Here is a 55,764-nt window from a genome sequence, read left to right as displayed (position 1 = left end):
GGTTCCTTCACTCATGACGCTTGTGGTTCCTGCCGTCGGATCGGGTCCGAGGGGCCACGGTACGCGGTGAGGATGCTGTGCGGTCCAGCTTCGAAGGCCTTGTGCGCAGGAGTGAGGGGTGTGTGCAGAGCGCTCAGCCGGACAGCGACCCGGCCAGCTGGGAGGCCAGTTTCCGGGCGTTGTCCTGCATTTCCTTGCTGTCCGGCGTGACGCCGACCGTCGTCGGCTGCTCCTCGTACTCGATGGTCACGATCACGTTGGACGTGCGGAACGCCACAGTCACCTTGCGCTGCTGGGCCGTCGAACCCGAGCTGCCCAACGCGTCGTCCAGGAACGCCTCGTCACCCAGATCGTCCAGGACACGGGGCTGGAGATCGGACGGGGGCACCGAAGCCGAACCGCCCGGACTCGCGGAACCGCTCGCCGTGGCCGTGGGAGAGGACGTGGGACTCGCGGTGCCGCTCTCCGCCACGTCCGAGGTGACGCTCGCCGTCGCCACCACCGGCAGATCGGCCTTCTCCTCGGCCTGCGCGAAGAGCTGCTGCGCCTGACTGTCGTCGCTGACCGCGTTGTCGTACGACACCACGCGCTCGAAGTCGATCGACAGGTACTCGGTGGCGTCCGGGGCCTCCACCTTCCAATGGCAGCCGACCTTGCGGTCGGTGTCGTAGGTGAGCGTGGCGTCGCCCTCGTACGCCCTGGCGCGCTGATCCGCGTCGGCGATCTGCTGGATGCCGGGCAGGAGCGTGTCGAGGGTGCTCTGCCCGACCGCACCGCAGGCCTCGGGGAGGGTGCGGTACTTGCCGGGCTGGGCGGCGACGGAGGCGGTGCCGGCGTCGTCGGGGTTGGCGTCATCCGTCGTGCCGCCGCCGGAGCTGCCGGTGCAGCCGGCCAGCAGCGCCGCGAGGAGGGCGGCGACGCCGGGTACGTAGGCCTTCCGCTGCACGGTGGGGCTCCTCTCGGAATGTCTCCGACTCGTGGGGATCTCAGTGTCCCCGCAGGTTATTCGCTTGCCGCACGGGGGCGTCCCCAGCAGACAATGTGTATCGCACGCACTGCCGTGAACGCCGGTCCGTCATCCCATAAGTCGACCTTGGCACCGGTTTTGCGTTTTGAGACTTCTGTTTGTTTTCCGGGGGAATGAGGACGATATGTCGTACGTGGAGATGCCGGGCGCCAAGGTCCCGATCCGTATGTGGACCGACCCGGCGACGGTGGAGGACGTGGCGCTCCAGCAGCTGCGGAACGTGGCCACCCTGCCGTGGATCAAGGGGCTGGCCGTCATGCCCGACGTCCACTACGGCAAGGGGGCGACGGTCGGGTCCGTCATCGCGATGCAGGGTGCGGTGTGCCCGGCGGCGGTGGGTGTGGACATCGGCTGCGGGATGTCGGCGGTGAGGACGTCCCTCACGGCGAACGACCTGCCGGGGGACCTGTCCCGGCTGCGGTCGAAGATCGAGCAGGCCATTCCGGTGGGGCGGGGGATGCATGACAGTCCCGTCGAGCCGGGGCGGTTCCATGGGATGGCGACCGGGGGGTGGGACGACTTCTGGGGGCGGTTCGAGGGGGTTGCGGAGGCGGTGAAGTTCCGGGGGGAGCGGGCGGTCAAGCAGATGGGGACGCTTGGCGGGGGCAACCACTATATCGAACTTTTGCTCGATTCTGAGAATGCGGTATGGCTCACTCTGCACTCCGGTTCCCGGAACATCGGCAAGGAGCTGGCGGAGTATCACATGGGGGTCGCCCAGAAACTGCCGCACAACCAGGGCCTGGTCGACCGCGATCTCGCCGTCTTCGTCTCGGACACTCCTCAGATGGCGGCTTACCGAAACGATCTGTACTGGGCCCAGGAGTACGCCAAGTACAACCGTGCGATCATGATGGCGCTCCTGAAAGACGTGGTTCGCAAGGAGTTCAAGAAGGCGAAGCCGACATTCGGGACGGAGATCTCCTGCCACCACAACTATGTGATGGAGGAGCGCTACGAGGGCATGGACCTCCTGGTCACTCGTAAGGGAGCGATTCGTGCAGGCTCGGGTGAGTACGGGATCATTCCCGGTTCCATGGGCACCAGCTCGTACATCGTGAAGGGCCTCGGCAACGAGAAGGCCTTCAACTCGGCCTCGCACGGCGCGGGTCGGCGTATGAGCCGCAACGCGGCCAAGCGGCGCTTCTCGACCAGGGACCTGGAGGAGCAGACGCGGGGCGTGGAGTGCCGCAAGGACTCCGGCGTCGTGGACGAGATCCCGGGCGCCTACAAGAACATCGACCAGGTGATGGGGCAGCAGCGCGATCTCGTCGAGGTCGTGGCGAAGCTGAAGCAGTTCATCTGCGTCAAGGGCTGACGCGAGAAGGCCCCCGGCGGGACCGGGGGCCTTCTCGCGTCATTCATCGGTTGGCATCAGCATCCGGCTGTTGCGCAGTCGCCATCGGCGCATCCGGCAGCTCTGCTCGCTGCGTCCGAGTTTCTCGGCCACTGCCACGACGTCGTCGGACTGGAGGAGCATCTGGTCTTCAGGCGCCGTCCAGCGCCTTGAGCGCACGATCCGCATGTCGTACGGGCGGGTCCAGGAGGCGGCTGCGTCTGCCTTCACCTGCTTGCGTCCAAGAGACAGACAGCCTGCGTAGTAGAGGTCGGCCGCCAGACTTTGGGCTGCCTCTTTCTCGTAGGTGAGGTTGTAGACCCCGTCGCGTGTGTTGCGGTTCGTCGTGCGCTCCACTCCGGTGATGTCCCTCGCGTAGGTGCACAGATGGGCAGCGATGGCCGTACTCGACGTGGTCAACGAGATGAACGGAACGCCCTGGCCCGTGCGGCCGATGGAGCCGTCGGCATCGATGAGTCCTCGCAAGTAGTCACGATGCGAGAAGGCCACGCTTGGTGGGGCGATCAGTCGGGACTTGCGGCCGTATGGCAGACCGAGGCTGTTTAGTTTCGTGCGTGCCTCAAGGGAGCACAGGGTCCACACCGCCGAAGTGTGATGTTCGGCGAAGTTTGTGGTCCGGGTGCGCTCGGTGACGCTGCTGTTGTAGGGAGTCAGATGTTTGAACCGGTACAGCAGATCGATGTCTCTGCTGTTGAGTTCGACGCTCAGGCGGCCTTTCTGGCCCGCACCTTGACAGAGATGCCCGTCCGCCTGCAAGAAGCCGAACATGTACGCGTACTCGGGGACCGTCAGGTCCATGAACTGGGGGGCGTTAGGCTCGCATTCAGCCACAGGGAAGCCTCTACTTCCTTGCTGGACAGGCCCTCGACTGGGCGGCATCCCGGTCGAGGGCCGTCGTGTTGATGTGGTGGCGTGAGCCTAGGTCGCCAGTTCAGGGGGTGTTCAGGTGATCGAAGAGGTTCATCCCTGTGGGTGATCCGCCGCGCTCACTTCGGAGCGTGCATCACCGCGTAGATCATGACGAACGCCACGATGTGGATGCCGAAGAGGAAGTAGGCGAGCCACCACCACATGTGGCGTTCGTCGTGGGGGTCTTTTCTGTCCTTCTCGGGTCCGGTCACAGGTCTCGGTGGACCTTTGTGTTGGAGGCCTGGGCGCGGGGGCGCAGGACCAGGAGGTCGACGTTGACGTGGCTGGGGCGGGTGACCGCCCAGGTGATGGTGTCGGCGATGTCGTCGGCGGTGAGGGGTTCGGCGACGCCCTCGTAGACCTTGGAGGCCTTCGTCTCGTCGCCGCCGAAGCGGGTCAGGGCGAACTCGTCGGTCTTGACCATGCCGGGGGCGATCTCGATCACGCGGACCGGGCGGCCGACGATCTCCAGGCGCAGGGTCTCGGCGAGGACGTGTTCACCGTGCTTGGCGGCGACATAGCCCGCGCCGCCCTCGTAGGTGCCGAGGCCCGCCGTCGAGGAGACCACGACGATCGTGCCGTCGCCGCTCGCGTCGAGCTTGGGGAGCAGGGCCTGGGTGACGTTCAGGGTGCCGATGACGTTCGTCTCGTACATCGTGCGCCAGTCGGCCGGGTCGCCGGTGGCCACCGGGTCGGCACCCAGGGCGCCGCCGGCGTTGTTGACGAGGACGCCGACCGTCTTGAAGGCGGTGGCGAACTCGTCGACGGCCGCGCGGTCCGTCACGTCCAGCTGGTAGGCCGTCGCCTGGTGGCCCGCCGCGTTGATCTCCTCCGCGAGCGCCTCGACGCGGTCCTTGCGGCGGGCGGTCAGGACGACGCGGTAGCCGGCCGCGGCGAGCTGCCGTGCGGTCGCCGCGCCGATGCCGCTGCTCGCCCCGGTGACGATCGCGATCCGGGACGCGGGGGACGGGGCGGCGGATGCCATGGCTGCTCCTGGGGCGTGCGGGGGTGCGGACTCCCGCCAGGATAGGTCGGCCGTGGTCCGACGCTCCGGGCGGTCCGTATCGCGGTCCGGTGAGAAAATGAGGTGGGTGATCCCCTGACACGCGGAGGTGGATCATGGGAGAAGCGCGCGAGGTCATGGACCGGCTCACCGAGGCGGTCACGCACCCGGATCTGAAGGCCATCGCCGAGCTCTACGCGGAGGACGCGGTCGCCGTCACGCCTGACGAGGGAGAGATCCGCGGGCGCGACAACATCGTCGAGTACTGGCGGCAGATGACGGAGACGGTCCCCGACGGCACGTTCGAGACGCTGCACGCGTACGAGAGCGGCGACACGGCCATCGACGAGGGCGTCTTCAGCGGACGGAACACCGGGCCGATCCAGCTGCCCACGGGCGAGACGCTGCCCGCGACCCAGAAGGAGGTCCGGATCCGTGGCGTGGACATCGCCACCGTGAAGGACGGGCGGATCGTCGACTACCGGCTCTACTTCGACGAGATGGAGTTCCTGGGGCAGCTGGGGCTGCTGCCCGACGAGACTCCTTGAGGACGGCCGCTCAGTCGCCCCGCGGGGCGTACATGATCACTGCCATGCCCGCGAGGCAGATCAGTGCGCCCGTGAGGTCCCAGCGGTCGGGGCGGTAGCCGTCGGCCGCCATGCCCCACAGGATCGAGCCGGCCACGAAGATGCCGCCGTACGCGGCGAGGATGCGGCCGAAGTGGGCGTCGGGCTGGAAGGTGGCGACGAAGCCGTAGGCGCCCAGGGCGAGGACGCCGCCCGCGGTCCACATCCAGCCGCGGTGCTCCCGTACGCCCTGCCAGACCAGCCAGGCGCCACCGATCTCGAAGAGGGCGGCCACGACGAAGAGGGCGACGGAGCGCACTACGAGCATGGGGTTCAGCTTCGCACGCCGGTTCGCCGGGGCCTGTGTCACCTGATGGAGGGCGCCTGTCGTTCGCCGTACGTGGGATACATCCCTGCGACCGCGGAGGTTCGGGCGGCTGGAGCGAGGAGTGGGTGGCATGCGGGGTCTGCGGGTGCGTGCGGTGGCGGGTGCGGTGGTCGCGATGGTGATGAGTGGCGGTACGGCGGTGGCCGGCGACGGGGCCGGGGCGCCCGGGCCCGAGGCGGATCTGGCGTATCACGGGGCCGCGTCCATGGCCGGGGGTCTGGTGGACGTGCGGTTCACGCCGCGCAATCACGGGCCCGCCGCGGTGCCGGACGCGACCGTACGGCTGCAGTGGTCCGAGCCGCTCGTGAACGAGCAGACGTTGCCGGCGGGGTGTGCGCGGTCGGCGGAGCGGGTGGTGCTGTGCCGGGTGGGGGCGCTGGCGGCGGACGGGATCGGGGAGCGGGTCACGATGCGGGTACGGCTGCGGGGGGCGCCGGCGGAGGTGCTGCTGGAGATCGACACGGTGTGGAACGGCGGGACGGTGGACCGGAACCGGGAGAACGACCGGCAGCGGGTGCTGGTGCTGGACAGCGGGGACCAGTACTACTTCTGACGGGCCGCGGGCCGCGGGCCGCGGGTCACGTCAGTCGGTCGAGGCGTCGTAGCGCTCTCTCGCCTCGTGGACTTCCTCGATGTGGGTCTCCGCCCAGCTCTTCACCGCGGTGAGCAGGCCGGCCAGGCTGCTGCCCAGGGGCGTGAGGGCGTAGTCGACGCGGACCGGGACGGAGGGGGTGACGGTGCGCGTCAGGATGCCGTCGCGTTCCAGGGAGCGCAGGGTCTGGGTGAGCATCTTGGGGCTGACGCCGGCGATCTTTCGGCTGAGGTCGCTGTAGCGCATGGGGCCGGTGGAGAGGGCCGAGACGACGAGGCTGACCCACTTGTCGCTGAGCCGGTCCAGGAGCTGGTTGGTGGGGCAGCCCTTGATGAACGCGTCGTACTCCACGCGGGCCTGCTCGCGCCGCTGGGCCGCCGTCGTGGTCGGCATGGCTCTCCTCCGGGGTAGGTAGGCACCTTCAGGTAACTACTTCCGAATAGATAGTAGCTCTTCCTAGGGTTGCAGCAGCGGCGGAGATACCGGCGCGAACAGTGACTCATGGGGAGAATTCAGTCATGCGTGCAGCGGTGGTGAGGACCTTCGGCGGGCCCGAGGCCGTGGAGGTGGTGGAGAGCGAACTGCCCGAGCCGGGGGCCCGGCAGGTGCGGATCAAGGTCGCCGGGGCCGCGCTGAACCCGGTGGACCTGGGTGTCAGGACCGGTTTCTTCGGCGGGGCGGGCAAGCAGGTCGGGTTCGGCTGGGATGTCGCGGGGACCGTGGACGCGGTGGGCGTCGGGACGGTGTGGAGCGTGGGGGACGAGGTGGTCGCGCTGCACAGTGGTGTGGCCAAGACGCTGGGCACGCACGCCGAGTACGTCGTCGTCGACACGGACGCGGTGGCCAAGGCGCCGGTCACGGTCGACGCGGTGCACGCGGCGACGCTGCCGCTGAACGCGCTGACCGCCGCACAGGCCCTGGATCTGCTGGAGTTGACCGAGGGGCAGTCGCTGCTGGTCACCGGGGCGGCGGGCGCGGTCGGCGGGTTCGCCGTCCAACTCGCCGCGCGCCAGGGGGTGTCGGTGACCGGGCTGGCCCGGGAGGGGGACGAGGAGTTCGTACGGTCCCTGGGTGCCGCGGAGTTCACGACCACCGTCGCTGCCGGGACCTTCGACGCCGTACTGGACGCGGCGGTGCTCGGTGAGGCGGTGCTGGAGCGGGTGCGGGACGGGGGCGCCTATGTCGGCGTACTGCCCGGGGCGCATCCGGGGTCGGTGCGCGGGGTGCGGACGGCGTCCGTCGCGGTGGGCGCGGACGGGGCGCGGCTCGCCGAGCTGGCGGGGCTGGTGGACGCGGGGGCGCTGACGCTGCGGGTGGCCGAGACGTACGCCCTGGACGCGGTGTCCAAGGCGCACGCCCGGCTGGAGGAGGGCGGGGTGCGGGGGCGGCTGGTGCTGGTGCCGTAAGGGTTGGCCCGGCGGACGGGTTCTGGGCGTTCGTCAGGCCAGGGCCAGGGCCGCGACCACCGGGGCCGCGTAGACCAGCGGGAACGGGATGTGGCTGTACCAGCGGGCGCGGGCCACGGTCACGGCGGCTCCGGTGAAGTAGAGGACCAGGCCGATGCCGGCGGCGAGGCCGACGTACGGCAGGAAGAGGCCGGCCAGGAGGCCCGCGGCGCCGGCGATCTTGGCCGCGCCGAGCAGGTTCCACCAGGTGCGGGGGACGCCGTAGTCGGTGAGGGCCTTGACGATCCAGTCGGCGCGGGTGAGGACGACAGTGCCGGAGTAGCCCGCCATGGCGGCGGCGAGCAGGGTGACGACGGTGTGGGCGACGGACATGAGTGGCTCCTTCGGGCTCCGGGTCATCGGTTTCACGGGGTTGACCCGGGGCGGCGGGGGAGTGTGACAGCCCGGCCGGACTTTTTTCGGAGCAGGGATCCCTGGTGGGCGTGGGTCGGGGGCGTGTTTCGGCTGCGGGCCGGTGAGGGCTGGTCGCGCAGTTCCCCGCGCCCCTGGGTGGGTCGGGGTGGGGCGGGGTGTGTGGATGAAGGGCGTTTCGGCGGTCGAGCTGCGGCTTGGTTGAGGTCGGGGGTCGGGTGCGGGTCGGTGGGGGCTGGTCGCGCAGTTCCCCGCGCCCCTGGGGGGCGAGCTGCGGCCTGGGTGGGGTGGGAATAGGTGGGGGGTGGGGGTCGTTCTCCGGGTACGCGGTTATAGTTGAACCGTCAACTATCTGGAGGGTGAGAGACCATGCAGTTCGGGATCTTCAGCGTCGGTGATGTCACGCCGGACCCGACGACCGGCCGTACGCCGACCGAGCGCGAGCGGATCAAGGCCATGGTCGCCATCGCGCTGAAGGCCGAGGAGGTCGGGCTCGACGTCTTCGCGACCGGTGAGCACCACAACCCGCCGTTCGTGCCGTCGTCGCCGACCACCATGCTCGGGTACATCGCGGCGCAGACCGAGAGGCTCATCCTCTCGACCTCGACCACGCTGATCACCACGAACGACCCGGTGAAGATCGCCGAGGACTTCGCGATGCTCCAGCACCTGGCCGACGGCCGGGTGGACCTCATGATGGGCCGCGGGAACACCGGGCCGGTCTACCCCTGGTTCGGCAAGGACATCCGCGAGGGCATCAACCTCGCCATCGAGAACTACGCCCTGCTGCGCCGGCTGTGGCGCGAGGACGTCGTGAACTGGGAGGGGAAGTTCCGTACGCCGCTCCAGGGGTTCACCTCCACGCCCCGGCCGCTGGACGGGGTCGCGCCGTTCGTCTGGCACGGGTCCATCCGGTCTCCCGAGATCGCCGAGCAGGCCGCCTACTACGGTGACGGCTTCTTCCACAACAACATCTTCTGGCCGGCCGACCACACCAAGCGCATGGTCGAGCTGTACCGGGCCCGGTACGCCCACTACGGGCACGGCACGCCCGAGCAGGCGATCGTGGGTCTCGGCGGCCAGGTGTTCATGCGCCGCAACTCGCAGGACGCGGTGAAGGAGTTCCGGCCGTACTTCGACGTCGCGCCGGTGTACGGGCACGGGCCCTCCCTGGAGGACTTCACCGAGCAGACCCCGCTGACCGTCGGCTCCCCGGAGCAGGTCATCGAGAAGACGCTGAAGTTCCGCGAGTACGCCGGGGACTACCAGCGCCAGCTGTTCCTGCTCGACCACGCCGGACTGCCCCTGAAGACGGTCCTGGAGCAGCTCGACCTGCTCGGCGAGGAGGTCGTACCGGTGCTCCGCAAGGAGTTCGCGGCGGGCCGCCCGGCCGACGTGCCGGAGGCTCCCACCCACGTGTCCCTGCTGGCCGCCCAGCAGAACGCCCAGCAGAACGCCCAGCAGAACAAGGAGGTCGTCGCATGAAGCTCGTCGTCGTGTCCGCGGGGCTGAGCGTCCCCTCGTCCACCCGCCTGCTGGGAGACCGGCTGGCCGCCGCCGTGGGGCGCGCGGCCGAGGTGCACACGCAGGTCGTGGAGTTGCGGGAACTCGCCGTGGAGATCGCGCAGAACTTCACCAACGGCTTCCCGGGCCGGGCCCTGGCCGCCGCGCAGGAGGCGGTGGCCGCGGCCGACGGGCTGATCGTCGTCACCCCGGTGTTCTCGGCGTCGTACAGCGGACTCTTCAAGTCGTTCTTCGACGTGCTCGACCCGGAGGCGCTGGCGGGCAAGCCGGTGCTGATCGCGGCGACCGGTGGCTCGGCCCGGCACTCGCTGGTGCTGGAACACGCGCTGCGGCCGCTCTTCGCCTACCTCAAGGCCGTCGTCGTCCCGACCGGGGTGTACGCCGCGTCGGAGGACTGGGGCGCCGAGGGGCTGGACGGGCGCATCGAGCGGGCGGCCGGAGAACTGACCGCGCTGATGGCCGGACTGTCGGGCGAGGTGTCGGTCGGGGGGTCGGTCGGGCGTGCGACGCCTGCGGCCCGGGGGGCCGACGCGTTCTCGGCCGTCGTGCCGTTCGAGGAGCAGCTCGCCGCGTTGCGTCCCACGGGGTGAGAGGGCAGTAAGAAGGGCGGGCGGTGAGCAGCTCATCACACGTACGACTCGGTGGGCACGGCACACTGAGGGTGTGCCCCAAAATGTGCTGCTCGCCGAAGACGACCGCGCCATCCGCCACGCCCTGGAGCGCGCCCTGACCCTGGAGGGCTACCAGGTCACCGCGGTCGCCGACGGGGTCGAGGCGCTGGCGCAGGCCCACAAGACGCCGCCGGACGTGCTCGTCCTCGACGTGATGATGCCCGGAATCGACGGACTCCAGGTCTGCCGGGTGCTGCGCGCCGAGGGCGACCGCACGCCCATCCTCATGCTGACCGCGCTCGTGGAGACCCAGGACCGGATCGCCGGCCTGGACGCGGGCGCCGACGACTACGTGGTCAAGCCCTTCGACGTCGAGGAGGTCTTCGCCCGGCTGAGGGCCCTGCTGCGGCGGACCAGCCCCGACGGGATGGCCCCGGTCGACGCCGCTCCCAAGGCCGTCGCGCCCGAGCTGCCCCAGGGGCGGATCGAGGCGGCCGGGCTGCGCATGGACATCCAGGCGCGGCGGGCCTGGCGGGGGACGCGCGAGCTGGAGCTGACCCGTACCGAGTTCGAGCTGCTGGAGCTGCTCGTGCGCAACGCGGGCATCGTGCTCGACCACTCGACGATCTACGACCGCATCTGGGGCTACGACTTCGGGCCCGGCTCCAAGAACCTCGCCGTGTACGTCGGCTACCTGCGCCGCAAGCTCGACGACCCCGGCGCTCCGCAGCTGATCCACACGGTGCGTGGCGTGGGTTACGTGCTGCGGGAGGACTGAGTGGGGCGGCTGGCTCGACTGTGGGCCCGGCCGCGGCCCCGGCTGCTGTCCCTGCGGACCACGTTCGCGGTGTCCTTCGCCGCGGTGACGGCCGCGGTGACCGTGCTCGTCGGTGTGCTGTCCTACAGCGCGGCCGCCCGGCTGGTGCGGGTGGACCAGGAGTCCGTGTTCGACCAGGTCGTGCAGGATCTCCGGGACGAGGTGCGTCAGCACCGGATGGCGCCGGAGGACTTCTCGTCCTCGGCGCCCGGGCATGACCTGGTGCGGCCTGCCCGTACGGATGTGCAGGTGCTGGGACCCACCGGGGCGGTCGCCGATCCGGGGCGTCCCGGGTTGCCGGTGGTCGCCGGAGACCGGCGGATCGCCGCGGCCGGCGTGGCCGGGCGGATGCTCCTGCACAAGGAGGTCTCGGTCGGCAGCGATGTGTACCGGGTCGCCACCGTCTCCCTGGGTGGCGGGCGGGGTGCCGTGCAGGTCGCCCAGGAGTTCAGTGACACCGAGGATCTGCTGCGGGCCCTTCAGCAGCGGACGTTGCTGCTCATGGCGGCGGTCGTGGTGGGCGCCGGGCTGTTCGGGTGGTGGCTGGCCCGGCGGATCACCCGGCGGCTGGTCATTCTCACGTCCGCCGCGGAGGACGTGGCACGGACCCGGCGGCTGGGGATCGAGGTGCCGGTCACCGGTTACGACGAGGTGGGGCGGCTGGGACGGGCCTTCGACCGGATGCTGGGGCGGCTCGCGCAGTCCGAGGAGGACCAGCGGCGGCTGGTCCAGGACGCGGGGCACGAGCTGCGGACGCCGCTCACGTCGCTCCGTACCAACATCTCGCTGCTGCGGCGGATCGACGAGTTGCCGCCCGCCACGCGCGACGAGCTGGTCGCCGATCTCTCCCAGGAGGCGCGGGAGTTGACCGACCTGGTCAACGAGCTGGTCGACCTCGCGGCGGGGCAGGCGGACAACGAGCCGCCGCAGCGGGTGGATCTCGCCGATCTCGCCGAAGAGGTGGCGGGGCTGGCCCGGCGGCGGACCGGGCGGCAGATCGTGGTGCACGCGAAGGGGTCGACGGTGACGGACGGGCGGCCGGGGATGCTGCAGAGGGCGCTGTCGAACCTGGTCGAGAACGCGGTGAAGTTCGACCGGGAGGGTACCGCTGCGATCGATGTCTCCGTGTCGGGGATCACGGTGGCCGGGCCGGTGCGGGTGGAAGTGCTGGACCGGGGGCCGGGGATCGCCGAGGCCGATCTTGTGCGGGTGTTCGACCGGTTCTACCGGGCGGCGGACGCGCGGTCGTTGCCGGGGTCGGGGCTGGGGTTGTCGATCGTGCGGGAGGTTGCGCTGTCGCATGGGGGGGCGCCGTTTGCGTTTCCTCGGGAGGGGGGTGGGGCGGTGATTGGGTTCAGTGTCGGGGGGGATGCGTCCGGTGGTTGAGCGGGGTCTTGTGCGGGTGTGGGTGCGGGTTCGGTGGGGGCGGGCGTTTTTGCGCAGTTCCCCGCGCCCCTGGATGCCTGCGGCGCAGCTGCGGGTCCGGTGGGGGCTTGTGTAGCGCGTGGGGTGTGGTTTGGGGTCGGGGCCGGGGTGGGGGGTATCCGTCCTCGGTCCGGCGGTAGCTGTCGATTGGTCTGGTCTGGATAACGGACGCCGGCCGCTGCGGGCGGACACCCCCCACCCCGTCCCCTTGCCGCCGTACGCGGCTACCGGCCCGTCGTGGCGCGCGGTCGTGGTGGGGGAAGGTGTCGAACGGTCCATCCTGGCCGGCGTGAATGCACCCACCCAGGGGCGCGGGGAACTGCGCGACCAGCCACAACGCACCCGCAGCGCAGCACCTAGCTTCGTAGAGGTGTCGTTTCCAGAGTCGTTCGGGCTGCCCTCAGTGCTGGGTGGGTTTGTTCGGCTACTCGGTGGAAGGTTTGCTGGGCGGTGCGGGCCGGCCAGGCCGGGGGGAGGTGGCGGGCGGGGAGTCTGGGGTCCGTGCGGATGGTGCGGAGCCAGTCGCTGACCAGGCGGAGGCGGGTGCCGATGGGGTCGTCGTCGGTGCCGTTGCCCAGGTGGGAGGTCCAGCGCTTGTCGAAGGCGACGTAGCGCGCGGCGATGGACTCCAGGTCCCAGGTGTCGCGGATCATCTGCTCGATGTCGGTCACCTCGGCGGCCTGGGCGTGGAAGATCTTGACGTGGGCGGTGAGACCGAGGTCGGTGACCACCGCGGAGACGTCCACGTGGCCGGGGGCGATCCACAGGCCGCTGTACAGGGCGCCGAATCCGGACCAGGTCAGGCGTGAGCGCAGGTCGTGGCGCTGGCGTTTCCAGGAGTCGGGCAGGGAGAAGCCGAGCAGGGTCCAGGAGCCGTCCCAGTCGTCGTTGACGGCGCCCTGCTTCCAGATGCGGGTGCGGCCGTCGATCAGGACGCGGGTGGCCTGCGGGGTCAGGCCGAAGAACATCTTGCGGCCCTCGCGCTGACGCTGGAGCAGGCCCCGGTTGACCATGCGGGTGAGGGTGGAGCGTACGGCCTGTTCGCCCACGCCCACGCGGCCCAGGACGTCGATGATGCTGCCCGAGTAAATGGCCAGGTTTCCCTCCTCCAGCACGTGGTTGCCGAAGAAGGTGAGCATGAGCGACTGCGGGCGCGGCTGCGGCCCCTCCGCGGTGTCCAGGATGTCGTCGTCCTCCACGGGGGCAAGGGTACGACCGCCCGCCGGGCGTGGGGCGGGCGGTCGTACGAGGTCATCGGCGGTCGGCGGGGTGGGCAAGGTCGTAGGGGCGGAGGTAGGGGGTGGGGTGGTACCGGACGTAGCGGGTGGGGGTGGTGGGGTCGGCCGCGGTGGCGCGGGCGTTGAGGGACGCCGGGTCGGTGCCCTGCCAGTGGCCGGTGGTCAGGCGGTCCTCCAGGGTGTGGAGGGCGGCCAGTTGCTCGGCGGGGCTGAAGGTGCAGTGGCCGGCGTTGTCGACGTAGGCCTGGCGGAGGAGGGGGGCGGAGCCTGCGGCCGTCACCGCTCGGCGCAGGGCGCTCTCCGTCTGGACGGGGACCAGGGGGTCGCCGATGGTGTGGATGGAGAGCTGGGGCTTGGCCAGCTTGCCGGTGAAGCTGCTGGTGCTGCTCGTCCAGGCGACGGCGGACGGGTCCGCGGTGATGCGCGGGGCCCGGTTCAGGGCGGCGAGGTCCTTGGTCAGCGAGAGGCCCGCCTTCGTGTACAGCTCGGTGACCTCCTTGCGGACGGAGGACTCGGCGAGCAGGCGGGTGTAGTCGACGCCGGTGTTCCAGGACATGTTGCCGCCCGCGCGGGTCTCGGCCTCCTGGCGGCGGTTGAAGGCGGCGATCTTCAGCAGGCCCTTGACGGCGTCGTACTGGTTGGCCTGTTGGGCGTCCCAGTCGCTCGCGGCGGGGCGGGTCTGGCTGGGGGCGTTCCAGACCGGGATGTTGTGCAGGGCCGCGGCGAGGGCGATACGGGCCCGGCCCTCGGCCGTCGACTGGGCGGAGTCGACCGTGGCGGTCAGGGTGTTCGCCGCGGCGGTGGCGGCCTCCTGGGTCGGGAGGTTCACCAGCGGGACGTCGGAGCCGAGGAGCGTCTTGAGGGCGAACACCGGGTCGAGGGTGTTGTTCCAGTTGGCGACGCCGCCGTGGACCAGGCCGCACATGGAGAGCGAGCCGTCGATCTCGTCCGGGTGGCGTTCGGCTATCGCCGTGGTGACCAGGCCGCCGTACGACCGTCCCCAGGCGAGGGTGCGGGAGGCCTGGCCGAAGCGGGTGGTGAAGGCCTTCAGGGTGGCCGTCTGGTCGGGGACCGCGTCGGTGACCGCCCAGCCGGTGGACGCGTACGAGGAGCCGATGAGGGCGTAACCCTGCTGGAGGAGAAGGGGCTTGGTGGCCGCGTCCGGGGCGTCCTGGGCGGGGTTGGCGGGGCCCGCGTTGTAGCCGTGGCTGAACAGCAGGACGGTGCCGTTCCAGTTGGTGGGGACGTCCATCATGTACGTGGCGCCGGAGGGGAGTCGGCCGTCCACGTGGGTGGTGGTGTCGGTGCCGGCCGTCGCCGCGGGTGCGGCGGTGAGGGTGAGAAGCAGGGCCGTAGCGCAGGCGATGCGGGTGCCGTGCCTCATGCGGTGATCTCCTCCGTGTGGGGGGTGGTGGGGAGGCCGGGGGTGGGTTCCTCGCCGAGTGAGGTACGGCTCGTCTCGCGGACGAACCACACCGTCAGCGCGGTGATCAGCGAGCCGCCGCACAGCAGGAGGGCGACGGGGGTGCCGTTGCCGCTGCTCGCGACCAGGCTTGTGGCGATCATCGGGGAGAAGCCGGCGCCGACCAGGGTCGCGCCCTGGTAGCCGAGGGAGGCGCCCGTGTAGCGGACCCTGGTGCCGAACATCTCGCTGAACAGGGCGCCCAGCGGGCCGTACATCAGCGACTGGGAGATGCCGTGGCCGATGACGACGGCCAGGATCAGGGCCCCCGACGACTTGGAGTCGACCAGCGCGAGGACGGGGAAGGCGGTCGCGGCGGACAGGATCGCGCCGGTGAGGACGACCGGGCGGCGGCCGATCCGGTCGGAGAGCGCGGAGGCGCAGGGCAGCACGACCAGGGCGACGGCGGCGGAGACGGTGAGCGCGGTGAGCACCTGCGGGCGGGGATATCCGATGCCGGTGGCGTACGCGATCAGGTAACTGGTCAGCAGGGACTGGGCGGTGAAGGCGCCGATGCCGACGCAGCAGGCCAGCAGTACGGGCTTCGGGCGGCGCAGCACGTCGAGGATGGGGAGCCTCGACTCGGCGCGGTCCTTCTTCACCTCGGCGAACAGCGGGCTCTCGACCACCTTGACGCGGACGAACAGGCCGACGCCGAGCAGCAGGACGCTCAGCAGGAACGGCACCCGCCAGCCCCAGGCCGCGAACTGGTCCTTGGGGAGGGTGGAGACCATGGCGACGACGGCGGCGGAGAGCAGGGAGCCGAGCGGGGCTCCCATCTGCGTGAAGCTCGACCAGAGGCCACGGCGCTTCTCGCCCGCGTGCTCCACGACCATCAGGGTCGCGCCGCCCCACTCACCGCCGATGGCGATGCCCTGGACCACGCGCAGGGTGATCAGCAGGACCGGCGCCCACACGCCGATGGTGTCGTACGTGGGCAGCAGGCCGATGAGGAAGCTGGCGCCGCCCATCAGGCCCATGGTGAGCAGCAGCATGTTCTTGCGGCCGAGGCGGTCGCCGAAGTGTCCGAAGACGATGCCGCCGATGGGGCGGGCCACGTATCCGGCGGCGAAGGTGCCGAACGCGGCGATCGTGCCCACGGCGGGGTCGGCGCCGGGGAAGAACAGTTCGCCGAAGACGAGCGCGGCGACGGTGCCGTAGACGAGGAAGTCGTAGAACTCGACGGCGGTGCCGAGGAGGCCGGAGAGGGCGACTCGGCGGAGTTGGCGGGTGCGTTCTGATGCGGTGGGGGACGGGGGCATCACGGTCTCCCTTGAGCGGGGGAAGGACACCGTGAAATTAGGCTGTCTGGTGACTGCCGTCAATAAAGTGCACAACATTGAGAGGGTGGCGCTGGGTGAGTGTGACGCGCGTCACGGGAACTCGCCGATCCTCCCGGGCAGTTGAGTGCGTGACCACAGATATGCGAACCCGGATACGGGCCGGGGATCCGGACGCCTTCGCGGAGCTCTACGACGCGTGCGCCCGCTCGGTGTACAACCACGCCTTCCGGCTGACCGCCGACTGGTCCGTGGCCGAGGACGTCATGTCGGCGACGTTCATGGAGGCCTGGCGGCGCCGGGGCTCGGTCGAGGCCGACGGGGGGTCGCTGCGGCCGTGGCTGCTCGGCATCGCCACGAACGTCTCCCGCTCCCACGGCCGCGGCAACCGGCGTTACCGGGCCGCGGCGGGCGCGGCGGCCCGGGCGGGCGTCCCGGAGGTCGCCGACCACGCGGAGGAGACCGCCGGGCGGGTGGACGACCGGCGCCGGATCGCCGCCACCCTGACCGCACTCGCCTCGCTGAGACGCCCCGAGCGCGAGGTCCTGGTGCTGTGTCTGTGGGAGGGGCTGGAGTACGCCGACGCCGCCCGCGCCCTCGGTATCCCCGTCGGCACCGTCCGCTCCCGGCTGTCCCGGGCGCGGGGCCGGCTGCGGAAGCTCGCCGACGCCGAACTGGCCCAACCGGTGCGGGAAAAACGGGAACTCACCCGGACGAACCGGCAGACAAAGGGTGATCGCGAGTACATGATCCGGTCCGCACAGGAAGGAAACCGATGAACGCCAGCCCCTCCCAGCCGCACCCGGCCGAGTGGACGGAGACCCAGGGTCTTCTGCCCTCCGTGGAGCGGGATCTGCCGGCGGGCCGCCACCAGTTCCACAAGGAGCAGATGATGGTCCAGATCCGCGAAGAGCTCCGCACCACCGCTGTCACCCCCGTGCGCCGCAACCCTTTCCTGCGCCGGGCGGTCCTGCTGCCCGCGATGGCCTGCGCCCTGGCCGGCGCGGTCGTGGGCGGCCTCGCCCTGACCGGCGGCGGTGACGCGAACACCTCCCTGGCCACCGGGCCCGCCCTGACGACCCGGATCGGCGCCGCCGACGCCCGGGGCGCCGACCGGCTGCTCGACCACATCTCGCTGGCCGCCGCCGACACCTCCGAACACACCGTGCGCGACGACCAGTTCCTCTACATCGCGTCCAAGGCCGCCAGCACCTACCCGAAGACGGTCGACGACAAGACCACGGTGGTCAGCGAGAAGCTGCACTCCCGCCAGGTCTGGGAGTCCCCCGACGGCAGGAACGGCTGGCTGATCGAGCCGGGCAACACGAGTGAGGACGGCATCACCCTGGCCGGACCGAACCCGCTCAGCTCGGCCTACGACAGGCTGGCGAAGCTGCCCACCGACCCCGAGGCCCTGCTCAGGAAGATCTACCGGGAGTCGGACGCGGTCAGGGACCCGGAAGTGCCCCGCGACCAGGCCGCCTTCGTCGCCATAGGCGATCTGCTGACCGAGGGCTACCCGCCCGCGAACCTCACCGCCGCGCTCTACAGGGCCGCCGCCCGGATCCCCGGGGTCGTCGCGGTGAACGACGCGGTCGACGCGGTGGGGCGCCACGGCGTCGCCGTCGCACGGCTCGACGAGCAGAGCGGGCAGCGCACGGAGTGGATCTTCGACAAGAAGACGTACGCGTTCCTCGGCGAGCGCAGTGTGCAGGTCGAGCCCAGCGAGACCTTCAAGAAGGGCACCGTCACCTTCACCGTCGCGATCACACAGCGGGCGGTCGTGAACGAGATGAAGGAGGTGCCGGGGCAGGCGGGCTGACGGGTCAGGCCCGCTGCAGCTTTGGGGCGGGCCGCTCGCCCGAGCCCCGCACGATCAGGCGCGTCGGCACGGTGATGGTCCGGGCCCGGGTGCGGTCGCCGTCGAGGCGGGACAGGGCCGTGGTCGCCGCCGTTCTGCCGATCTCCTCGGGGTCCTGGGCGACGACGGTCAGGGCCGGTTCGAGTGCCTCGGCGAGCGGGACGTCGTCGAAGGAGACGACGGCGACGTCCTTGCGCCTGCTGCGGGCGAGTTCGGCGACTATGCCCAGGGCGACGATGTTGTTGCCGGCGAACAGGGCGGTGGGGGGATCGGCCAGGTCGAGGAGTTGGGAGGTCGCGGCCGAAGCGCCCTGCTGGTCATGGGCGTTGGTGATGAGGGCGCGGTCGTAGGGGAGGCCGGCCTGCTCAAGGGCCTCGCGGTATCCGGTCAGGCGCTCCCGGCGGGTGTAGAGCTTGACCGGCAGGTCGCCGACGAAGCCGATGCGCCGGTGGCCGTGGGCGATCAGGTGGGCGACGCCGTCGTGGGAGCCGGTGCGGTTGGAGCTGACCACGCTGTCGGCGGCCAGGCCCACCCCGGGACGGTCGAGGAAGACCACGGGCAGTCCCGTGGCACGGTGGGTCTTGAGGTGGGAGTGGTCGGCTCCGACCGACGGCACGACCAGCAGGATGCTGACGCGGCGCGCCAGGAACTTGTCCGTCAGGGCCCGTTCACGGTCCGGTTCGTCCGCCGACGAGCCCATGAGCAGGGTCAGCCCGCGGTCGCGGACCGTGTCCTCGATACTGCGGGCCACCGCTCCGAAGAACGGGTTGCCGAGGTCGGGGATGACCAGACCGACGGTGGTGTCGGGGCCGCCGACGCGGATGTTGCGGGCCATCAGGTTCGGCTGGAAGCCGAGCTTGGCCACGGCGGCCAGCACCTGTTCCCTGGTCTCGGCCGACGCGGGCCCGTCCTCGTTGAGAACGCGGGACACAGTCTTGGCGCTGACGCCCACTTCGCGGGCGACGTCGGCCAGGGTCGGGCGGCGGTTCGCTGCCATGGAGGAAACCGTCTCCTGTGCTCGTCGGGTCCGGCCGCGGCCTCGGCCGGATGCCGTCGAGTGTCGAGTGCTGTGGTCAGGTGGCCTGGACGCCCGCGGCCTTCGCGGCCTCGGAATCCGCTACGACAGTACCTCCGGCCTCGTCGACGGTGAGCGCGCCCGTCATGATGGCGACGACCTCCGCCATGGAGTAGTCGGAGGGCTTGATCAGGGCGGCCCGCCGGCCCAGCCGGTGCACGTGGATCCGGTCCGCGATCTCGAAGACGTGCGGCATGTTGTGGCTGATCAGGACGACCGGCATGCCCTTGTCCCGGACGCGGCGGATGAGGTCGAGGACCTGTCCCGACTCCTTGACGCCGAGCGCCGCGGTGGGTTCGTCCATGACGACGACACTGCGCGCCCAGGCGACGGAACGGGCGACCGCCACGGCCTGCCGCTGCCCGCCGGACAGGGTCTCGACGGACTGGGTCAGAGACCGCAGTCCGATCTTCAGGTCGGCCATGTGCTCGGCGGCCTCCTGGCGCATGCGCTTCTTGTCGAGCATCCGGAACACGCTCCCGAGGACACCGGGGCGCCGGAGCTCCCGCCCGAGGAACACGTTCGAGGCGATGTCCATCGAGGCGGCCACGGCGAGGTCCTGATAGACCGTCTCGATGCCGTGGGCGCGGGCACTTTGCGGGCCGGAGAACTGGATGGGCTCGCCGTTGAGGCGGATCTCGCCCGCGTCGGGTGTCACCGCGCCGGTGAGCGCCTTGATGAGGCTGGTCTTTCCGGCGCCGTTGTCGCCGATGACGGCGAGCACCTCGCCGGGCAGCAGGTCGAAGTCGGCGCCGTCGATGGCGGTGACCTGGCCGTAGCGCTTGACGAGACCGCGGGCCTGGAGGATCGGGGTGGGGGAGTCGAGGGCGGTCATCGTGCCTTCTTCCGGGAGATCTGGTCGACGGTCACCGCGAGGATGACCAGGACTCCGGTGATCAGGGTCTGGTAGATCGAGGCGACGCCCATCAGCTGGAGCCCGTTGCGGAAGACGCCGACGATGAGGACGCCGATGAAGGTGCCGAGCACCGAGCCGCGGCCGCCGAAGAGGCTGGTGCCGCCGAGGACCACGGCGGTGATGCTGTCGAGGTTGTCGGTCTGCCCGGCCTGCGGGTCGCCGACTCCGGTGCGGGAGATGAGGAGCAGGGCGGCGACGCCGTAGAGGAGACCGGCGACGGTGTAGACGCCGATGGTCAGCCGGGAGGTGCGGATGCCGTTGAGCCGCGCGGCCTCCTGGCTGTTGCCCAGGGCGTAGACGTGCCGGCCCCAGCCGGTGCTGCTCAGCGCGTAGGCCAGCAGCAGGAACAGGCCGATGGTGACGAGGGAGCCGTAGGTGATGTCGGTGTGGCCCATCGGGAAGGTCTGCCCTAGCGCCGTGAGCGGGCCGGGCAGGTTGGTGACCGTCTGCTCCTCGGAGTAGATGTGGGTCAGCGCGAACGCCACGTTGAGCATGCCGAGCGTGACGATGAACGGCGGCAGCGGGATCTTCTGCACCAACAGCCCGTTCACCAGGCCGAATCCGCCGCAGACGACCAGGCCCAGCGCGATGGCGACCAGCGGCGGCAGCGAGCCCTCGGCGGCCATCTTGGCGATCACGATGCTGCCGAACGCCATCACCGCGCCGCACGACAGGTCGATGCCCGCGGTGAGGATGATCAGGGTCTGGCCGATGGCGAGGGTGCCGACGACCATGACCTGCTGCACGATCAGCGAGAAGTTCCCGCCGGTGAGGAACTGGTCGGACGAGACGGCGAAGAAGACACAGGCGAGCAGAAGGGCGACCAGCGGGCCGGTGGTCGGCGCCGTGAGCAGCCTGCGGGCCGTGGTCGGCGCTTTGAGTTCGGCGTACGGCGAGGAGGTGCTCGGAGGCGTGGACGTGGCGGTCATGCGAAGTCCTTGTCGGAAGACAGAAGTCCTGGTGGGAGGACAGGGGAGGCGGCCGTCCCCGGGTCGGGGAGGAGCGGGGCCGGCCGCCCCGCTCGGGGAGAGGCGATGTCGTACGGTCCCTGGGGCCGGCCTCAGCCCCAGCAGTTCTCCAGGCCGAAGGCGGTGTCCTTGGACGTGACGCCCGCCTGGGCCTTGTCGGTGATCAGCGTGACGCCGGTGTCGGTGTAGCCGGACGCCTTCTTGCCGTCCTTGGCGTACGTGACGACGGCGTTGACGCCCTCGGCGGCCATCTTCAGCGGGTACTGCTGCGAAGTGGCCGCGATCTTGCCGTCCTTGACGGCCTGGGTGCCGGTGCAGCCGCCGTCGACGGAGACGATCAGGACGTCCTTCTCGCGGCCCTTGGCCTTCAGCGCGGTGTACGCGCCGAGCGCGGCCGGCTCGTTGATGGTGTAGACGAGGTTGATGCCCGGCTCCTTCTGGAGGCAGTTCTCCATCGCCGTCTGGCCCTTGGCCTGGTCGCCGCCGGTGTCCTGGGCACAGGCCACGTCCTTCTCGGTGGCGCCGAAGCCCTTGAGGAACCCGTTGTGCCGCTGCACGCCGACCGAGACGCCGGGCGCGAGGTCGAGGGCGGCGATCTTCGCGGTCTTGCCCTTCATGGCGGCCTTGGCGTACTCGCCGATCAGCTCGCCGGCCTTGAGGTTGTCGGTGGCGAAGAGGGCGTCGACCGCGCTCTCCGGCTCGGTCGGCGTGTCCAGGGCGATGACCAGGACGCCCTTGGCCTTGGCCTTGGCTATCGCGGGCACGATCGCCTTGGAGTCGCTCGGGGTGATCAGGATGCCCTTCACCCCGGCGGCCACCATGTTCTCGATGGCGGTGACCTGGCCGGCGTTGTCGCCGTCGAACTTGCCCGCCGCGGTCATGAGCTGGGCGCCGTTCTGCTTGGCGGCCTTCTCCGCGCCCTCCTTCATCTTCACGAAGAACGGGTTGGTGTCGGTCTTGGTGATCAGCCCGACCTTCACGGTGCCCGATCCGGAGCTCGTGGAGCCCGATCCGGAGCCGGAACCGCAGGCCGTCAGGGCGAGGGCCGCGACCGAGGTGCACGCGGCGACTCTGAGCAGGGAGGAAGGCAGTCGAGGGGTGCGAGACATGAAACGACTCCAGCGGGATTGCGGGCGAGCGGCGGCATCGGAGCATGCCGTCCCTAGGTGTCATCGTTGACTTATGTCATCGTTGACACTGCCGAGGATGATGACCCCGTCTCCCGGCAACGTCAATGCCCCGCGTCCGTCACAAGTCCGCAACGTCTGTGGCGGCCGCCCGGTCCGTGCCCGTTTTCCGGCGCACGTTCGCAGAGAAGAGCAGCTCATGAGCGCACGTCAGATCACCGTCCTCGGAGAGTGTGTCGCGGACGCGTTCGCCGAGCCCGCGGGCGCCTCGGGCGAGCTCGCCCTGCGGGTCCTGCCGGGCGGCGGACCTGCGAACACGGCGGTGTCCCTGGCCCGCCTCGGCACCCCGGCCCGCTTCCTCGCGCGCCTGTCCGGCGATGTGTTCGGCCGTCTGTTCCGGGACCGTCTGGAGGCCTCGGGCGTGGACCTGTCGGACGCCGTCGCGGCCGCGGAGCCCAGCACGCTGGCCGTGGCCGAGCTGGACGCCCAGGGGCAGGCCGCGTTCTCCTTCCACGCGCAGAACACGGCCGACTGGCAGTGGTCGGCCGGGGAGCTGGAGCGGGTCGACCTGTCCGGGACCGCCTGTGTGCACACCGGCTCCCTGGCCCTGGTCCGGGAACCCGGCGGAGCGGTCGTGGAGGAGTTCCTGGCGGCGGCCGCACCCCACGCGACCATCAGCATCGACCCCAACGTCCGCCCGCTGCTCGTGCGTCCCGAGGTCTACCGGGCGCGGCTGGCGCACTGGTGCGCGCTCGCCGACGTGCTCCGGCTGAGCGAGGACGACCTCGCACTCCTGCTGCCGGACACGGCCCCCGAGCAGGCGTGCGACCTCTGGCACGCCGCCGGGGCCCGGCTCGTCGTGATCACCCGCGGTGGCGACGGCGTGCTGGCCTCCCTCGACGGCGAACGGCTCCGGCTGCCCGCGGTGGCGACCGAGGTGGTCGACACGGTCGGGGCCGGCGACTCCTTCACCGCCGGCCTGCTGCACCACCTGGACGCCCGCGGCCTGCTCGGCGGGAGGCTCACCGGCCTGCGCCTCGACGAGGTCGCCGAGGCCTGTGTGTTCGGCACCCGGGTCGCGGCGTTGACCTGTTCGGTCGCCGGTCCCAACCCGCCGTGGCGGGGCGATCTGGAGCGGTTCGTGTCCGTCGCCGGGTCGTGACGGTCACGGACCGCGGTCGGCTCACTGACCTGCGGCTGGAGGGGGTCGTCGAGGTCTGTGGTCCCGGGCGGTCTGCTGGAGGGTCTCGGGCAGGGCTTCGGGGGCGTCGTGCACGGCCCCGCCGCACTCACTGCTCGGCCGGGACGACCACCTCGCGCCACCCGGGTCGCGGCGTTGACCTGTTCGGTCGCCGGTCCCAACCCGCCGTGGCGGGGCGAGCTGGAGCGGTTCGCGGGCGTCGGCGGCGCGTGAGGGGCACACCGCCCGAGGACGGATACCTCCGACCCATCCACGAGACGGAACGCGCTACACCCGCCCCCACCGTGGCCGCGCAGGCCGCCGCAGGCATCCAGGGGCGCGGGGAACTGCGCAAAAACGCCCGCCCCCACCGAAGGGCGGAAGCGGTCGCGGCAGAACCGTTGACGGGCCGTACGACTTGCGTTCATCATCGGGCCTCGGTGTCAACGATGACATGAGTCAACGATGACACCTCCGACCGGTGTCGAGGAGGACGGTTCCGGTCCCAGGGCGTCATCAGTACAGGAGACCCATGACTTCTGGACGTGTACTCAGGCATGCCCGCACCCGGATGATCGCGGCGGCGGCGACCGTCTGCGCCCTGTCCGCGACCCCGCTCGCCCCGGGGGCCGCCGCCGCCGACACCCCGCCGTACACCGAGACCTACCGCCCCCAGTTCCACTTCACACCCCAGCAGAACTGGATGAACGACCCCAACGGCCTCGTGTACTACCGGGGCGAGTACCACCTCTTCTACCAGTACAACCCGAACGGCAACTCCTGGGGAGACATGTCCTGGGGGCACGCGGTCAGCAAGGACCTCGTGCACTGGAAGGAGCTGCCGCTCGCCCTGTCGCACGACGACAAGGAGATGGTGTTCTCCGGGAGCGCGGTCGTCGACAAGGACAACACCACCGGGTTCGGCACGAAGAAGGACCCGGCGATGGTGGCGGTCTACACCAGCCTCGACAAGCGCACGGGCACCCAGGCCCAGTCGCTCGCCTACAGCACCGACCGCGGCCGTACCTGGACCAAGTACCAGGGCAATCCGGTCATCGACATCGGCTCGAAGGACTTCCGCGACCCGAAGGTGCAGTGGTACGCGCCCACCAGGAGCTGGCTGATGACCGTGTCGCTGTCCGCCGAGCACAGGGTGCGGTTCTACTCGTCCAAGAACCTCAAGGACTGGGACCTGCTCAGCGAGTTCGGTCCGGCGGGCGCGACCGGCGGGGTGTGGGAGTGCCCCGACCTGTTCCCGCTCGCCGTCGACGGCGACCCGAAGAAGATCAAGTGGGTGCTGGTCGTCAACATCAACCCCGGGGGGATCACGGGCGGTTCGGGCGCCCAGTACTTCGTGGGCGACTTCGACGGAAAGAAGTTCACCGCCGACGACAAGGGCGGCTACACCCCGCCCGCCGGCACGGTGGTCCAGGACTTCGAGGGCACCGGCTTCGACCCATGGACGACCACCGGGACGGCGTTCGGCCAGGCACCGGCCACCGGCGCGCTCGACGGACAGGGAGCGGTCACCGGATACGACGGCAAGGGCCTCGCCAACAGCTTCCACAGCGGGGACTCCGCCACCGGCACCCTCACCTCCCGGCCCTTCACGGTCGAGAGCCCCTACCTGAACTTCAAGGTGGGCGGCGGCAAGCACCCGCACCAGGACGGGACCGTACTGGAACGCGGGGCCACGCCCGAGGGGACGGTCCTCGCCGACTTCGAGGGCGGCACCTACGGCGACTGGACGACGACCGGCGACGCCTTCGGCACGGCACCGGCCACCGGCACCCTGCCCGGCCAGCAGGAGGTGACCGGCCAGCTGGGCGACGGCCTGGTCAACACCTTCCTGAACGGCGACTCCACCACCGGCACCCTCACCTCGCCCGAGTTCACCCTAGACAAGGACTACGTCGACTTCCTCATCGGCGGCGGCCACCACCCGGCCGGCTCGGACCACCCGACCGCGATGGAACTCCTCGTCGACGGCCAGGTCGTGCGCAGCGCCACCGGAAGCGACGCCGAGGCGCTGGACTGGGCCTCCTGGGACGTGCGCGACCTCGCCGGGAAGAAGGCGCGGATCAGGATCGTGGACGACAACACCGGCGGCTGGGGCCACCTCAACGTCGACCACGTCGTGCTGTCCGACACCCGGGCCGAGCCCGTCTCCCGGGAGACCTCCGTCAACCTGCTCGTCGACGGCAAGGTCATGCGCAGCGCCACCGGTTCCGACAGCGAGACCCTGGACTGGGCCTCCTTCGACCTACGCCCCTACGCGGGCAGGCAGGCGCGGATCCAGATCGTCGACAACAACACCGGCGGCTGGGGCCACGTCATGGCCGACGGGTTCACCACCGCGGCCGCTCCCGCCAGGTCGGTCGTGCAGCGCGCCGACTGGGCCGACTACGGCAAGGACTACTACGCGGCCGTGTCCTGGGAGAACGTCCCGGGCGACGAGCGGTACATGATCGGCTGGATGAACGACTGGGAGTACGGCGGCTCCGTCCCGACCTCCCCCTGGCGCGGCGCGCAGAGCGTCCCGCGCCGGATGGCGCTGCGTACCGTGGACGGCCGGGTCCGGCTGACCAGCGAGCCGGTGGCCGGCCTGGCGTCCCTGCGCGAGAAAGACGCGGCGACGGCGTCCGGCGTCACCGTCACCAGCACCTCGCAGCCGCTGATCGGCCCGAAGGCGCAGGGCCGGGAGCTCGACATCGAGGCCACGTTCTCCCTCCGGGACGCCGACCGCTTCGGCCTCCAGGTGCGTACCGGCGCCGGGGGAGAGGAGACGGTCATCGGCTACGACACCACGACCCAGGAGCTGTACGTCGACCGCACCCGCTCCGGCGCCACGGACTTCAGCAGCGCCTTCCCCGGCGTCCAGCGGGCTCCGCTCAAGGCCGTCGACGGCAAGGTCAGGCTGCGGATCCTCGTCGACCGTTCCTCCGTCGAGGTCTTCGGCGGCAGCGGCGAGGCCGTGATCACCGACCAGATCTTCCCCCACCCCGACAGCCAGGGAGTGCGGGTCTTCGCCGAGAACGGCTCGGTGAAACTGGACCGGGCCCGGGTCTGGCACCTCGGCTCCTACCGCGACTGACAAGGACACCCCACCGTGAAGAAGACCCTGCTCGCCGAGTTCACCGCCCGTGAGGGAGCGCAGGACGAGGTCGCGCGCATGATCGTGGAGTACGCCGGCAAGGTGCGTGCGGAGGAGGGCAACCTCGCCTTCGACGTCTACACCAAGGCGTCCCACCCCCGGGCCTTCTGGATCTTCGAGGTCTACCGGGACGAGGACGCCTTCCAGGCGCACCTGAAGGCTCCGTACGGCGGCCCGTTCAACGCCGCGCTCACTCCGCTGATCGAGGAGGACGCCTCGGTGCTGACGTTCCTCGACCCGGTGGTCTGACCGGGCCGGGCCGCCGGTTCAGCCCTGCGCCGCCTCGCGCTCGCGTCCGCGCGTGCCCCGCCGCCCGCCCCCGGCGAAGAAGTCGGCGAGGGGCAGGCTCGCCGCGCCGACCGTGACCGCGTCCGGGCCGAGTTCGCCGAGCTCGACGGAGACGCGCGCGGCGGGGTGGCGCAGGGCGTAGGCGTCGGCGTACCGGCGCAGGGCGGGCAGGAGGCGGGGGCCGAGCTGGAGGCCCGCCCAGCCGCCGATGAGGATGCGTTCCGGCTGGAAGAGGTTGATCAGGTCGGACAGTCCGGCCCCCACGTACTCGGCGGTCTCCTCCAGGACGGCGAGGGCCACCGGGTCGGCCTCGGCGTCCTCGGCCGGGTGCGCGGCCGAGAGCAGCGCGGCCAGCGCGGTCTCCTCGTCGGTGCCCTCGGGCGGCCGGCCGCCCGCCTCGCGCCAGCGGTCGACGAGCGCGCCCGCGCCCGCGTAGGCCTCCAGGCAGCCGAGCGCACCGCAGCGGCAGCGGCGGCCCCTGACCCGCACGGTCACATGTCCCCACTCCAGGGCGCGGCCGTACTCCACCCCCTCGGTGACGAGACAGGCGCCGATGCCCGACCCGAAGAGGACGACGACCGCGTCGCGCGAGCCCCGGCCGGCGCCGAACCACAGCTCGGCCTGGCCGAGCGTGCGGGCGCCGTTGTCGATGAAGTACGGGACGGAGTCGGGGAGTTCACAGGTCGAACGCAGCAGGGACTCCAGCGGGACGGCGTCCCAGCCCATCGTCTGGCCGTGGACCACCGCGCCCTGCTCGGGAGTGGGGGCCACGATGCCGGGGACCCCGATGCCGACGCCCAGCAGCTGTTCGGGCGTGATGTCCGTGTCGGCGAGGACCTCGGCGATGCCGTCGCGGATGTGGCCCACGACGACCTCGACGTCGTAGCCGTGATGCTCCAGGGGCCGTTCGGTGCGGGCCAGTTCGGTGAGGGCCAGGTCGAAGAGCTCGACGCGGACGCGGGTCTCGCCGACGTCGACGCCGATCATGTGGCCGCCGGAGGGGGCGACGCGCAGCAGGGTGCGAGGGCGGCCGCCGTCGGACTCCACGGTGCCGGCCTCCTCGACCAGTCCGTCCTCGACCAGTTCGGCGACCACGTTGCTGATGGAGCCGCCGCTCAGGCCGGTGGCGGGGGCCAGCGCGAAGCGGCTCATCGGCCCGTCGAAATACAACCGTTGCAGTACGGCGGTCCGATTGCCCCGTCGCAGGTCACGCACCGTCCGCCCGCTCCGCCCCGCCATGTGGTTCCCTTCCGACGCCGCCTCGACCTGCAAGATACCGCCGCGCCGACTCTTGACGCGACTTTCCTTCGCGTCTTAAATCACGCCATAAATTAACTCCGGGGCGGTGTTCGGGAAACGAACGCGCCCAGGGGTCTCTCCCTGGAAGGGACGCCAGAGCCATGCGCAGAACCCGAGCCGCGGCCGCCGGAGCGGTCACCGTTTCCCTCATGACTCTCGTGACCGCCTGTGGCGGCGGCTCGTCGACGAGCGGCGGGTCCAACGACTCGCCGAAGACCCTGACCTACTGGGCCTCCAACCAGGGCGCCAGCATCGAGGTCGACAAGAAGGTCCTCCAGCCCGAGCTCGACAAGTTCGAGAAGCAGACCGGCATCAAGGTCAAGGTCGAGGTCGTCCCCTGGTCCGACCTGCTCAACCGGATCCTCACCGCGACCACCTCGGGCCAGGGCCCCGACGTCCTCAACATAGGCAACACCTGGAGCGCCTCCCTCCAGGCCACCGGCGCGCTGCTGCCCTGGAACGCCAAGAACTTCGCCGCGATCGGCGGCAAGGACCGCTTCGTCGACTCCGCGCTCGGCTCCACCGGCGCCCAGGGCCAGGACCCGGCCGCGGTCCCGCTCTACTCGATGTCCTACGCCCTCTACTACAACAAGGAGATCTTCGCCGACGCCGGCATCACCAAGCCCCCGGCCACCTGGGACGAACTGGTCGCCGACGGCAAGAAGATCCAGGCCAAGGGCAAGTCCGCGCTCGGCGCGGAGGGCGCGAACCTGTCGGAGAACATCCACCACGTCTTCGTCTTCGCCAAGCAGCACGGCGGCGACTTCTTCACCCCCGACGGCAAGCCCGACTTCGCGAACGACAACGTGGTGGCCGCGGTCAAGCAGTACGTCGACCTCATGGCCAAGGACAAGGTCATCCCGACCGGCGACGCCGAGTACGCCCAGAACCAGTCCGTGAGCGACTTCGCCAAGGGCAACCAGGCCATGCTGCTGTGGCAGTCCGCCTCCGCCAACCTCAAGTCCCAGGGCATGAGCGAGGACAAGTACGGCATCGCCCCCGTGCCCGTGCAGTCCGGCACCCCGGGCACCGGCACCCAGGTCAACTCGGCCGTCATGGGCATCAACCTGGCCGTCTTCAAGAACACCGACAACATCGACGGCGCCAAGAAGTTCGTGAAGTTCATGACCGGTGACGCCGAGCAGAAGATCCTCAACACCGCCTACAGCTCCATCCCGCCGGTGAAGACCGTGCAGGGGGGAACCACCTTCAGTTCGGGCGCCAACGCGGTCCTCAAGGACACCCTCGCCACCAGCGCGGCGGCCCTGCCGCAGGTCGCCGACGAGTCGCAGTTCGAGACGGCCGTGGGCACCGCCGTCAAGGACCTGTTCGCCGACGCGGCCGCCGGACGCGCGGTCACCACCGAGTCGGTCAAGGCGGCGCTGGAGAAGGCCCAGCAGCAGATGCCGACGAAGTGAGCGCGATGACCACCACCGCGCCCGCCGAGGCCGCTGTGGGCGAGGCCCCTTCCGGGGCGGCGAAGCCCGGTCCCCGCCGCCGCCCCGGAAGGATCCGCCGCATCGGCCTGCCGTACCTGCTCCTGCTGCCGGCCCTGCTCCTCGAACTCCTGGTCCACCTGGTGCCGATGGTGATCGGCATCGTGATGAGCTTCAAGGAGCTCACGCAGTTCTACATCCGTGACTGGGGCGCCGCGCCCTGGTCCGGACTCGACAACTACAAGGTGTCGGTGGACTTCGACGCCCCGGTCGGCGAGGCGCTGCTGCACTCGTTCCTCGTCACCGTGGCCTTCACGCTGCTGTCGGTCGGCCTGTGCTGGCTGATCGGCACGGCGGCGGCCGTCTACCTGCAGGACAACTTCCGCGGCCGCGGCCTGCTGCGCGCCCTGTTCCTGATCCCGTACGCCCTGCCGGTCTACGCGGCCGTCATCACCTGGGTGTTCATGTTCCAGCACGACAACGGCCTGGTGAACCACGTCCTGCACGACCAGCTCCACCTCACCGACAAGCCGTCCTTCTGGCTCATCGGCGACAACAGCTTCTGGGCGCTGCTGACCGTGTCCGTGTGGAAGGGCTGGCCGTTCGCCTTCCTCATCGTCATGGCCGGCCTGCAGAACATCCCCGGCGAGCTGTACGAGGCGGCGGCCCTGGACGGCGCCGGTATGTGGCAGCAGATCCGCCGCATCACCCTGCCGTCCCTGCGGCCCGTCAACCAGGTGCTGCTCCTGGTCCTGTTCCTGTGGACCTTCAACGACTTCAACACGCCGTTCGTCCTGTTCGGCAGGTCGGCCCCGGCGGCCGCGGACCTCATCTCGGTCCACATCTACCAGGCGTCCTTCGTCACCTGGAACTTCGGCACCGGCTCCGCCATGTCCGTCCTCCTGCTGCTGTTCCTGCTCGTGGTGACGGGCGCCTACCTCCTGCTGACCTCCCGGGGAAGGAAGCCGGCCCATGGCTAGCACCAACTCGCCCATGGCTCCGCCGCGTTCGTTCTTCTGGTCCCGGCGGATCTTCCTCACCCTGCTCACCGGCTTCGTCCTGCTGCCGGTCTACGTCATGGTCTCCAGCTCGCTGAAGCCGCTCGCCGACGTCACGGGTGAGTTCCACTGGCTGCCCAGCGAGGTGACCATCCGCCCGTACATCGACATCTGGTCCACGATCCCGCTCGCGCGGTACTTCGTGAACTCGCTGATCGTGGCGGGCGCGGCGACCGTCTGCTCGGTGGTGATCGCCGTGTTCGCCGCGTACGCCGTCAGCCGCTACGAGTTCCACGGCAAGCGGGTCTTCACGGTCACCGTGCTGTCCACCCAGATGTTCCCGGGCATCCTCTTCCTGCTGCCCCTCTTCCTGATCTACGTCAACATCGGCAACGCCACCGGCATCGCCCTGTTCGGCTCGCGCGGCGGGCTGATCCTGACGTACCTGACCTTCTCGCTGCCGTTCTCGATCTGGATGCTGATCGGGTACTTCGACTCGGTGCCGCGCGACCTGGACGAGGCCGCGCTGGTCGACGGCTGCGGCCCGCTCGGCGCGCTCTTCCGGGTCGTGGTGCCCGCCGCGATCCCGGGGATCGTCGCGGTCGCCGTCTACGCCTTCATGACCGCCTGGGGCGAGGTGCTCTTCGCGTCGGTGATGACCAACGACGCCACCCGCACCCTCGCCGTCGGCCTCCAGGGCTACTCCACGCTCAACAACGTGTACTGGAACCAGATCATGGCCGCCTCGCTGGTCGTCAGCGTCCCCGTGGTCGCCGGGTTCCTGCTCCTCCAGCGCTATCTCGTCGCCGGGCTGACGGCGGGCGCCGTCAAGTGACCGACTGTGAAAGGACTTCCGTGAGCATCGACCTCGCCGCACTCCCGCACGACTTCCTGTGGGGCACGGCCACGGCGGCCTACCAGATCGAGGGAGCCGTGTCGGAGGACGGCCGCTCGCCGTCGATCTGGGACACCTTCTCGCACACCCCGGGCAAGGTCGCGGGCGGCGACACCGGGGACGTCGCCTGCGACCACTACCACCGCTGGCGCGAGGACATCGGCCTCATGCGCCGACTCGGCACCAACGCCTACCGGTTGTCGATCGCCTGGCCGCGCGTGATGCCGGGGGGCGACGGACCGGTCAACCCCAAGGGCCTCGACTTCTACGACGAGTTGATCGACGCCCTGCTGGCCGCAGGCATCACCCCGTCCGTCACCCTCTACCACTGGGACCTGCCCCAGGTGCTCCAGGACCGCGGCGGCTGGCCCGTGCGCGAGACCGCCGAGCACTTCGCCGCGTACGCCTCGGTCGTGGCCGGGCGGCTGGGGGACCGGGTCCACCACTGGACCACCCTCAACGAACCCCTGTGCTCGGCCTGGATCGGCCACCTGGAAGGCGCCATGGCCCCCGGCCTGAGGGACCTCACGGCCGCCGTCCGCGCCTCCTACCACCTCCTCCTCGGGCACGGCCTGGCCGCGCAGGCGATCCGCGCCGCGTCCGCGTCAGCCCAGATCGGCCTCGTCACCAACCTCTCCACGGTCCACGCGGCCACCGACAGCCCGGAGGATCTCGACGCCGCCCGCCGCATGGACGGCCACACCAACCGCTGGTGGCTCGACCCGGTCCACGGCCGCGGATTCCCGGCGGACATGCGCGAGGTCTACGGGGTCGAACTCCCCGAGCGCGACGGCGACCTGACGACGATCGCCGCCCCCCTGGACTGGCTCGGCCTCAACTACTACATGCCGGTCACCGTGGCCGATGACCCCACCGGCCCGGCACCCCGGGCCCGCCAGATCGCCCGCCCCGGCGTGCCCCGTACCGGCATGGACTGGGAGATCGACGCGAACGGCATCGAGACCCTCCTGCTGCGCCTCACCGACGAGTACGGCGCCCGCAAGCTCTACGTCACCGAGAACGGCTCCGCCTACCCGGACGTCGTACGCCCCGACGGAACCGTCGAGGACCCCGAACGCCAGCAGTACCTGCTCGACCACCTGGCCGCCTGCGCGTCCGCCGCCCGCAAGGGTGCCCCGCTGGCCGGCTACTTCGCCTGGTCCCTGCTGGACAACTTCGAGTGGGCCTACGGCTACGACAAGCGCTTCGGCCTGGTCCACGTCGACTACGAGACGCAGCGGCGGACGATCAAGGGGACGGGGTATCGGTACGCGGAGGTCATCCGGGCGCACGCGGAAAGGGGCCGCAAGGCGGCCTGAGCGCGGCTGCTCCGGGCTGTCCCGGGTGGGGTCGCCCTCACCCGGGAACGGGCCGGCGCCCCAGCGCCAGCCGGGCCACGCGCGGCCAGTCGGCCGCTCCGCCGCTGACCCGCGGTGCATGGGGGCGATGGCGCGGCACGCGGACCCGGAGCGCGCCGGGAGCGCTGCGGCACACGACGGGTGACGGCAGCACGACATGCTCTCCGTCGATGCCGACCGGGAGGGTGCCCGTCTCGGTTTCGACGACGACTTCCCCGGCGTTCAGCCGGACGAGCCCCCCGGAGCGCGGTCCGCCCACCAGGCGCGCCGCCTGCGCGGTGTTGCCGACCCGCACGCACACCACGCCGAGGAGCCCCGAGTCCAGCCGCTCCCTGCGCCCCGGACTGGCCGCGTCCACGGCACGTCCGTAGGGATTGTTGCTGACGAGGAGTGCCTGAAGTCCGTCGAGGCGGGTTCCGTCGGCCTGCGCCCGGAGTCCGGGCGCGTCCTCGCCGGTGAGGAGGCCGGGCAGGGTGCGCAGGGCCGTGCGGGCTTTGGCGTCCCGGTACGCGGGATCGGTGACGATGGACGCGTACATGCCGAACGAGGCGTTGTTGACGAAGACCCGGTCCGCCGCGTACCCGAGGTCGACGCGGAGTTCGACCCCGTGGGTCAGGGCTTCCAGGGCGGCCGCCGGATCGTCGCGGTCGAGGCCGAGGTCGAGGGCGAAGTGGTTGCGGGTACCGGCGGGAATCACCACGAAAGGCAGGTCGTGGCGCGCCGCCACCTCGGCCACCAGCGCCTGGGTGCCGTCGCCGCCCGCCACCGCCAGGAGATCGGCGCCCTCGGCGACGGCCTGCCGGGCCAGTTCGGTGACGTCCTGGTGCCGGCCCGCGTCGAGCAGGACCACCCGGCAGCCCGCGGCCCGGGCCTTCTTCACCAGGTCGAAACGATCCACCTTGCCGCCGCCCGAGCGCGGATTCATCAGGACCCAGGGGGCACGGGGTGCCTCCACGACGGCCGGTGGGGAGGCGGCGGTGGGGCCGGGGGCCAGGGCCGTGCGTGCCGCTGTCAGGGCCAGCAGCCACAGGCCCAGGGACAGCAGGGCCGGTCCCAGCATGCCGTACGAGGCGTACAGGACGAGGACGGCGACCGGCGCGACCACCGACAGGGCCGCCCCGAGGGCACGGAGCGCACCGGTGTGCGCCAGGGCCCACCACACCCCGACGGCGGCGAGCGCCAGACCGGCGATGCCGGCCAGCGCCCACAGCACGCTCCGCAGACCGGCGGCGACGAGCGGCACGAGGACGCTGCCCAGCAGGGCGAGCACGGCGAGGCGGGCCCGTCCGGCACTGCCCGTCCGGCCGGCTGGACCCACCGTTCCCGGACTCCTCGTGCTCCCGCCGCCTCGCATCAGACCGGTGGGCGCTTCTCGTAGGGGCGGCGTCCCTCGTAGGTCCGGTGCTCCTGGGACGGCGCGGGCTCCTCCGGCAGGTCGTAGAGGTTGCCGCGCCGGACCACGCACAGGGCCCAGATGATGAAGCCCGACATGGTGATCATCACGACCGACCAGACCGGGTAGTACGGCAGGGAGAGGAAGTTGGCGATGATGACGAGTGCGGCGATGGCCACGCCGGCGACGCGCGCCCACGTCGAGACCCGGAGCAGCCCGACGCTGACGATCACGGCGACCGCGCCCAGAGCGAGGTGGACCCAGCCCCAGCCGGTCAGGTCGAACTGGAACACGTAATTGCGCGTCGTGAGGAAGACATCGTCCTCGGCGATGGCCATGATTCCCCGGAAGATGCCGAGCAGGCCGACGAGGAACAGCATCACGGCGCCGAAGGCGGTGAGGCCGGTTGCCCATTCCTGCTTCGCCGTGTGTTCCGGACGGGTGTGTGTGGTGGTCATCTTGCGCCTCGTTTCGTGTGGTCCGGATGCTCAGCGGTGGGCGGGGGCGGAGGCGGGGCCCGAGTGCTCCGCCGGGCCGTGGCCGGTCAGGACCAGGTCCTTGGCCCTGCGGAACTCCTCGTCCGTGATGTCGCCGCGGGCGCGGATCTCGGACAGCTTGGCGAGCTCGTCGACGCTGCTGGACCGGCCGCCGGCCGCGGTCTCCCGGATGTAGGCGTTGAACTCCTCCTGCTGCGCGCGTGCCTGCCGCGCCTCCCTGCGGCCCATGTTCTTGCCGCGGGCGATCACGTAGACGAAGACGCCCAGGAAGGGCAGGACGATCGTGAACACCAGCCAGCCGGCCTTGGCCCAGCCGCTCATGGCGTCGTCCCGGAAGATGTCGACGACGACCCGGAAGAGCAGGACGAACCACATGATCCACAGGAAGAACAGGAGCATGCTCCAGAAGACGCTCAGCAGGGGATAGTCGTACGCGAGGTACGTGGATGCGCTCATGTCTTCCTCCGTCCCGGGCGTCGGCCCGGCTGCCGGTGCGTGGTGTCCTCAGCGTGGCCGCGGCCGGGGCCGGGCGGCCTCACCCGATGCGGGTGAGCGTGCGGCACCAGGCAGCGCACCCGGCAGAGGTTTGCCGAGAGCCGGGACAGCACCAGATCACCCGTCACTCCGGCACCTGCCGCATCTCCAGGACCCGCAACCCCAGGGACCGGCAGCGTGCCAGCAGCCCGTACAGGTGCGCCTCGTCCATGACCGGGCCGAACAGGACCGTCTGGCCGGACATCACGACATGGCCCAGCTCCGGGAAGGCTTTGGCCAGCGTTTCCGACAGGTGTCCCTCGACGCGGATCTCGTAGCGCACGAGCTGTCCTCCCCTGGGCTCCCTGGGACGGGCGGACGGCGTCCTACCCTGCGATCCTCCGTCCCGACGTCGGGGCGGGCCTCACCCGGTACAGGTGACCTGCCCCGCCGGGGATGCGGCACCGTTACGCCGGACGGAGGATGGAACGACGTCGCCCGTCCGGGCGGGGCACTTCTCCAGGTTCGCCCGCCCTCCCGGGCCCGCCCGGCCTTCCGCGTCCGCGGCATCGGGTCGAACCGCGGTGGACACGTGGGTGTCCCGCACCACGAGGAGAAGCCATGGACGCCTACCCTCCGATCGCCGACCACGGGCTCGTCGGCGACCTGCAGACCGCGGCACTGATCGCCGCCGACGGCACGGTCGACTGGTGGTGCACCCCGAGGTTCGACTCTCCCAGCCTGTTCGCCTCCCTGCTCGACAGCGACCGCGGCGGCCACTGCCGACTGGCCGCCGACATCGGCGACGAGGCCACCGTCCGCCAGCTCTACATGCCGGACACCGCTGTCCTGGTGACCCGCTACATGGCCCAGGACGGCGTCGGCGAGGTCGTCGACTTCATGGAGCCGGACCCGTCGACGACCCCGTCCGCCTCGCACCGCCTGGTCCGGGTGGCCCGCGTGGTGCGCGGGAGTCTGCCGTTCGAGCTGATCTGCCGGCCGCGCTTCGACTACGGCCGGGCCGGGCACTCCCTGGACCACCTCGACGACGGGTCCGTCGTCTTCCATGGCCCCGGCACGGACCTGCATGTGCAGGCCACCGCCCCGGCCGCCCTCCACCCGGACGGCAGCGACGTCACCGCCCGCTTCACCCTGCACGCCGGCGAAGTGGCCGCGATCGTTCTCACCAGCGAGAGCGGCGGCGCCCGCAGCGGACGCCCGGGCGGCCCGATCCCCGATGTCGAGGCGATCGCGAGGTCCTTCGACGACTGCCGGACCTTCTGGCTGAACTGGCTGCGCTCCTGCCGCTACCGGGGCCGCTGGCACGAGATGGTCGTACGCTCCGCGATCACCCTCAAACTGCTCACCTACGCCCCCACCGGGGCCCCGATCGCCGCCGCCACGATGGGTCTGCCCGAGCAGATCGGCGGCGAACGCAACTGGGACTACCGCTACACCTGGGTACGCGACGCCTCGCTCTCCGTCCGTGCGCTGATCGACCTCGGCTTCACCGACGAGGCGGCCGCCTTCCGCCGCTGGCTGCGCGCACGCCTCGACGCCGGCGCCACCGCCTCCGGCGAACCGCTCCAAATCATGTACCGCGTCGACGGCGAACCCCGTCTGACGGAAGAGGTCCTCGACCATCTGGAGGGATACCGCCGCTCCGCACCGGTCAGGGCCGGAAACGAGGCCGCCGGCCAGATCCAGCTCGACATCTACGGCGAGGCCGCCTATGCCCTCGCCCAGGCCGAGGAGATCGGCGATATCCGCGGCTGGAAGGTCTTCGCCGACCTCCTGGACTGGCTGGTCGAGCACTGGGACCGTCCCGACGAGGGCATCTGGGAGACCCGCGGCGGCCGCCAGGACTTCACCTACAGCCGCGTCATGACCTGGGTGGCCTTCGACCGTGGCGTCAAGGTCGCCACAGCGCACTCCCGTCCCGCCGACCTCGGCCGCTGGGTCGCCGCCCGCGACGCCGTCTTCCGCCAGGTCGTGGACCGCGGCTGGAGCCCGAAGCGCCGCGCGTTCGTCCAGCACTACGACACGGACGTCCTCGACGCCTCCCTGCTGCTCATGCCCCGCGTCGGGTTTCTCGCCCCGAACGACCCCGACTGGCTGACCACGCTCGACGCCATGGACGCGGAACTCGTCAGCGACAGCCTCGTCTACCGCTACGACCCGGCCGCCTCCCCCGACGGGCTGCGGGGCTCCGAGGGCACCTTCAACCTGTGCAGCTTCCTCTACGTCCAGGCCCTCGCCAAGTCCGGCCGCGTCCACCAGGCTCGCTACGCCTTCGACAAGATGCTCACCTACGCCAACCACGTCGGTCTCTTCGCCGAGGAGATCGGGCCGTCCGGCGAGCAACTCGGTAACTTCCCCCAGGCGTTCACGCACCTGGCCCTCATCGACGCGGCGATCGCGCTCGACGAGGAGCTCGACCGGCAGACGACGCGGCCCGCCGACCGCCGACGACATGACGTGACCCGAGGCACGGAGGGACCATGACCGGTCAGAGCCCCCCGGCCGGCCCCCGCACGCGGCCGCGGGCCGGTTCCGGCCGACGGGTCCTGGCCCCGCTCGCCCTGGCGCAGTTCATCTGCAGCTTCGCCGGGTCGAACATGAACGTGATGATCAACGACATCAGCCATGACCTCGACACGACCGTCCAGGGCGTCCAGGTCGCCATCACGATCTTCCTGCTGGTCATGGCCGCGCTGATGATCCCCGGCGGCAAGCTGACCGACATCCTCGGCCGCAAGCGCTGCTTCCTGACCGGCCTCGTCGTGTACGGGATCGGCGCGGTGCTCAGTGCGCTGTCGCCCGGGCTCGGCGTGCTCATCCTCGGCAACTCGATCCTCGAAGGCGTCGGGACGGCCCTGCTGATCCCGCCGGTCTACATCCTCACCACGCTGCTCTTCTCCGACCTCACCTCGCGCGCCCGCGCCTTCGGCATCGTCATGGCCGCCGGCGGTGTCGGTGCGGCGGCGGGTCCGCTCATCGGCGGCCTGATCACCTCGGCGATCAGCTGGCGTGCGGCGTTCGTCTTCCAGGCCCTGGTGATCGTGCTGATCGTCGTCCTGAGCCTCTCGCTCGACGACCCGCTGCCGCCCGACCGGGGCCGGCACTTCGACAGCCCCGGCGCCGTGCTCTCCGCGGCCGGTCTCGTCCTGATCGTCTCGGGCATCCTCGCCGCCGACAACAACCTGTGGCTGATGGCCGCGCTGCTGGCGGCCGGGGCACTCGTCCTGGTCTGGTTCCTGCGGCGGGCGCGCACGGAGGAGAGGGCCGGACGCGAGCCGCTGCTGTCGACCAGCCTGTTCCGCGACCGCACGTCCAACCTCGGCCTGATCACCCAGAACGCCCAGTGGCTGCTGCTCATGGGCACCTCGTTCACCGTCGCCGCGTTCTTGCAGGTCGTCCGCGGCTACGACGCCGTGCAGACAGGGGTGATCTTCACCGCGGCCACCCTCGGCCTGCTCGCCTCCTCGCTCACCGCCGAGCGCCTGGCGAGACGCTGGACGCAGCGTGCCCTGATCATGGCCGGGTTCGCGCTCGCCATCGCCGGGATCGGCGTCCTGCTCGCCCTTGTCGCCGGCTCCTCCGGACCCTGGGCGTTCGCCCCGGGCCTGCTGCTGATCGGTCTCGGCCTCGGCGTGATGCTGACCCCCTCGGTCAACGTCGTCCAGTCCGCCTTCCCCGAGCAGCGCCAGGGAGAGATCTCCGGCCTCTCCCGCAGCGTCTCCAACCTCGGCTCGTCCTTCGGCACCGCCATCGCCGGCACCATCCTCGTCGCCGGCCTGTCGAAGAACGCTTACGCGGCCGCCATGGCCGTCCTCGCCGTGGCCGGCCTCGGCGGCCTGACCGCGGCGGCCTTCCTCCCCCGCACGCCCGTACCGGCCGCGGGACCCCGCCGGGCGCCGGGCTCAGACCGGTGACGAGAACGGGTACCGGCCCAGCCCGGCACAGAGCCGGGAGACTCCGCTCAGGCCTTGCTCCGGCTCTGGGCTTCCGCCATCGCCATCGCCTCGGCCTCGGCCTCCGCCAGGGCGATGGTGATGCCGAGCGCCTCGGTGATGTGCGTCGCGGCCGACATGACGCGCGCCGTGCCGACGACCGGGGCGATGGCGACGAGAACGTCCTGCAGTTGCTCGGCGGTCAGGTCGGCCTTGACGGCAGGGTCGACATGAGCGAGGTAGGAGATCGCCGGTGCGTCCATGGCCGCGAGGGCGGCCAGGCGGATGAGGATGAACGTCTTCTCGTCCAGGCCGCACCGCTCGATCGAGTCGACGGTCATGGCGGCGAGTGTGTCGAGTACAGGGGTTTCTGACCGTGTGGCCATGTCGGTCCGCCTTTCGGTGCCGTGCGGGCCGACACGCGCCGTCCCGTTGAGCACCGGAACGCGTCATGCGTCGGCCGTTCACTCATCCACGGTAGAAGCCGCGGGGACCGGGCGCATGTGGGGCCGACCAGGTGATCGCAGGACCCGAAGCCCCGCCCGAGAGAGGGAATCCGAGCTCAGGGCCACACCAGGCAATAAGGCTGATGCCCCGCCTCATGCAACCGATGGCTGAAGTCCTGCCACTCGTGCAGCGATTGGTGACGGGAGGGCGCTGACCTGCGATTTCGTAAGGGAATGTGCGTTGACCTGGGAAAACTCCTCTCGGTAGTTCTCACAGGTCAACGCCGCTTCCCAGGCTCATGTGCCCTGGATGTGCCCTCGCCCTGTCTGCTGAACCGGCTATGAAGCACCCGATCTCGGCCACCAGACTGCTTCGGCGTAGACGTGAGGCTGTCTTGCTCGCTGTTTCTGATCCTGGTCACATGGTCATTGGCCTTTGATGGGATGCGAAACGGGGGGCGCGTGAGCGGCTTACAGGTCTCCGTATGGAAGCGTTACGGACATGACCGTCTCTATGTGAATCAGTCGGACGGCGAGAAGGTCGCGTGGTTCGACCGCCGCACGGGGTATCTGGAGCTTCTGGTTGAGGAACAGCGGGACGCGGTACTTGATGTCCTTGCGCTCTATGTCACTGCTTCTTCTTCGCCGGTAGCGCACAAGGTGCTGCGTTCTGAAGATGACCTTGCCGGGAACAGCCCGGGAGACGCGCTGCAGATGAAGGTGGACGAGCTAACGCCCGGCTTCTGGCGGTGGGCGTTGGCCAGGCTGTCCGGTCGGCGTCTGGAGGTGGACAGCTGGCGCGCGGGACTGGCGGGCGAGCGCCGGGTGGGAACGGAGCTGGAGCGGCTGGCGCGGCGGGGAGACTGGCGAGCGCTGCATTCCATACCCCTGGGCGGTGACGTCGACATCGACCACGTCCTGATCGGTCCGGGCGGAGCCTTCTGTTTCAACACCAAGCGCCATTGTGGAGCGCGCGTCTGGGTGGGCGACGATGCTGTCCGCATAGGCGGCCGGTCGTACCCCTACGTGCGAAAGAGCCGAGCCGAGGCGCGACGGGCCGCTGCCGCGCTGACGACTGCGTGCGGCTTTCACGTCGAGGTTCAGCCGGTGCTCGCCTTCGTCGCGGTGGCTCGGCTTCAGGTCGTGCCGTCGCTCCGGGACGTGCGTGTCCTTCAGGAGCGCGACATAGCTGCGCTCAAGCACCTCAAGACCGACTGGCGACCGGACAAGGTCGAGGCGGTGTACGAGGCGGCACGTGATCGCCGTACGTGGATTCGCTCTTGACGGTTGGCCGGGTTACAGCCAACTTTCGCGGAATGTGGCCTGTTCGCGTCATTACCCGCCGGTCCCTGTTGAGGGCGCCGCTTCTCTCCCGCATCCTGGAAGGCTTTCTGTCGAGCCATGATCTGGGGGGATAGATGCCTCTTGACTCTGCACTCCGTGCGAATGATCCGGAGTCGGTCCACCGAACGCGCCAACTCATCGAATACATGCGCGAAATTGTTCGCGGGTCGTACAAGCCGGTGCGGGACTGGCAGAAATATCCGGAGGTTCTCTGGCTCTCCGGGCTGCCGGACGACAAGCTCCGGCAACGCCCCGACAGCGACCGGACGCTGCTCAAGGTGGCCCACCGCCCGCCGCGCCCGGCTCCTGTCCTGCCCGAGGTGCTGGCGGGGTGGGTCGACCCTGAGGCCGCCGCCACCGCGACGCCAGAAGCCCCGCCGCTGGCCGAGTCGGGACCGGGCCAGGGCTGGCAGGAGGACGAGAACGGAGACCTGTTCGAGGTCTTCGAGATCCGCCGGGAGGACGCGCACGACGTGCTGCGCGCCTACGGGCGATGGCTCGACGCGTGGCGCAAGTGGTCGGAAAAAGAGCGTGCCGACCGGCCGTACCGGGAACTCCATCAGCAGCTGTACCGAATGGCGACCAGGATTCAGCAGGACGGCGAGGAATACGAGGCGGTACTGGGAGCCGGATTCCTGACCATCGGGGCCGCACGTCCGTCCGCGCGTATCGCCCGGCACATTCTGACGGCGCCGCTGGTTCTCACCGTGAATTCGGCGGACATGTCCATCACCGTCGCACTCGCACCCGGAGACCCCGCGCGGCTGGAAGACGGCGAGTTCCTCGGCGCGGACGAGGGCTACAGCACCCGTCTGCTGAGCCCGCTGCGGGGCCGTGTCGACGCGGACGGATTCCATCCGCTGTCCCGTGACTGCCAGGACATGCTCGCCGACTGGTCGGAGAGGGCGTTCGGCACCGATCGCGCGGCGGCGTTCCACCGTGGCTGGGGCCGCCCGTCCGCCGACCCGATGCTGCCGGTGCCCACGCTCGGGTTCTCGCCGGCGATCATTCTCCGCCAGCGGGGCCAGGGCGCCCTCGTAAACTTCTACGACGGCATTGCGAACCGCCTCGCCCAGCCCGGTGCCGTCGCTCCCCTGGGTCTGGCCCAGTTGCTGTACCAGCTGGAAGCGGAGGACCGCAGGCTGTGGGGTACGGCGGGGGGTCGTGACGTTGCGCCCGCGCTCGGCCCCGACCCGCTGTTCCCGCTGCTGTCGAACGAAGCCCAGCGGGATGTACTGAGGCGCCTTCAGACCGATACGGGCGTCGTCGTCCAGGGACCGCCCGGCACCGGAAAGACGCACACCATCGCCAACCTGGTGTGTGCCTTGCTGGCAGACGGCAAGCGGGTGCTCGTGACGAGCGAGAAGGGCCAGGCGCTAAAGGTCCTCCGGCAGCAACTGCCGGCCGAACTGCGCAGCCTTTGTGTCCTCCAGGGCGACCGGCGCCAGGACGGCAGCGACGACCTGGAACAATCCGTGCGCGCGCTCTCCCAGCTCAGTGCCACCCAGTCGAAGGAGCGTCTCGACGCGAGGATCAAGAGCCATGAGGCGCTGCGCTCGGAACTGTCGGACACCCGCGCACGGCTCCGTGACGAACTCCGCGCTGTTCGTGAGGCGGAGTGGTACGAACACCCCGACGTGGCACCGGGTTACCGGGGGCGGCTCGCGGAGATCGTGGAGACCGTCACTGCCGGTGCACCGAAGTACGACTGGATGCCCGCCCTGCCCGCCTCGGCACCCCGAGAACCTTCGCTGAGCCAGGACGAGGCACAGCGCCTGCTGGGTCTGGTGTCCCGGCACGGAGCCGGAGTGCTGGACGAGTATGCCGCCCGTTGCCCGGACCCTGCGGACTTCATCGCCCCCGTGTTGTTCGAAGAGGCGGTCAACGCCTTGGACGCCGCTCTGCGCGCCTGTACCGGACCGTCGTCCGACCCGCTCGCCCTCGAACTCGCCGATCAAGGAAGCGAGTTGATCACGGCGCTGGTCGAACTGCTGGACGCGGCGGAACACGCGCTGCAGAGCGAGGGTCTGCCGGGGGACCCGGCCGCCTGGCCGCCCGAGGAGTGGACCACGACCGCCTTGCAGGACGGGATGGCAGGCCGGCGACAGCAGTTGTGGGAGGGAGTACGCCAGTCGTCCGCCCGTGCCGCAGAGGTGCAGAGCGTGCTTCAGCACCTGTCCTTCGCCGTGCTTGACGTACCCGATGTGGCACTTGCCGAGGAAGCGCGTCTGATCGCCGCTGGCAAGGACCTCGAACAGTACCTGCGCGGCGGCGGAAAGCTGCGCAAGCTGGCTCCGAAGCCGGTGCAGAAGGAAGCCGAAGTCCTTTTGCGGGACTGCCGGGTGGACGGGCGGCAGTCCAGCACGCCGGAGGAGATCTCCGCTCTGGTGGCCCATCTGGCGGCTCGCCAGTGCGTCCGGCAGCTGAACGAGCGCTGGCAGAGCGTCGGCGTGCCTGGTGCCGAGGGCTCCACGGATGTGGCTCTGTCGCAGCTGCTGGACCGGGTGCCGACCCTCCGCGCGGTCGACGGGTTCACCTACTCCGTGCGTGAGCTGCACGATGTCCTGCTCAAGGCCCGGATCAAGGCCACCGTACGCACGGCACAGCAGTGGGACGACGTCCGTACGTCGGCGAACGGTGCGGAACAACTGCTCCGCGCCCGTGCGGCGGAGGAGAGGCTGCGTTCCATCGCCGAGCAGCTGCCGCGGCCCGATGCCCGCGGAGTGGCCGAACTGGCGGAGGTGCACCGGGCCGTCACCGCCCGTGATCCGCGGGCGTACACGTCCGCGATCGACGCGCTGACCGAGGCGTTCCACCGGGAGGCCGATCGCCGGCAGGCCCGCAAACTCCTGGACCGGCTGTCCGAGGACCATCCCGAACTGGCCCGGCGTTTCGCCGAGTCCCCGGCCGAGACGGCTTGGGAGATCCGCCTCATGGACCTGAACGGAGCCTGGGCCTGGCAGCGGGCGCGCACTTTCCAGGACACGATGCTGGCACCTGGCAGGGAAGCCAAGCTGGAAGGAGAACTGCAAGCAGCCGAGGCGCAGTTGCGGAGGACCGTGACCCAACTGGCGGCCGACCGGGCGCTGTACCACTGCCTGGACCGGATGACGGCCGGACAGAAACAGGCATTGAGCGCCTACGCGTCGGCCACGGCGAACGCTGGCAGGGGAATGACGGCACTCGGCAAGAGGCACCTGAAGGCCGCCCGCTCCGCGATGCGTGACGCGCGTGCCGCGGTCCCGGCATGGGTCATGCCGATCAAGCAGGTGGCCGAGATGATCGATCCCGAGCCGGACGCCTTCGACGTCGTCATCGTGGACGAGGCGAGCCAGGTCGGACTGGACGGGCTGATGCTGCTGTGGCTCGCTCCGAGGATCATCGTCGTGGGTGACGACAAGCAGTGTGTCCCGTTCTACACGGGCGGCAAGCACGAGCGGCTCAACGAACTCCTCGACTCGCTCCTGCCGCATCTCACCGACTGGCAGCGGGACGGGCTCAGCCCCAAGTCCAACCTCTACGACCTGCTGTCGGCGCGCTTCAGCGAGACGATCCGGCTCACCGAGCACTTCCGGTGCATGCCGGAGATCATCAAGTGGTCCTCCGCCCTGTTCTATCCCGACAACGAACTCGTGCCGCTGCGCCAGTACGGAGCGGACCGGCTGCGGCCCCTCGAAGTCGTCCATGTCCAGGAAGGCCACTGCGAGGGACGGCGAGAGACTCTGGTCAACCGGCCCGAGGCCGAACGCATCGTCGCCAAGCTGCTGGAACTCGCGGAGGACGAGGCGTACGCGAAACGGAGTTTCGGAGTCATAGTGCTCCGTTCCGGACTCCAGACAAGGCTGTTGGAGGACCTCATCGACACGCGGATCGACTCCCCGATCCGGGACCGGCACAACATTCGTGTCGGCACGGCCGAACAGTTCCAGGGAGACGAACGGGACGTCATCCTGCTCTCGTTGGTCGTCGACGCCGACAATATACGGCTCGTGAACGGCCCAGGTGACGGAAGGCGGTTCAACGTGGCCGCCAGCCGGGCCCGCGACCAGATGTGGCTGTTCACCTCCGTCACACCGGATCAGCTGAACAGCAGGGACCTGCGCCACTCCCTGCTCACCTACATGCAGGCGCCGCCGGAACTCCAGGGCACCTCTCCCGGCCTGTCCGCCGTCTCACCCGACGAGCCGTGCGATCCGTTCGAGTCCCTCTTCGAGCAGCGGGTCTTCCGCAGGATCAAGGAACGCGGCTACCACGTCGTACCCCAGTGGAAGGTCAGCGGCAAACGCATCGACCTCGTCGTCGTCGGAGAGACGGGCCGCCTCGCCGTGGAGTGCGACGGCAGTCCGTATCACTCCGACCCTGACCAGATCCGCGAGGACTACGAGCGGGAGCGCGAACTACGCCGGGCCGGCTGGCAGTTCTGGCGCATACGCAGCAGCGAGTTCGCCCTGTCCCCGGAGGATTCGCTGACCCCGCTGTGGAACCGTCTCGACGCTCTCGGCATCCGGCCCGGAGTCACCGAGGAGGTCCAGGGCGATGCGGGAAGCAGCTGGGCCCCGGTCGAGGTAGACGAGGCCGACCCCACCACCGACGAACTCGACGCGATGCCCGATGAGGATGCGTCTGTGCCTCTCGAAGGAGCCTGAAGTGACCGAAATCTTCGACGACAGCACACTGACCGAGATCGCCCACCTGATCTGCGGGGACGAGCCGCCGCTGCTCTACCGGAAGGGGTACCAGATAGCCGAGTTCTTCCAGCGCGCGGGCTGGGACGACGTTCCGGAGTATGCCGGCACACCGAGGCATAAGTGGGCCAAGGACCTCCTCAGGGAGCGTCAGGAGGACGGCACGGACGAGACCGAGCGCGCCATCCTGCGCCTGGCGAACCGCCTTGAGTACTACAACCAGCAGCAGGAGTACCAGGCCACGCTGAAGCGGCTCAACGAGATACTCGTGCTCGACGGACGACGCATCGGCGAGGAGGGAGGCCAACTGGTCCTCGTCCGTTGCGAAGCAGGATTCGAGGACGAAGTACGACAGCTGCCGCGTGTTGAGCTGAAGGTCTCCGTGACAGAGGTCGTGAGCGACCCGGAACTCGCCGCCACCGTGCAACTCCGGCTGGACGAGGCACGCACCTGCTACGAGCACGGCGCCTACACGTCGGCGGTCATCATGCTGGGCAGCCTCTTGGAGGGCGTACTCGCGCATGCCGCGCAGGTCCGCGCCGCGGGCGTACGCATGCCCAAGCCGTTGGGGAATATGGGGCTGAACGACTTCGTGGAGTTCGCCTACAAGAACAAATGGATCGAGCACGACGCCAAGCTGGCCTCGGAGCTTGTCCGGCACTACAGGAATCTCGTCCATCCCCTGGCGGAGAAACGGACCGGACATGTACCGAACCGCGACACGCTCGATATGTGCTGGCCGGTGGTGAACGCCACGCTGAACGATCTCGCGGCAACGGCGGCAGCGCCTCCTGTTCCTCCTTCTCCACGTGCGTCGACAGACCGAGCTCGTGGTCGCAATCCCAATGCCTCCGCGCAACGACCAACGCCTGCCTCTGTCGCTCGTCGCCGTCCGGGTGGGGGAACAACGGCAGGCACTTGAACCGTGGGTGCCCGATCCAACGTGGGCGGAGAAGCGCGGAGTAACAACGGCTGATGCCGCGTGCACGATACCCGCGTCGTGGCTTGGCGCGTCCGCCTGAATCGCCCCCGTTACCAGCACCTAGCGTCTACGGCATACTGCCCCGGATGACGCGAGCGTCGTCGCCTGCTCCGCCATCCGCAACTTCCAGGGCGCCGGGTCTACTTCAGCAATCTCCTGCCACAGTGCCGCCGTGGCCGAGCTGAACGCTGCGAGTGCTTCGACCTTTGCGTCCCGCCAGGACGGAAACCGACTAGCGAAGGTGAGCGCCTCCTCCACGGAGTGCCCGGCGTCCATGAGCTGGAGGAGAAGGGCGCCGGGGTCGATCCAGGCCGCCCCTCGGGTCGGCCAGGCCCAGTCGATGAGTCGCGCACGGTCACCGGTGATCAGAACGTTGTCCGGGGCGAAATCGGTGTGCAGGAGAGCGTTGCCCTCGAAATAGTGCAGGGAGCCCGGCGGGGCGTAGTCCGCCCACCGGTCGACAGCGTCCTTGATCTCGACGTCGGCCGGGGCCGTGACTGCTTGTAGTTCGGTGAGCGCGGCTTCCACGAGCGGCAGGTCGGGTGAGCCGGGCGCGTAGTCGGCGTGGCGGCCGTCGACCACCTCGTAACCGAGAATGCTCCAGCCATCGAACTCCAGGTGCCAGTACAGGCGTGGGCAGGACGCCGGAAGATGCGGGGCGATCGCCGCCTCGCGGCGCTGTGCACCGACCTGGGGGTGGTCGGTCGGGATGCCCTTCACGAAGACCCTGCCGCTTTCGGTCTCCAGGACGGAGGCGATGCCGGAGTTCATGCCGCCCTGCGCGGTGGCCGTCTGGTGGACGGCGCCGGTTTTGTCGGCGATGGCCTGGCGGATGCCAGCGGGGAGCTGCTCGAAGGGGATGCGAGACATGGACACGCGCGGTTCCTCAGGGGGTGCTCGGGCACGGGGGAGTGCCGCCCCGTCCAGCGTACTGCTGGGGCGACACTCACGGGGTGGAACAGGAGGGCGGTACGGGCGCCACCCGTGGTCGATCTAGTAGGGCTGGTCGTCACCGGCCGAGCAGCTGCACTCGGCGCCCTCGGCGGCCTCGTCCAGGTCGGCGACGATCTGGAACTCGTCGTCCTTGATCAACGCGGTGGTCAGCGGCACCGGCAAAACACCGGTCGGGCCGTCCGCCGGGCGGCGGCCAATGGTGAGCAGCACCGGCTCGCTGGGCGAGGTCAGGGTTGCGGTGGGCGGCGTCATGATCCGTAGCCTCCATGCTGGCAGTAGAGCTCTCGTCGGTCCCCCGCCTCCTGGTAGAGCTTGGCCAGCGGTCGACACGTGCGGCACGTGCCGACCTTCGTACAGCCGGAGCATCCACCGGTGCGGAGCTGCAGGGACTCGGCGATCACGCCGAGTCGGGGGAGGGCTTCGACGCCCTCGGTGATGAGGTTGACGCTGGGGTCGCGGCCGACCTTGCAGATCGACGCGATGCCGTGCGGGTTGACGTGGAAGAACGTGTGGCCGGCGTTGCAGCCGGTGAAGATGCTTCGGGCCTTGAGATGCCCCAGTGCCTGCGTCGCCAGCGGGTTAGCCTCGCCGTCGATCGTGGGCGACATGTTCGTGAAGACCTGGTGCGGGAAGCCGTACGACTGGGCGAGGCGTACCATCGCGTCGGTCTCGTGCGCGTTGCCGTCCGAGACGATCACGTTCAGGCGGACCGGCAGCCTGTCCTCGCGGGCGGCGTCCAAGCCCTTCAGGAACCGGCTGAACGCCCCGCGGTTCCGCGTGACCTTGTCGTACGTTTCGGCGGTCGCGCCGTACACGCTCAGGGTCAGCCGGTACGGCCGGTGGCGGGCGAACAGATCCCGGATCGGCTGCTTCCGCAAGCTGGAGCCGTTCGACGAGACCTGGACCATCATCCCGAGCTGGTGGGCGTACTCGTACGCGGCGCCGAACTCGCGGTCGATCAGTGCTTCGCCGCCGGTGATCTGCAACCACAGGACCCCGGCGTCCCTCAGTGTCCGGAGCAGCGTCTGCTTGCCCGCCCAGTCAAGGCCCTCGAACCGCTTCTCGCCGAGGTAGCAGAACTCGCAGTCGTAGTCGCAGCCGAGGTTGATCTCCCACGACGCCTTGCCATACCCGTACCGGGACCGCTCTCGGACGAGGACGACGTCGCTGACTGGCGACGAGGGCAGTTCGGTTCCCCACGCCTCCCTCGCCGCGTCGGCCAGCCAGTCCGGGACGGATCGTCCTTCCGCCCCCGCAGCCCGCAGCTCCTCGTAGCGGACCTCCGGGATGCGCACGCCGGCCGCCAGCCCGGGCTGGACAAGGAGGTACTGGGCGAGAAACGGGCTGGCCACGAGCCGCGGAGCTGTTTTGGTCGTCAGCCTCTCGGCGCTGGTGTTCGTCTCGGTCATGGGACCTCCACGGGTTGGGTAGGAGGGGTTGGTCGGACCTGGTGGTAGGCGGTGATCAGGCTGGCCGCCAGCTCGGCCAGTGGATCCCTTTGCCAAGCGCGGGTCATGGCGCGATCCGTGCGGTCGAGGCGACCACGCCGATCACGAAGCCGCACGCAGCGGACACGAGCACGATCAGCAGTGGTCCGGTGTAGCGGGCGGCCCAGGCGTCCCGGCCGGCCCGGGCGGCGACACGGCCGTTCACGGCTTCCACCAGGCCCTCCACGGGCGGGTGATGATCTCCCGGTACGTATGGTGCGAGGGATTGCGGCCACCGTGCGTGAACACCCAGCTCTGCGGATCGGCGAAGTCGGTGCCGGGCGGCGAGGTCTCGCCACAGACCGCGCACTGCATGGCGTACGTGGTGGGCTCGGCGTCGGGCTCCCGGTCGGGCTGGAGGGTCCACTCCTGGTGGCACATGATCGTGCGGCTGGTCATCGAACCGCCTCCAGAGCTGTGGCGACGTAGGGGTGCTGGAGAGCAGCGCGGAGGGCGTCCGTGTCGGTGAGGGTGTCGTCGTCGGGTAGTTCGCACCATCCGCCGAACCAGTCGTCGAGCAACTCCAGGCCGGGGGCCACGAGCCAGGAGTTGGTGGAGAGGTGCCGTACCGGCAGATCGACCCAACTGGCTGCGGAGCCGGTCGGGACGGCGTAGTAGAGACGCCCGTTGGGCCTGTCGTAGAGCACGGGGCCCACGGACGTACCGATGCAGCGCAGGTAGGCCAGGGCCAGGAGGCCGATCTCGGCGGAGGTGCGCACGACGTCCCAGCCATCGCCGACCTTCAGCAGCCGCAGCCCCGGCACGTCGTTCACCATGGGCGCGCTTCGCAACGCGTCACGCACGGACATCACGCGTCTCCCTGCGGCCGGAAGCTGTGGCTCGCGCCGAGCGAAGAGGGGGATCCCGTGGTCGGCGTGAGGGGGCGGACCACGATCAGACGAGCGCCAATTGCTGTTATCTGCCGCTTGCGCTCGGTGCCGAGGTCCTTCGGGCCGAGGTGGCTGAGAGCCGGAACCACGGCACCGTAGGCATCGGGGAGTTCGAGCACGTCGAGCAGACCGACGAAGGCGGGGGAGCGGATGATCACCGTGGAGTCGCGTTCGGTGAAGACGCCGCACAGGGCCAGTTCGTGCCGGTCGCAGTACTCGGTGAGGCAGTCGACGAGCGCCGCGTGGCGGGGCAGCCCGCCGGTGACGTGGCGTAGGTAGCCGAAGACCTGAGGGAAGGCGACGGGGCGGCGTTCGGTGATGAGATCGTCGTCCATGCCCACAGCGTCGGCCGTCGTGAACGGCCTCGAAATGACCTGCTGTTGTACTTCCGTTGCACTTCCCACCCCACGTCGTCACCGACAGTGCTTCCATACGTGACGGAGGGAGGTCATCCGTGGTCAGCGTGCAGCAGTGGACAGGTCGGGAGGCGAGCGCCCTGCGCGCTGCGTTGCGTATGAGCACGCGCGCTTTCGCCGAGCACCTCGGTGTCGCGCTGCGCACGGTTGCGAAGTGGGAGAGCCTCGGCGCGGAGACGCAGCCCCGACCGGACACCCAGGCCATCCTCGATACCGCACTCGCACGGGCGGATTCCGCCGCCCAAGCCCGCTTCGAGGCAGTGCTGTTCCCTGAGCGGAAGAGCGCGCGGCCGGCGGACTACGAGACCTGGACCGAGGACATCGAGCGCGCTGTTGTCTGCATCAGCCGCCAGGACTTCCCGTTCGCCTCGACCTTGTTGAACCGCTGGTTGGGCAGCCGTGCACCGCATCAGCTGGACGACAAGGGCCTCTATTTGTACGGCCGTTCCCTCGTGCTCCTTGGCGACCTCCAGCGCGATCAGGGCGCGATCCTCGGCCCACTCTCAGCCCGGCACTCCTACGTGACCGCTCGCGGTATGTTCACCGAGCTCGACATCCCGCGCCGGGTGGCTCAGATCGAGCTGTCCCTGGCCGTCGTCCAGGAGATGTCGGGCCAGTTGGAATCCTCCGCTCGCCACTACGAACTCCTCGCTGGGGACCAGCGCCTGAGCCCGCGTGACCGTGCCAGGGCGCGGCTGTGGGTGGGTACGGCGCTGAGCAAGGAGGGCGATAACGAGTACGCGACCGGCGTCATGGTCGAGGCCACTCGCTCCTTCGAGGATCTGGGCGAGCCGGAGGACTGGTCGGTCGCCCACCAGAAGCTGGCCCTGGCCCACCGGGGCGCCGGCGACCTGAAGCAGGCCCTGCATTACATCGACATCGCGCGGACCACCGGCACGGTCGACTCCCCGATGCAGCGGGTGCGGTTGGACACCGCGTACGGGCACATCCTTCTGTCGGATGCGGCGACCCGGAATGATGGGCTGTCCGTCCTCGATCAGGCGGCACAGGTGGCTCGCCAGTACGGGCTGAGCCACCAGCTGCGCAGCATCGAGGGCATCCGGAAGGACCAGCAGGGATGAGCCAGGGAGTGCCAGTGCCGGAGCACGAGCAGCGCCAGATCACCGACGAGCAGTTCCACGATGCGACGCTGATCTGGAACTACCACCAGATGGGCCACGAGCAGCGGCCCTGCTCGGCGGCGATCGGCCTGGGCAGCCACGACCTCGGTGTCGCCACGGCGGCCGCCGACCTCTACCGCGCCGGCCTCTTCCCGGTCGTGGTCTTCAGTGGCGGCAACAGCCCCACCACCCGGGCCCGCTTCCCGCGCGGCGAAGCGGTCCATTACCGCGAGCACGCTCTGAGTCTGGGTGTGCCGGACGAGGCGATCCTGGTCGAGGCGAAGGCGGCGAACACCGGCCAGAACATCACCTTCTCCCGTGAGCTTCTGGCCGGAGCCGGTATCGGGGTCGAGTCGCTGCTGCTGATCTCCAAGCCGTACATGGAGCGTCGCTCGTACGCGACGTGCCGCAAGTTGTGGCCGGAGGTCGAGGTCGTGTGTGCGTCCGAGCCGCTGGAGCTGGACGACTACATCAAGTCGATCGGCGACGAGAAGCTCGTTGTCGACATGCTCGTCGGTGACCTGCAACGGGTGATCGAGTACCCGAAGCTCGGGTTCGCCGTCGAGCAGGACGTACCGGGGGATGTGCATGACGCTTACGAGCGCCTTCTACACGGCGGATTCGACAGCCGCCTCATCAGTACCTGAGTCACCGCGCGTCGGGCCGCCGGGCGGGGTGTGCGCGATCCACCAGCCGAACCTGTTTCCGCGGCTGTCGACGTTGGCCAAGCTGTACGCCGCCGACCGGTGGATCGTTCTCGGCGACGTCCAGTTTGCCCGGCGCGACTATCAGCACCGGGCCCGCCTTGCGGCACTGGACGAGCCCGCACATCAGCAGTGGCTCACACTTCCTACGCATCTGCCCGACGGGCGCCCGACGCTGATCAGTCAGGCGCGGCTCGCCGACCCCGGCCGCTCCCGTCGCACCGTGAGTCTTTTGATTCGGCAGTACTACGGCCGCAGCCACCACTGGCCCGCGGTGCGTGAAGTCCTGGAGGCGGTTCTCGATGAGTTCGAGGCGACCGACCGTGTCTCCGACGTTGCCAGGGCATCGACGGTCGCCCTGCTGACCGCGTTGGGCTGGAGCGGCGAGGTACTGGACAGCAGCGCGATTCCGACCCGAGGAGGCCGCTCGGAGCGACTTGCCGACCTAGCCGCGGCCACCGGCAGCACCCACTATCTCTGCGGCACGGGCGGCTGGCGCTACCTCGACCTGGCTCCGTTCGATGTCCAAGGCATCCCTGTGCTGGCTTTCCACACCCCTGTGGATACGGAAGGCCCACTCTGGCGGCGGTCCCGAGAGATCAGCAGCCTCTGGGCGCTGAGCCAGATCGGCCCGGAAGCCCTGGCTGCCATGCTGGCGGCCCATCGACACGAGCTGCCTCTGGGGGTCTTCACGTGACCGAGCCGCAAGCACCGGAAAAGAAGCCGTTCCTGTACGTCGTCGTGTGCGCGGCCGGAGTCGCCGACAGCGTCGGCAAGCTGATCACGGCTGCTCAGGAGGCGAACTGGGACGTGGGCATAGTGGCCACTCCGCAGGGCCTGGGCTTCGTCGATACGGAGGCGGTAGAGGCCCAGACCGGCTACCCCATCCGCTCGGCCTGGCGTTCCCCCGGGGATCCTCGTCCGCTGCCGCCCGCCGACGCCATCGCGGTGGCGCCGGCCACCTTCAATACGGTCAACAAGTGGGCGGCAGGGATATCCGACACCCTTGCCCTGGGCATCCTGTGCGAGGCGTACGGCATGGGCATCCCCACGGCCGTCCTGCCGTACGTGAACTCGGCCCAGGCCGCCCATCCCGCGTACCGGCAGAGCCTGGAGCGGTTGCGGGAGATGGGCGTCCTGGTCGGTTCGTATGTGCCGCATCGGCCGAAGGCTGGCGGCGGGGCCGACCGCTACCGCTGGGAGGAGGCGCTGGAACTGCTCACTCCCAAGGTGTCCGCGCGGCCGTAATCAGCGTCGCCGTGCCGACTGGGGCTGTGGGGGAGGAGCTGTTGCCGCAGGCTGGACGGGAGTAGCCCGGGCTGCCTCGGCTCGTGGACTGGGTGCGTGGCGTTCGCCGAGGCGGCGGATGCGCCAGGTCAGGGCGCGGGCGAGACTGTGGGCGTCGTCCAGGGTGCGCTGGCCGAGGGCCTGGTCGAGGACGGTGGCTGCGTTGTGTCCTGCTGCCTCTGCCTCGGCGAGCACGGTGGCGAGTGCATCCCAGGCGGGATCGGCCAGGATGCGCTCGGCGTGTTGCGGTACTGCCTCCCGGAGGTGGTGGGCGTAGCGGCGCTTGGTCTGCGGGCTGGGTGCCCGGCTGGCGAGGCCGACCAGGACCGGATCGGCGACCTGCGCGTACGCGACCTGCAGATGGACGAGGGCTTGTTCCGCTGCTGCCTCCTGCTGGGCGTGCTGGCGGGTGCGACACCAGTGCATCGCGTAGGCGACCGCGGTGAGCGCGACGTCCAGCAGCATCGCCAGCCCGGCACCGTCCCCGTGCTGTGTCGGGTCCTTCCAGATCGCCTGGACGCTGCGGCGCAGAGCGCGGGTGCTGTCGAGGTCGGCGGCGATGCGGGAGCGGGTGGCGCGCTCGAAGACGGCCGCGGCCTGTTCGAGTTCGGCCTTCAGCGCCGACGGTGCGGTGACCGGCAGGAGGTCCAGTGCCGCCCCGAGCGCGACCAGCTGTCCCTGCCCCGTGGGGTCGTCGCCGTGGGTGAGGTGGTGGGGGATGCGTTCGGTGGCGGCGGTCGCCTGGTGCCACGGATTGCCCGGCCGGGCGGTGACCGGTTCGGGGCTGGCGGTGGCGAGACGCCGGCGGATCTGGGGGAGGGAGAGGTCGGGGGCGAGGGTGGAGCCGGAGTAGAAGACCGGCTCGCCCTTGTCGTTGGTGTCGCCGGGCAGGGCGAAGTTGCAGCCGAGGGCGTCGCCGGACGGGCCGCGCTTGAGCCGCACGCTCACACCGGTGGCCTCCAGCAGGGCGAAGAACTCGGTCTCGTCGGCCGCGGCGGCGACGGCTCGGCGGACCCGCTGGCGCAGGATCTCGCGGGAGGTGGTGTCCTGGCCCAGGCGTTTGGCCTTGAAGTGCTCCTTGCTGGTGGGGCGTTTGGCGGCGGTGCCGTCGCCCGGCTTCAGCCGTCGCAGCCCGTAGTCGACTTCGATCTGGCGGGCTTCGCGCTGGACGGCGCGCTGGTCGTAGTCGCGCTGGGGGCGTCGGCCGTCCTGGCGTACGAGGGTGGCGGCGATGTGGATGTGGTCGTCGGCATGGCGGACGGCCACCCAGCGGCAGGCTTCCTCGTCGCCTGCGGGGGCGATGCCGGCGGCGGCCACGATCCGGCGGGCGATGTCGGCCCACTGGGCATCGGTGAGGATCGGGTCTTCGGGTGCGGCACGGACGGGGCAGTGCCACACGGTGTACTTGGGTGCCTTGTCGCCGAGCATCTTCACGGGCTGGTCGAGCTGCGCGGCGAGCTGGGCCTCCACGTCTTTGGGGTCGCGGTGGGGGCTGCGGCCGGGGTCGGGGGCGAAGCCGTTCCAGGAGGCCACTAGGTGCGGGTCGATGTGCTCGTTGGCCCGGCCCTTGCCGAAGAGGTAGCCGATCGTGCGGCGCGTGGCGTGGGGCCCTTTGCCGAGGATGATCTTCGGGATCAAGGGCTCACCGCCCCACGGTGATCTGGGCGACCGCGGTGTCCACCTCGACGATGGACGCCTCGACGCGGTCCAGGAGTCGTTGGACGGTGTCGGGGTGGGGCCAGGCGCCGTCCTTGTTGAGGTGCCAGGTGAGCTGGTTGAGGTTGTTGCCGATGCCGCCGAGCTGCCGGTTGGAGACCATCAGCGCCTTGACCATGGCGCGGTAGTCGGCGACGGCGGCGGTGGGGTCGTCGGCGCGGGCGGCGGCGAGCGCGCACTCGGCGACGTAGCCGCCGGGCTGCATGCGGCTCAGGGCGGCGGCCTTCTGGACGAGGGCGAACTCGTCGTCGTTGTAACGGGGGTGCACGCGGCGCTCGCGCAGCTGCTTGTCACGCAGACGGCGACGCGGCGCAAACTGCTGCGGCACGTTCGATGACGGCTCGCTGCCCCCAGTCCCGGTCGGCCCCCCTGGGCCGACCGACTCCGGTGCCCCTGCGCCGGATGCCTCCGCACCCTCCGGGGCGGGAGCCGGGTAAGGACTCCTTACCCGACAACTTGCTGCGCGTGTGACGGGAGTGGTGGCCATCTGTTCCTGGGGCATGGGTTGGTCGAGGTGAGGGTCGCGCATCGGAGTACTCCGTTGGTGAGGGGGGCGGGAGGTGTGTCACGTGCGTCGCATCCGTCCCATGCCTGGTCAGGACAGGTACGGACACTCGGGCAGGTACGGAGAAGTCCGTCCCGGCGAGGACATCCGTCCCCGCGCTGACCTGCGCGGGGACGGATGCGACGCATTGATACGGACCCTGGGGGAGGCGGGTCAGCGGGCGGGCTTGGGGCCGGTGGGGCCGCCGGGCGGGCCGACGGGCAGCTGGGCCGCCGGGGCGGCGGGCGGCTTGCCCTGGGCCCGGTGCGCAGGTGTGGCGTCGTGCGCGGGGGCGGGTGC

56 protein-coding genes (1 of these 56 cut by a window edge) are annotated in these 55,764 nt (G+C 70.1%); 26 read left to right on the top strand and 30 right to left on the bottom strand.

All coding sequences use genetic code 11. From position 1 onward, the window contains the following. Positions 1-133: 133 nt before the first annotated feature. A complete protein-coding gene (locus H293_RS0125650; protein ID WP_020120706.1) occupies positions 134-946 on the bottom strand; it encodes a hypothetical protein in 813 nt (270 codons plus the stop codon). 205 nt (positions 947-1,151) lie between these two features. Here H293_RS0125650 and H293_RS0125645 point away from each other — a divergent pair, with 205 nt between their 5' ends. Next, positions 1,152-2,345 carry an RtcB family protein gene (locus H293_RS0125645; RefSeq protein WP_020120705.1) on the top strand — a complete coding sequence of 398 codons (1,194 nt, stop codon included), beginning with the start codon at positions 1,152-1,154 and terminating at the stop codon, positions 2,343-2,345. A 39-nt stretch (positions 2,346-2,384) separates the two neighbouring features. On the opposite strand, the gene H293_RS0125640 is transcribed toward H293_RS0125645, so the two are convergent. From H293_RS0125640 to H293_RS0125630, 3 genes are all read right to left on the bottom strand, one after another. After that, positions 2,385-3,182, bottom strand: coding sequence for an LAGLIDADG family homing endonuclease (locus H293_RS0125640; protein WP_020120704.1), 798 nt, complete (start codon positions 3,180-3,182; stop codon positions 2,385-2,387). A gap of 188 nt (positions 3,183-3,370) precedes the next feature. After that, complete coding sequence (locus H293_RS60270) at positions 3,371-3,505, bottom strand: hypothetical protein (RefSeq protein WP_020120703.1); 135 nt, start codon at positions 3,503-3,505, stop codon at positions 3,371-3,373. Beyond that, a complete protein-coding gene (locus H293_RS0125630; protein WP_020120702.1) occupies positions 3,502-4,278 on the bottom strand; it encodes an SDR family NAD(P)-dependent oxidoreductase in 777 nt (258 codons plus the stop codon). The genes H293_RS60270 and H293_RS0125630 overlap by 4 nt, the downstream gene beginning before the upstream one ends. Before the next feature lie 134 nt (positions 4,279-4,412). On the opposite strand from H293_RS0125630, the gene H293_RS0125625 reads away from it, so the two are divergent. Further along, a complete protein-coding gene (locus H293_RS0125625) occupies positions 4,413-4,844 on the top strand; it encodes an ester cyclase (RefSeq protein WP_020120701.1) in 432 nt (143 codons plus the stop codon). Between the two features lie 10 nt (positions 4,845-4,854). Here H293_RS0125625 and H293_RS0125620 read toward each other — a convergent pair whose 3' ends face one another. After that, the gene (locus H293_RS0125620; protein ID WP_028808192.1) at positions 4,855-5,190 is read right to left on the bottom strand and encodes a YnfA family protein; all 336 of its coding nucleotides are present in this window, start codon (positions 5,188-5,190) and stop codon (positions 4,855-4,857) included. 130 nt (positions 5,191-5,320) lie between these two features. Here H293_RS0125620 and H293_RS0125615 point away from each other — a divergent pair, with 130 nt between their 5' ends. Continuing rightward, positions 5,321-5,803: a hypothetical protein gene (locus tag H293_RS0125615; protein WP_020120699.1), complete on the top strand. Its 483-nt coding sequence runs from the start codon at positions 5,321-5,323 to the stop codon at positions 5,801-5,803. 30 nt (positions 5,804-5,833) lie between these two features. Here the strand turns inward: H293_RS0125615 and H293_RS0125610 are convergent, their stop codons facing one another. After that, positions 5,834-6,235: a winged helix-turn-helix transcriptional regulator gene (locus H293_RS0125610; protein ID WP_020120698.1), complete on the bottom strand. Its 402-nt coding sequence runs from the start codon at positions 6,233-6,235 to the stop codon at positions 5,834-5,836. 125 nt (positions 6,236-6,360) lie between these two features. Here H293_RS0125610 and H293_RS0125605 point away from each other — a divergent pair, with 125 nt between their 5' ends. Then, entirely contained in the window at positions 6,361-7,248 is an 888-nt protein-coding gene (locus H293_RS0125605) for an NADP-dependent oxidoreductase (protein ID WP_020120697.1), read from the top strand. A 33-nt stretch (positions 7,249-7,281) separates the two neighbouring features. Here H293_RS0125605 and H293_RS0125600 read toward each other — a convergent pair whose 3' ends face one another. Then, the gene (locus tag H293_RS0125600; protein ID WP_020120696.1) at positions 7,282-7,620 is read right to left on the bottom strand and encodes a DoxX family protein; all 339 of its coding nucleotides are present in this window, start codon (positions 7,618-7,620) and stop codon (positions 7,282-7,284) included. Between the two features lie 408 nt (positions 7,621-8,028). On the opposite strand from H293_RS0125600, the gene H293_RS0125595 reads away from it, so the two are divergent. The 4 genes from H293_RS0125595 to H293_RS0125580 all read left to right on the top strand — a co-directional run bounded on the left by H293_RS0125595 (position 8,029) and on the right by H293_RS0125580 (position 11,997). Beyond that, entirely contained in the window at positions 8,029-9,144 is a 1,116-nt protein-coding gene (locus tag H293_RS0125595) for an LLM class flavin-dependent oxidoreductase (protein ID WP_020120695.1), read from the top strand. Next, complete coding sequence (locus tag H293_RS0125590) at positions 9,141-9,773, top strand: FMN reductase (RefSeq protein ID WP_020120694.1); 633 nt, start codon at positions 9,141-9,143, stop codon at positions 9,771-9,773. The genes H293_RS0125595 and H293_RS0125590 overlap by 4 nt, the downstream gene beginning before the upstream one ends. A gap of 73 nt (positions 9,774-9,846) precedes the next feature. Continuing rightward, positions 9,847-10,572, top strand: coding sequence for a response regulator transcription factor (locus tag H293_RS0125585; RefSeq protein WP_063746936.1), 726 nt, complete (start codon positions 9,847-9,849; stop codon positions 10,570-10,572). After that, a complete protein-coding gene (locus tag H293_RS0125580) occupies positions 10,573-11,997 on the top strand; it encodes a sensor histidine kinase (RefSeq protein ID WP_020120692.1) in 1,425 nt (474 codons plus the stop codon). It abuts the gene before it with no gap. A 395-nt stretch (positions 11,998-12,392) separates the two neighbouring features. Here the strand turns inward: H293_RS0125580 and H293_RS0125575 are convergent, their stop codons facing one another. The 3 genes from H293_RS0125575 to H293_RS0125565 are packed head-to-tail and all read right to left on the bottom strand — an operon-like array spanning position 12,393 to position 15,998. Continuing rightward, complete coding sequence (locus tag H293_RS0125575) at positions 12,393-13,235, bottom strand: PaaX family transcriptional regulator (protein WP_020120691.1); 843 nt, start codon at positions 13,233-13,235, stop codon at positions 12,393-12,395. A gap of 52 nt (positions 13,236-13,287) precedes the next feature. Next, on the bottom strand, positions 13,288-14,658 hold the full coding sequence (locus H293_RS0125570) for an alpha/beta hydrolase family protein (RefSeq protein ID WP_020120690.1): 1,371 nt from the start codon (positions 14,656-14,658) through the stop codon (positions 13,288-13,290). Beyond that, entirely contained in the window at positions 14,655-15,998 is a 1,344-nt protein-coding gene (locus tag H293_RS0125565; RefSeq protein WP_020120689.1) for an MFS transporter, read from the bottom strand. Before H293_RS0125565 ends, H293_RS0125570 begins: the two co-directional genes overlap by 4 nt. Before the next feature lie 161 nt (positions 15,999-16,159). Here H293_RS0125565 and H293_RS0125560 point away from each other — a divergent pair, with 161 nt between their 5' ends. Together H293_RS0125560 and H293_RS0125555 are read left to right on the top strand one after the other, a co-directional pair. Continuing rightward, complete coding sequence (locus tag H293_RS0125560) at positions 16,160-16,795, top strand: RNA polymerase sigma factor (RefSeq protein ID WP_020120688.1); 636 nt, start codon at positions 16,160-16,162, stop codon at positions 16,793-16,795. Beyond that, positions 16,792-17,838 carry a CU044_5270 family protein gene (locus H293_RS0125555; RefSeq protein WP_020120687.1) on the top strand — a complete coding sequence of 349 codons (1,047 nt, stop codon included), beginning with the start codon at positions 16,792-16,794 and terminating at the stop codon, positions 17,836-17,838. Before H293_RS0125560 ends, H293_RS0125555 begins: the two co-directional genes overlap by 4 nt. A 4-nt stretch (positions 17,839-17,842) precedes the next feature. On the opposite strand, the gene H293_RS0125550 is transcribed toward H293_RS0125555, so the two are convergent. The 4 genes from H293_RS0125550 to H293_RS0125535 all read right to left on the bottom strand — a co-directional run bounded on the left by H293_RS0125550 (position 17,843) and on the right by H293_RS0125535 (position 21,945). Further along, positions 17,843-18,991 carry a LacI family DNA-binding transcriptional regulator gene (locus tag H293_RS0125550; protein WP_259294537.1) on the bottom strand — a complete coding sequence of 383 codons (1,149 nt, stop codon included), beginning with the start codon at positions 18,989-18,991 and terminating at the stop codon, positions 17,843-17,845. Then, positions 18,951-19,787, bottom strand: coding sequence for an ATP-binding cassette domain-containing protein (locus H293_RS0125545; RefSeq protein WP_020120685.1), 837 nt, complete (start codon positions 19,785-19,787; stop codon positions 18,951-18,953). The genes H293_RS0125550 and H293_RS0125545 overlap by 41 nt, the downstream gene beginning before the upstream one ends. After that, the gene (locus H293_RS0125540) at positions 19,784-20,797 is read right to left on the bottom strand and encodes an ABC transporter permease (RefSeq protein WP_020120684.1); all 1,014 of its coding nucleotides are present in this window, start codon (positions 20,795-20,797) and stop codon (positions 19,784-19,786) included. Before H293_RS0125540 ends, H293_RS0125545 begins: the two co-directional genes overlap by 4 nt. A 131-nt stretch (positions 20,798-20,928) precedes the next feature. Further along, positions 20,929-21,945 (bottom strand): sugar ABC transporter substrate-binding protein, encoded by a 1,017-nt coding sequence (locus tag H293_RS0125535; RefSeq protein WP_020120683.1) that lies wholly within the window; start codon positions 21,943-21,945, stop codon positions 20,929-20,931. A 217-nt stretch (positions 21,946-22,162) separates the two neighbouring features. Here H293_RS0125535 and H293_RS0125530 point away from each other — a divergent pair, with 217 nt between their 5' ends. The 3 genes from H293_RS0125530 (at position 22,163) to H293_RS0125520 (ending at position 26,546) form a co-directional block, all read left to right on the top strand. Beyond that, on the top strand, positions 22,163-23,125 hold the full coding sequence (locus H293_RS0125530) for a carbohydrate kinase family protein (RefSeq protein ID WP_020120682.1): 963 nt from the start codon (positions 22,163-22,165) through the stop codon (positions 23,123-23,125). A 550-nt stretch (positions 23,126-23,675) separates the two neighbouring features. Continuing rightward, on the top strand, positions 23,676-26,237 hold the full coding sequence (locus tag H293_RS0125525; protein WP_028808190.1) for a glycoside hydrolase family 32 protein: 2,562 nt from the start codon (positions 23,676-23,678) through the stop codon (positions 26,235-26,237). Between the two features lie 15 nt (positions 26,238-26,252). Then, positions 26,253-26,546, top strand: coding sequence for a putative quinol monooxygenase (locus H293_RS0125520; protein WP_020120680.1), 294 nt, complete (start codon positions 26,253-26,255; stop codon positions 26,544-26,546). A gap of 18 nt (positions 26,547-26,564) precedes the next feature. On the opposite strand, the gene H293_RS50035 is transcribed toward H293_RS0125520, so the two are convergent. Next, complete coding sequence (locus tag H293_RS50035; protein ID WP_033415675.1) at positions 26,565-27,824, bottom strand: ROK family transcriptional regulator; 1,260 nt, start codon at positions 27,822-27,824, stop codon at positions 26,565-26,567. A gap of 161 nt (positions 27,825-27,985) precedes the next feature. On the opposite strand from H293_RS50035, the gene H293_RS0125510 reads away from it, so the two are divergent. From H293_RS0125510 to H293_RS0125495, 4 genes are read left to right on the top strand one after another with little or no spacing between them, the layout of a single operon-like run. Beyond that, a complete protein-coding gene (locus tag H293_RS0125510; protein ID WP_020120678.1) occupies positions 27,986-29,302 on the top strand; it encodes an ABC transporter substrate-binding protein in 1,317 nt (438 codons plus the stop codon). A 5-nt stretch (positions 29,303-29,307) separates the two neighbouring features. Beyond that, entirely contained in the window at positions 29,308-30,300 is a 993-nt protein-coding gene (locus H293_RS0125505; RefSeq protein ID WP_020120677.1) for a carbohydrate ABC transporter permease, read from the top strand. Between the two features lie 13 nt (positions 30,301-30,313). Continuing rightward, entirely contained in the window at positions 30,314-31,153 is an 840-nt protein-coding gene (locus H293_RS0125500; protein WP_020120676.1) for a carbohydrate ABC transporter permease, read from the top strand. Positions 31,154-31,173: 20 nt separating this feature from the next. After that, entirely contained in the window at positions 31,174-32,532 is a 1,359-nt protein-coding gene (locus H293_RS0125495; protein ID WP_020120675.1) for a GH1 family beta-glucosidase, read from the top strand. Positions 32,533-32,569: 37 nt separating this feature from the next. Here the strand turns inward: H293_RS0125495 and H293_RS0125490 are convergent, their stop codons facing one another. The 4 genes from H293_RS0125490 to H293_RS0125475 form a co-directional block, all read right to left on the bottom strand. Continuing rightward, on the bottom strand, positions 32,570-33,925 hold the full coding sequence (locus tag H293_RS0125490; RefSeq protein ID WP_033415664.1) for a diacylglycerol/lipid kinase family protein: 1,356 nt from the start codon (positions 33,923-33,925) through the stop codon (positions 32,570-32,572). Further along, the gene (locus H293_RS0125485; RefSeq protein ID WP_020120673.1) at positions 33,925-34,422 is read right to left on the bottom strand and encodes a DUF7144 family membrane protein; all 498 of its coding nucleotides are present in this window, start codon (positions 34,420-34,422) and stop codon (positions 33,925-33,927) included. Before H293_RS0125485 ends, H293_RS0125490 begins: the two co-directional genes overlap by 1 nt. A 30-nt stretch (positions 34,423-34,452) precedes the next feature. Beyond that, positions 34,453-34,917 (bottom strand): SHOCT domain-containing protein, encoded by a 465-nt coding sequence (locus tag H293_RS0125480; protein WP_020120672.1) that lies wholly within the window; start codon positions 34,915-34,917, stop codon positions 34,453-34,455. A gap of 163 nt (positions 34,918-35,080) precedes the next feature. Beyond that, positions 35,081-35,278: a hypothetical protein gene (locus H293_RS0125475; protein ID WP_020120671.1), complete on the bottom strand. Its 198-nt coding sequence runs from the start codon at positions 35,276-35,278 to the stop codon at positions 35,081-35,083. Between the two features lie 278 nt (positions 35,279-35,556). On the opposite strand from H293_RS0125475, the gene H293_RS0125470 reads away from it, so the two are divergent. Both H293_RS0125470 and H293_RS0125465 read left to right on the top strand, forming a co-directional pair. Then, positions 35,557-37,440: a glycoside hydrolase family 15 protein gene (locus H293_RS0125470; protein WP_020120670.1), complete on the top strand. Its 1,884-nt coding sequence runs from the start codon at positions 35,557-35,559 to the stop codon at positions 37,438-37,440. After that, positions 37,437-38,870, top strand: a complete 1,434-nt coding sequence (locus H293_RS0125465; protein ID WP_020120669.1) for an MFS transporter — start codon at positions 37,437-37,439, stop codon at positions 38,868-38,870. Before H293_RS0125470 ends, H293_RS0125465 begins: the two co-directional genes overlap by 4 nt. Before the next feature lie 47 nt (positions 38,871-38,917). Here H293_RS0125465 and H293_RS0125460 read toward each other — a convergent pair whose 3' ends face one another. Beyond that, complete coding sequence (locus H293_RS0125460; RefSeq protein ID WP_028808189.1) at positions 38,918-39,274, bottom strand: carboxymuconolactone decarboxylase family protein; 357 nt, start codon at positions 39,272-39,274, stop codon at positions 38,918-38,920. A gap of 522 nt (positions 39,275-39,796) precedes the next feature. On the opposite strand from H293_RS0125460, the gene H293_RS0125455 reads away from it, so the two are divergent. From H293_RS0125455 to H293_RS0125445, 3 genes are all read left to right on the top strand, one after another. Continuing rightward, positions 39,797-40,618 (top strand): nuclease-related domain-containing protein, encoded by an 822-nt coding sequence (locus H293_RS0125455; protein WP_051138160.1) that lies wholly within the window; start codon positions 39,797-39,799, stop codon positions 40,616-40,618. Positions 40,619-40,824: 206 nt separating this feature from the next. Then, a complete protein-coding gene (locus H293_RS0125450) occupies positions 40,825-45,324 on the top strand; it encodes an AAA domain-containing protein (protein ID WP_020120666.1) in 4,500 nt (1,499 codons plus the stop codon). 1 nt (position 45,325) lies between these two features. Next, positions 45,326-46,285, top strand: coding sequence for a hypothetical protein (locus H293_RS0125445; RefSeq protein ID WP_020120665.1), 960 nt, complete (start codon positions 45,326-45,328; stop codon positions 46,283-46,285). A 120-nt stretch (positions 46,286-46,405) separates the two neighbouring features. Here the strand turns inward: H293_RS0125445 and H293_RS0125440 are convergent, their stop codons facing one another. From H293_RS0125440 to H293_RS0125410, 7 genes are all read right to left on the bottom strand, one after another. Continuing rightward, the gene (locus tag H293_RS0125440) at positions 46,406-47,215 is read right to left on the bottom strand and encodes a protein kinase family protein (protein ID WP_259294536.1); all 810 of its coding nucleotides are present in this window, start codon (positions 47,213-47,215) and stop codon (positions 46,406-46,408) included. Positions 47,216-47,338: 123 nt separating this feature from the next. Then, on the bottom strand, positions 47,339-47,551 hold the full coding sequence (locus tag H293_RS0125435) for a hypothetical protein (RefSeq protein ID WP_020120663.1): 213 nt from the start codon (positions 47,549-47,551) through the stop codon (positions 47,339-47,341). Further along, the gene (locus H293_RS0125430; RefSeq protein WP_020120662.1) at positions 47,548-48,708 is read right to left on the bottom strand and encodes a radical SAM protein; all 1,161 of its coding nucleotides are present in this window, start codon (positions 48,706-48,708) and stop codon (positions 47,548-47,550) included. The genes H293_RS0125435 and H293_RS0125430 overlap by 4 nt, the downstream gene beginning before the upstream one ends. Positions 48,709-48,811: 103 nt before the next feature. Beyond that, complete coding sequence (locus tag H293_RS58485) at positions 48,812-48,961, bottom strand: hypothetical protein (RefSeq protein WP_020120661.1); 150 nt, start codon at positions 48,959-48,961, stop codon at positions 48,812-48,814. Beyond that, the gene (locus H293_RS0125420; RefSeq protein WP_020120660.1) at positions 48,949-49,185 is read right to left on the bottom strand and encodes a DUF7848 domain-containing protein; all 237 of its coding nucleotides are present in this window, start codon (positions 49,183-49,185) and stop codon (positions 48,949-48,951) included. Before H293_RS0125420 ends, H293_RS58485 begins: the two co-directional genes overlap by 13 nt. Continuing rightward, positions 49,182-49,595 carry a hypothetical protein gene (locus H293_RS0125415; RefSeq protein WP_020120659.1) on the bottom strand — a complete coding sequence of 138 codons (414 nt, stop codon included), beginning with the start codon at positions 49,593-49,595 and terminating at the stop codon, positions 49,182-49,184. Before H293_RS0125415 ends, H293_RS0125420 begins: the two co-directional genes overlap by 4 nt. Further along, a complete protein-coding gene (locus H293_RS0125410) occupies positions 49,595-50,011 on the bottom strand; it encodes a recombinase family protein (RefSeq protein WP_051138159.1) in 417 nt (138 codons plus the stop codon). Before H293_RS0125410 ends, H293_RS0125415 begins: the two co-directional genes overlap by 1 nt. Positions 50,012-50,130: 119 nt before the next feature. Between H293_RS0125410 and H293_RS0125405 the strand changes: the two genes are divergently transcribed. From H293_RS0125405 to H293_RS0125390, 4 genes are read left to right on the top strand one after another with little or no spacing between them, the layout of a single operon-like run. Further along, on the top strand, positions 50,131-51,174 hold the full coding sequence (locus H293_RS0125405; protein WP_020120657.1) for a helix-turn-helix domain-containing protein: 1,044 nt from the start codon (positions 50,131-50,133) through the stop codon (positions 51,172-51,174). Beyond that, positions 51,171-51,860 carry a YdcF family protein gene (locus H293_RS0125400; RefSeq protein WP_051138156.1) on the top strand — a complete coding sequence of 230 codons (690 nt, stop codon included), beginning with the start codon at positions 51,171-51,173 and terminating at the stop codon, positions 51,858-51,860. The genes H293_RS0125405 and H293_RS0125400 overlap by 4 nt, the downstream gene beginning before the upstream one ends. Further along, positions 51,802-52,614: a WbqC family protein gene (locus tag H293_RS0125395; RefSeq protein ID WP_106968399.1), complete on the top strand. Its 813-nt coding sequence runs from the start codon at positions 51,802-51,804 to the stop codon at positions 52,612-52,614. Before H293_RS0125400 ends, H293_RS0125395 begins: the two co-directional genes overlap by 59 nt. Continuing rightward, positions 52,611-53,165, top strand: coding sequence for a flavoprotein (locus tag H293_RS0125390; protein ID WP_020120654.1), 555 nt, complete (start codon positions 52,611-52,613; stop codon positions 53,163-53,165). The genes H293_RS0125395 and H293_RS0125390 overlap by 4 nt, the downstream gene beginning before the upstream one ends. On the opposite strand, the gene H293_RS0125385 is transcribed toward H293_RS0125390, so the two are convergent. From H293_RS0125385 to H293_RS0125375, 3 genes are all read right to left on the bottom strand, one after another. After that, on the bottom strand, positions 53,166-54,842 hold the full coding sequence (locus H293_RS0125385; RefSeq protein ID WP_020120653.1) for a relaxase/mobilization nuclease domain-containing protein: 1,677 nt from the start codon (positions 54,840-54,842) through the stop codon (positions 53,166-53,168). A gap of 4 nt (positions 54,843-54,846) precedes the next feature. Continuing rightward, on the bottom strand, positions 54,847-55,248 hold the full coding sequence (gene mobC, locus H293_RS50030) for a plasmid mobilization relaxosome protein MobC (protein ID WP_033415663.1): 402 nt from the start codon (positions 55,246-55,248) through the stop codon (positions 54,847-54,849). A 390-nt stretch (positions 55,249-55,638) separates the two neighbouring features. Next, a protein-coding gene (locus tag H293_RS0125375; RefSeq protein WP_028808185.1) for a DUF3631 domain-containing protein crosses the window boundary here: on the bottom strand, positions 55,639-55,764 show its final stretch. 1,041 nt of this gene lie beyond the right edge of the window; the window shows 126 of its 1,167 coding nt (coding positions 1,042-1,167); the start codon falls outside the window, past its right edge; it ends in the stop codon at positions 55,639-55,641.

The sequence above is a fragment of the Streptomyces canus 299MFChir4.1 genome, from assembly GCF_000383615.1.
GTDB classification, from domain to species: domain Bacteria; phylum Actinomycetota; class Actinomycetes; order Streptomycetales; family Streptomycetaceae; genus Streptomyces; species Streptomyces canus_C.
The sequence above is the reverse complement of the archived record's forward strand: the minus strand, read 5'-3'. Positions and strand labels throughout refer to the sequence as shown.

Bases quoted from the DNA above. Each gene is read 5' to 3' on its own strand.
- H293_RS0125645 (WP_020120705.1), top strand. From the start codon at position 1,152: ATGTCGTACGTGGAGATGCCGGGCGCCAAGGTCCCGATCCGTATGTGG.
- H293_RS0125640 (WP_020120704.1), bottom strand. From the start codon at position 3,182: ATGGACCTGACGGTCCCCGAGTACGCGTACATGTTCGGCTTCTTGCAG.
- H293_RS0125630 (WP_020120702.1), bottom strand. From the start codon at position 4,278: ATGGCATCCGCCGCCCCGTCCCCCGCGTCCCGGATCGCGATCGTCACC.
- H293_RS0125625 (WP_020120701.1), top strand. From the start codon at position 4,413: ATGGGAGAAGCGCGCGAGGTCATGGACCGGCTCACCGAGGCGGTCACG.
- H293_RS0125620 (WP_028808192.1), bottom strand. From the start codon at position 5,190: ATGCTCGTAGTGCGCTCCGTCGCCCTCTTCGTCGTGGCCGCCCTCTTC.
- H293_RS0125615 (WP_020120699.1), top strand. From the start codon at position 5,321: ATGCGGGGTCTGCGGGTGCGTGCGGTGGCGGGTGCGGTGGTCGCGATG.
- H293_RS0125610 (WP_020120698.1), bottom strand. From the start codon at position 6,235: ATGCCGACCACGACGGCGGCCCAGCGGCGCGAGCAGGCCCGCGTGGAG.
- H293_RS0125605 (WP_020120697.1), top strand. From the start codon at position 6,361: ATGCGTGCAGCGGTGGTGAGGACCTTCGGCGGGCCCGAGGCCGTGGAG.
- H293_RS0125600 (WP_020120696.1), bottom strand. From the start codon at position 7,620: ATGTCCGTCGCCCACACCGTCGTCACCCTGCTCGCCGCCGCCATGGCG.
- H293_RS0125595 (WP_020120695.1), top strand. From the start codon at position 8,029: ATGCAGTTCGGGATCTTCAGCGTCGGTGATGTCACGCCGGACCCGACG.
- H293_RS0125590 (WP_020120694.1), top strand. From the start codon at position 9,141: ATGAAGCTCGTCGTCGTGTCCGCGGGGCTGAGCGTCCCCTCGTCCACC.
- H293_RS0125570 (WP_020120690.1), bottom strand. From the start codon at position 14,658: ATGAGGCACGGCACCCGCATCGCCTGCGCTACGGCCCTGCTTCTCACC.
- H293_RS0125565 (WP_020120689.1), bottom strand. From the start codon at position 15,998: ATGCCCCCGTCCCCCACCGCATCAGAACGCACCCGCCAACTCCGCCGA.
- H293_RS0125560 (WP_020120688.1), top strand. From the start codon at position 16,160: ATGCGAACCCGGATACGGGCCGGGGATCCGGACGCCTTCGCGGAGCTC.
- H293_RS0125555 (WP_020120687.1), top strand. From the start codon at position 16,792: ATGAACGCCAGCCCCTCCCAGCCGCACCCGGCCGAGTGGACGGAGACC.
- H293_RS0125545 (WP_020120685.1), bottom strand. From the start codon at position 19,787: ATGACCGCCCTCGACTCCCCCACCCCGATCCTCCAGGCCCGCGGTCTC.
- H293_RS0125540 (WP_020120684.1), bottom strand. From the start codon at position 20,797: ATGACCGCCACGTCCACGCCTCCGAGCACCTCCTCGCCGTACGCCGAA.
- H293_RS0125535 (WP_020120683.1), bottom strand. From the start codon at position 21,945: ATGTCTCGCACCCCTCGACTGCCTTCCTCCCTGCTCAGAGTCGCCGCG.
- H293_RS0125530 (WP_020120682.1), top strand. From the start codon at position 22,163: ATGAGCGCACGTCAGATCACCGTCCTCGGAGAGTGTGTCGCGGACGCG.
- H293_RS0125525 (WP_028808190.1), top strand. From the start codon at position 23,676: ATGACTTCTGGACGTGTACTCAGGCATGCCCGCACCCGGATGATCGCG.
- H293_RS50035 (WP_033415675.1), bottom strand. From the start codon at position 27,824: ATGGCGGGGCGGAGCGGGCGGACGGTGCGTGACCTGCGACGGGGCAAT.
- H293_RS0125510 (WP_020120678.1), top strand. From the start codon at position 27,986: ATGCGCAGAACCCGAGCCGCGGCCGCCGGAGCGGTCACCGTTTCCCTC.
- H293_RS0125505 (WP_020120677.1), top strand. From the start codon at position 29,308: ATGACCACCACCGCGCCCGCCGAGGCCGCTGTGGGCGAGGCCCCTTCC.
- H293_RS0125500 (WP_020120676.1), top strand. From the start codon at position 30,314: ATGGCTCCGCCGCGTTCGTTCTTCTGGTCCCGGCGGATCTTCCTCACC.
- H293_RS0125490 (WP_033415664.1), bottom strand. From the start codon at position 33,925: ATGCGAGGCGGCGGGAGCACGAGGAGTCCGGGAACGGTGGGTCCAGCC.
- H293_RS0125485 (WP_020120673.1), bottom strand. From the start codon at position 34,422: ATGACCACCACACACACCCGTCCGGAACACACGGCGAAGCAGGAATGG.
- H293_RS0125480 (WP_020120672.1), bottom strand. From the start codon at position 34,917: ATGAGCGCATCCACGTACCTCGCGTACGACTATCCCCTGCTGAGCGTC.
- H293_RS0125470 (WP_020120670.1), top strand. From the start codon at position 35,557: ATGGACGCCTACCCTCCGATCGCCGACCACGGGCTCGTCGGCGACCTG.
- H293_RS0125465 (WP_020120669.1), top strand. From the start codon at position 37,437: ATGACCGGTCAGAGCCCCCCGGCCGGCCCCCGCACGCGGCCGCGGGCC.
- H293_RS0125460 (WP_028808189.1), bottom strand. From the start codon at position 39,274: ATGGCCACACGGTCAGAAACCCCTGTACTCGACACACTCGCCGCCATG.
- H293_RS0125450 (WP_020120666.1), top strand. From the start codon at position 40,825: ATGCGCGAAATTGTTCGCGGGTCGTACAAGCCGGTGCGGGACTGGCAG.
- H293_RS0125440 (WP_259294536.1), bottom strand. From the start codon at position 47,215: ATGTCTCGCATCCCCTTCGAGCAGCTCCCCGCTGGCATCCGCCAGGCC.
- H293_RS0125435 (WP_020120663.1), bottom strand. From the start codon at position 47,551: ATGACGCCGCCCACCGCAACCCTGACCTCGCCCAGCGAGCCGGTGCTG.
- H293_RS0125430 (WP_020120662.1), bottom strand. From the start codon at position 48,708: ATGACCGAGACGAACACCAGCGCCGAGAGGCTGACGACCAAAACAGCT.
- H293_RS0125420 (WP_020120660.1), bottom strand. From the start codon at position 49,185: ATGACCAGCCGCACGATCATGTGCCACCAGGAGTGGACCCTCCAGCCC.
- H293_RS0125415 (WP_020120659.1), bottom strand. From the start codon at position 49,595: ATGTCCGTGCGTGACGCGTTGCGAAGCGCGCCCATGGTGAACGACGTG.
- H293_RS0125410 (WP_051138159.1), bottom strand. From the start codon at position 50,011: ATGGACGACGATCTCATCACCGAACGCCGCCCCGTCGCCTTCCCTCAG.
- H293_RS0125400 (WP_051138156.1), top strand. From the start codon at position 51,171: ATGAGCCAGGGAGTGCCAGTGCCGGAGCACGAGCAGCGCCAGATCACC.
- H293_RS0125395 (WP_106968399.1), top strand. From the start codon at position 51,802: ATGACGCTTACGAGCGCCTTCTACACGGCGGATTCGACAGCCGCCTCA.